This is a genomic window from Pseudoalteromonas sp. L1, from assembly GCF_021728095.1.
Taxonomy (GTDB): domain Bacteria; phylum Pseudomonadota; class Gammaproteobacteria; order Enterobacterales; family Alteromonadaceae; genus Pseudoalteromonas.
Genome location: NZ_JAKKCT010000003.1, coordinates 576,713 through 620,051 on the forward strand (window position 1 = coordinate 576,713; position 43,339 = coordinate 620,051).

Annotated in this window: 43 protein-coding genes, 2 rRNA genes and 1 riboswitch; of the genes, 18 read left to right on the forward strand and 27 right to left on the reverse strand. The window is 40.9% G+C overall.

What is annotated here, in order from left to right:
- Positions 1-203: 203 nt before the first annotated feature.
- The 3 genes from fabV to L3V38_RS12715 form a co-directional block, all read right to left on the reverse strand.
- On the reverse strand, positions 204-1,397 hold the full coding sequence (gene fabV / locus L3V38_RS12705) for an enoyl-ACP reductase FabV (protein WP_237119634.1): 1,194 nt from the start codon (positions 1,395-1,397) through the stop codon (positions 204-206).
- 110 nt (positions 1,398-1,507) lie between these two features.
- Positions 1,508-1,819, reverse strand: a complete 312-nt coding sequence (locus L3V38_RS12710) for a BolA/IbaG family iron-sulfur metabolism protein (RefSeq protein WP_130151021.1) — start codon at positions 1,817-1,819, stop codon at positions 1,508-1,510.
- Positions 1,820-1,892: 73 nt separating this feature from the next.
- A complete protein-coding gene (locus L3V38_RS12715) occupies positions 1,893-2,480 on the reverse strand; it encodes an alpha-ketoglutarate-dependent dioxygenase AlkB (protein ID WP_237119635.1) in 588 nt (195 codons plus the stop codon).
- A gap of 42 nt (positions 2,481-2,522) precedes the next feature.
- Here L3V38_RS12715 and L3V38_RS12720 point away from each other — a divergent pair, with 42 nt between their 5' ends.
- From L3V38_RS12720 to L3V38_RS12735, 4 genes are read left to right on the forward strand one after another with little or no spacing between them, the layout of a single operon-like run.
- Positions 2,523-3,656, forward strand: coding sequence for a methyltransferase (locus L3V38_RS12720; protein ID WP_237119667.1), 1,134 nt, complete (start codon positions 2,523-2,525; stop codon positions 3,654-3,656).
- 13 nt (positions 3,657-3,669) lie between these two features.
- Positions 3,670-4,221: a YajG family lipoprotein gene (locus L3V38_RS12725; RefSeq protein ID WP_130151019.1), complete on the forward strand. Its 552-nt coding sequence runs from the start codon at positions 3,670-3,672 to the stop codon at positions 4,219-4,221.
- Positions 4,222-4,223: 2 nt separating this feature from the next.
- Entirely contained in the window at positions 4,224-4,844 is a 621-nt protein-coding gene (locus L3V38_RS12730) for a peptidylprolyl isomerase (RefSeq protein WP_237119636.1), read from the forward strand.
- Positions 4,845-4,886: 42 nt separating this feature from the next.
- Positions 4,887-6,266 (forward strand): MFS transporter, encoded by a 1,380-nt coding sequence (locus L3V38_RS12735; protein WP_237119637.1) that lies wholly within the window; start codon positions 4,887-4,889, stop codon positions 6,264-6,266.
- Positions 6,267-6,370: 104 nt separating this feature from the next.
- On the opposite strand, the gene L3V38_RS12740 is transcribed toward L3V38_RS12735, so the two are convergent.
- A complete protein-coding gene (locus L3V38_RS12740) occupies positions 6,371-6,610 on the reverse strand; it encodes a helix-turn-helix transcriptional regulator (protein WP_130151017.1) in 240 nt (79 codons plus the stop codon).
- 726 nt (positions 6,611-7,336) lie between these two features.
- Positions 7,337-7,675: an iron-sulfur cluster insertion protein ErpA gene (erpA, locus tag L3V38_RS12745; RefSeq protein ID WP_062570256.1), complete on the reverse strand. Its 339-nt coding sequence runs from the start codon at positions 7,673-7,675 to the stop codon at positions 7,337-7,339.
- Between the two features lie 179 nt (positions 7,676-7,854).
- Here erpA and L3V38_RS12750 point away from each other — a divergent pair, with 179 nt between their 5' ends.
- From L3V38_RS12750 to L3V38_RS20275, 6 genes are all read left to right on the forward strand, one after another.
- Entirely contained in the window at positions 7,855-10,236 is a 2,382-nt protein-coding gene (locus L3V38_RS12750) for a diguanylate cyclase (RefSeq protein ID WP_237119638.1), read from the forward strand.
- Between the two features lie 102 nt (positions 10,237-10,338).
- Positions 10,339-12,021, forward strand: a complete 1,683-nt coding sequence (locus L3V38_RS12755) for a chloride channel protein (RefSeq protein ID WP_062570254.1) — start codon at positions 10,339-10,341, stop codon at positions 12,019-12,021.
- Between the two features lie 21 nt (positions 12,022-12,042).
- Positions 12,043-12,477: a CopD family protein gene (locus tag L3V38_RS12760; RefSeq protein WP_237119639.1), complete on the forward strand. Its 435-nt coding sequence runs from the start codon at positions 12,043-12,045 to the stop codon at positions 12,475-12,477.
- A 104-nt stretch (positions 12,478-12,581) separates the two neighbouring features.
- Positions 12,582-13,598 (forward strand): aspartate carbamoyltransferase, encoded by a 1,017-nt coding sequence (locus L3V38_RS12765; RefSeq protein WP_237119640.1) that lies wholly within the window; start codon positions 12,582-12,584, stop codon positions 13,596-13,598.
- Positions 13,599-13,670: 72 nt separating this feature from the next.
- Positions 13,671-14,951, forward strand: a complete 1,281-nt coding sequence (hemL, locus tag L3V38_RS12770; protein ID WP_237119641.1) for a glutamate-1-semialdehyde 2,1-aminomutase — start codon at positions 13,671-13,673, stop codon at positions 14,949-14,951.
- 99 nt (positions 14,952-15,050) lie between these two features.
- Positions 15,051-16,910, forward strand: coding sequence for a methyl-accepting chemotaxis protein (locus L3V38_RS20275; protein WP_237119642.1), 1,860 nt, complete (start codon positions 15,051-15,053; stop codon positions 16,908-16,910).
- Here the strand turns inward: L3V38_RS20275 and mrcB are convergent.
- The 5 genes from mrcB to L3V38_RS12800 all read right to left on the reverse strand — a co-directional run bounded on the left by mrcB (position 16,873) and on the right by L3V38_RS12800 (position 22,744).
- A complete protein-coding gene (gene mrcB, locus L3V38_RS12780) occupies positions 16,873-19,197 on the reverse strand; it encodes a penicillin-binding protein 1B (protein ID WP_130151011.1) in 2,325 nt (774 codons plus the stop codon). The genes L3V38_RS20275 and mrcB overlap by 38 nt on opposite strands.
- A gap of 85 nt (positions 19,198-19,282) precedes the next feature.
- On the reverse strand, positions 19,283-19,444 hold the full coding sequence (locus L3V38_RS12785) for a YqaE/Pmp3 family membrane protein (RefSeq protein ID WP_083515349.1): 162 nt from the start codon (positions 19,442-19,444) through the stop codon (positions 19,283-19,285).
- Between the two features lie 160 nt (positions 19,445-19,604).
- Complete coding sequence (locus L3V38_RS12790) at positions 19,605-20,834, reverse strand: ammonium transporter (RefSeq protein WP_062570248.1); 1,230 nt, start codon at positions 20,832-20,834, stop codon at positions 19,605-19,607.
- Positions 20,835-20,843: 9 nt separating this feature from the next.
- Positions 20,844-21,182, reverse strand: a complete 339-nt coding sequence (locus L3V38_RS12795; protein ID WP_054554260.1) for a P-II family nitrogen regulator — start codon at positions 21,180-21,182, stop codon at positions 20,844-20,846.
- A gap of 332 nt (positions 21,183-21,514) precedes the next feature.
- On the reverse strand, positions 21,515-22,744 hold the full coding sequence (locus tag L3V38_RS12800; protein ID WP_130151010.1) for a response regulator: 1,230 nt from the start codon (positions 22,742-22,744) through the stop codon (positions 21,515-21,517).
- A 241-nt stretch (positions 22,745-22,985) separates the two neighbouring features.
- Between L3V38_RS12800 and L3V38_RS12805 the strand changes: the two genes are divergently transcribed.
- The 5 genes from L3V38_RS12805 (at position 22,986) to serA (ending at position 27,745) form a co-directional block, all read left to right on the forward strand.
- Positions 22,986-24,503 carry a carboxypeptidase gene (locus L3V38_RS12805; RefSeq protein WP_062570246.1) on the forward strand — a complete coding sequence of 506 codons (1,518 nt, stop codon included), beginning with the start codon at positions 22,986-22,988 and terminating at the stop codon, positions 24,501-24,503.
- 116 nt (positions 24,504-24,619) lie between these two features.
- Positions 24,620-25,183, forward strand: a complete 564-nt coding sequence (locus L3V38_RS12810) for a hypothetical protein (protein WP_237119643.1) — start codon at positions 24,620-24,622, stop codon at positions 25,181-25,183.
- Positions 25,184-25,196: 13 nt separating this feature from the next.
- The gene (locus tag L3V38_RS12815; RefSeq protein ID WP_237119644.1) at positions 25,197-25,793 is read left to right on the forward strand and encodes a 5-formyltetrahydrofolate cyclo-ligase; all 597 of its coding nucleotides are present in this window, start codon (positions 25,197-25,199) and stop codon (positions 25,791-25,793) included.
- A gap of 54 nt (positions 25,794-25,847) precedes the next feature.
- Complete coding sequence (rpiA, locus tag L3V38_RS12820; protein WP_237119645.1) at positions 25,848-26,501, forward strand: ribose-5-phosphate isomerase RpiA; 654 nt, start codon at positions 25,848-25,850, stop codon at positions 26,499-26,501.
- Positions 26,502-26,515: 14 nt separating this feature from the next.
- On the forward strand, positions 26,516-27,745 hold the full coding sequence (serA, locus tag L3V38_RS12825; RefSeq protein WP_130151005.1) for a phosphoglycerate dehydrogenase: 1,230 nt from the start codon (positions 26,516-26,518) through the stop codon (positions 27,743-27,745).
- Between the two features lie 241 nt (positions 27,746-27,986).
- Here serA and L3V38_RS12830 read toward each other — a convergent pair whose 3' ends face one another.
- Positions 27,987-28,280, reverse strand: a complete 294-nt coding sequence (locus L3V38_RS12830) for a HigA family addiction module antitoxin (RefSeq protein ID WP_054554253.1) — start codon at positions 28,278-28,280, stop codon at positions 27,987-27,989.
- Positions 28,280-28,558 carry a type II toxin-antitoxin system RelE/ParE family toxin gene (locus tag L3V38_RS12835; protein WP_054554252.1) on the reverse strand — a complete coding sequence of 93 codons (279 nt, stop codon included), beginning with the start codon at positions 28,556-28,558 and terminating at the stop codon, positions 28,280-28,282. The genes L3V38_RS12830 and L3V38_RS12835 overlap by 1 nt, the downstream gene beginning before the upstream one ends.
- Before the next feature lie 316 nt (positions 28,559-28,874).
- Here L3V38_RS12835 and L3V38_RS12840 point away from each other — a divergent pair, with 316 nt between their 5' ends.
- The gene (locus tag L3V38_RS12840; RefSeq protein WP_237119646.1) at positions 28,875-29,555 is read left to right on the forward strand and encodes a DUF3800 domain-containing protein; all 681 of its coding nucleotides are present in this window, start codon (positions 28,875-28,877) and stop codon (positions 29,553-29,555) included.
- Between the two features lie 204 nt (positions 29,556-29,759).
- Here the strand turns inward: L3V38_RS12840 and L3V38_RS12845 are convergent, their stop codons facing one another.
- Positions 29,760-30,695 (reverse strand): mechanosensitive ion channel family protein, encoded by a 936-nt coding sequence (locus tag L3V38_RS12845; protein WP_237119647.1) that lies wholly within the window; start codon positions 30,693-30,695, stop codon positions 29,760-29,762.
- Positions 30,696-30,823: 128 nt separating this feature from the next.
- Positions 30,824-31,603, reverse strand: coding sequence for a peroxide stress protein YaaA (yaaA, locus tag L3V38_RS12850; RefSeq protein WP_237119648.1), 780 nt, complete (start codon positions 31,601-31,603; stop codon positions 30,824-30,826).
- 221 nt (positions 31,604-31,824) lie between these two features.
- Here yaaA and tal point away from each other — a divergent pair, with 221 nt between their 5' ends.
- Both tal and L3V38_RS12860 read left to right on the forward strand, forming a co-directional pair.
- The gene (gene tal / locus L3V38_RS12855; protein ID WP_130151001.1) at positions 31,825-32,775 is read left to right on the forward strand and encodes a transaldolase; all 951 of its coding nucleotides are present in this window, start codon (positions 31,825-31,827) and stop codon (positions 32,773-32,775) included.
- Between the two features lie 186 nt (positions 32,776-32,961).
- Positions 32,962-33,153: a DUF3545 family protein gene (locus L3V38_RS12860; RefSeq protein ID WP_062570233.1), complete on the forward strand. Its 192-nt coding sequence runs from the start codon at positions 32,962-32,964 to the stop codon at positions 33,151-33,153.
- 34 nt (positions 33,154-33,187) lie between these two features.
- Here the strand turns inward: L3V38_RS12860 and ung are convergent, their stop codons facing one another.
- The 13 genes from ung to rrf (L3V38_RS12925) all read right to left on the reverse strand — a co-directional run bounded on the left by ung (position 33,188) and on the right by rrf (L3V38_RS12925) (position 43,144).
- A complete protein-coding gene (ung, locus tag L3V38_RS12865; RefSeq protein ID WP_237119649.1) occupies positions 33,188-33,862 on the reverse strand; it encodes a uracil-DNA glycosylase in 675 nt (224 codons plus the stop codon).
- Positions 33,859-34,716, reverse strand: a complete 858-nt coding sequence (locus L3V38_RS12870) for a cobalamin-binding protein (protein ID WP_237119650.1) — start codon at positions 34,714-34,716, stop codon at positions 33,859-33,861. Before L3V38_RS12870 ends, ung begins: the two co-directional genes overlap by 4 nt.
- A gap of 1 nt (position 34,717) precedes the next feature.
- Positions 34,718-35,317 (reverse strand): cob(I)yrinic acid a,c-diamide adenosyltransferase, encoded by a 600-nt coding sequence (gene cobO, locus L3V38_RS12875; RefSeq protein WP_130150998.1) that lies wholly within the window; start codon positions 35,315-35,317, stop codon positions 34,718-34,720.
- 9 nt (positions 35,318-35,326) lie between these two features.
- Complete coding sequence (locus L3V38_RS12880; RefSeq protein WP_237119668.1) at positions 35,327-36,811, reverse strand: cobyric acid synthase; 1,485 nt, start codon at positions 36,809-36,811, stop codon at positions 35,327-35,329.
- Entirely contained in the window at positions 36,811-37,338 is a 528-nt protein-coding gene (cobU, locus tag L3V38_RS12885) for a bifunctional adenosylcobinamide kinase/adenosylcobinamide-phosphate guanylyltransferase (protein ID WP_237119651.1), read from the reverse strand. The genes L3V38_RS12880 and cobU overlap by 1 nt, the downstream gene beginning before the upstream one ends.
- Positions 37,335-38,189: an adenosylcobinamide-GDP ribazoletransferase gene (locus L3V38_RS12890; protein ID WP_237119652.1), complete on the reverse strand. Its 855-nt coding sequence runs from the start codon at positions 38,187-38,189 to the stop codon at positions 37,335-37,337. The genes cobU and L3V38_RS12890 overlap by 4 nt, the downstream gene beginning before the upstream one ends.
- Positions 38,143-39,204, reverse strand: coding sequence for a nicotinate-nucleotide--dimethylbenzimidazole phosphoribosyltransferase (gene cobT / locus L3V38_RS12895; RefSeq protein WP_237119653.1), 1,062 nt, complete (start codon positions 39,202-39,204; stop codon positions 38,143-38,145). Before cobT ends, L3V38_RS12890 begins: the two co-directional genes overlap by 47 nt.
- Positions 39,205-39,207: 3 nt before the next feature.
- Positions 39,208-40,197, reverse strand: coding sequence for an iron ABC transporter permease (locus L3V38_RS12900; RefSeq protein ID WP_237119654.1), 990 nt, complete (start codon positions 40,195-40,197; stop codon positions 39,208-39,210).
- Complete coding sequence (locus L3V38_RS12905; RefSeq protein WP_237119656.1) at positions 40,190-41,020, reverse strand: ABC transporter ATP-binding protein; 831 nt, start codon at positions 41,018-41,020, stop codon at positions 40,190-40,192. Before L3V38_RS12905 ends, L3V38_RS12900 begins: the two co-directional genes overlap by 8 nt.
- Before the next feature lie 103 nt (positions 41,021-41,123).
- Positions 41,124-41,192, reverse strand: a riboswitch (cobalamin riboswitch).
- 60 nt (positions 41,193-41,252) lie between these two features.
- Entirely contained in the window at positions 41,253-41,870 is a 618-nt protein-coding gene (locus L3V38_RS12910) for a histidine phosphatase family protein (RefSeq protein ID WP_237119657.1), read from the reverse strand.
- 84 nt (positions 41,871-41,954) lie between these two features.
- Positions 41,955-42,383, reverse strand: a complete 429-nt coding sequence (locus tag L3V38_RS12915; RefSeq protein ID WP_237119658.1) for an FKBP-type peptidyl-prolyl cis-trans isomerase — start codon at positions 42,381-42,383, stop codon at positions 41,955-41,957.
- Positions 42,384-42,856: 473 nt separating this feature from the next.
- A 5S ribosomal RNA gene (rrf, locus tag L3V38_RS12920) occupies positions 42,857-42,971 on the reverse strand.
- A gap of 58 nt (positions 42,972-43,029) precedes the next feature.
- Positions 43,030-43,144: ribosomal RNA gene (rrf, locus tag L3V38_RS12925) — 5S ribosomal RNA — on the reverse strand.
- Between the last annotated feature and the right edge of the window lie 195 nt (positions 43,145-43,339).

Consider the following 43,339-nt stretch of genomic DNA (forward strand, 5'->3'; position numbering starts at 1 on the left):
GCCCGAATTTTAACATCAATCAGGGTGACTATGCGAGAGCAAATATGAAATTTATACGACTGATGTGGTTATTTAGACTACAAAAAACCATTTGAATTAATTTCAATATAGACCAAAGTGCTATTGATGCCGTTTTATTTTCTCTTAAAAACAAAAAAGCCGCTTAAAAAAGCGACTTTTCCAAAACCAGTGTTATTTAATCACTAGTCAATCAGCTGCGAAATCGCCACATCAGGATTCACATCTTGTTCGTAATCTACGCTATCAATACCAAAACCGAATAAACGTAAAAACTCATTGTGGTAACCCACATAATCCGTTAATTCGTCAATGGTGTCTGTGTCTACCGTATCCCACACTTTTTGAACACGAGCTTGCACATCGTCTTCTAACTCTTTGTAGTTTTGGAATAAATGACCGCCGTCATCGAAACGTGGCGTTTCGCCGTAAAGGTTTTCAGTGAATAGCGCATGGATTTGTTCAATGGTACCTTCGTATGTGCCGTCTGCTTTCATTACTTTGAATAACGCAGAGATATATAAAGGCATGATAGGAATTGCTGAACTTGCTTGAGTCACAACTGCATTTAATGAAGAAACATACGCTTCACCATTTAAGCCTTTTGTAGACTCTTTGATTGCTTGTGTTGCACGGTCTAGGTCTTCTTTTGCTTTACCAATCGTTGCGTGACCGTAAATTGGCCATGTTAACTCTTTACCAATGTAGGTGTAAGCTGTTGTTTTGAAGTTATCAGCAAGGACATCGGCTGCTTTTAATGCGTCAATCCACATTTCCCAATCTTCACCGCCCATTACTTTGATTGTATTGTCGATGTCTTCTTGGCTTGCCGCTTCAACGGTTACTTCATCAATCACACGCTTAGACGTATTTAAGTTTTTTGTTGTGATATCTGAGCCAATTGGCTTAAGCGTTGATGAGTATGTCTCACCTGTATTTGGATCAGTGCGACGAGGAGACGCTAAGCTGTAGATAACTAAATCAATTTTACCTAAGTCAGCTTTAATCGTATCAATTGCTTTTTGCTTGATTTCATTAGAAAACGCATCGCCATTGATATTTTTAGACCAAAGACCCGCGTCTTCAGCAGCTGCTTGGAATGCCGCAGTATTATACCAACCCGCTGAGCCTGTTTTACGCTCGCTACCTTCTTTTTCAAAGAAGATGCCTAAAGTCTTAGCGCCACCACCGAATGCAGCTGTAATACGTGATGCCAAACCATAACCAGTAGAGGCACCAATTACTAATACATTTTTAGGTGCATTGCTCAGTGGCCCCTGTGCTTTCACATAATTAATTTGTTCTTGTACATGCTCAGCACACCCTACTGGATGCGCGTTAGTGCAGATAAATCCACGAATTTTAGGCTTAATGACCATTGATCATCCTATATCTATCACAATAAAAATTAGCGCTAGTTTAAAGGCTAATAGTTAAAATACAGGTCTGATCAGTAATATAAGTATAAATTACTAATCAAACCATACGATTAATCGAACTTCGAACCACCCAAACATTTCGGTGATTCAGGAGCCTGCCCTTGCTGTGCAGAAAACTCATCGGGCGTAAAAGTATGAATCGCCAATGCATGTATATGATTCGCTAATTCATCTTGTAATAATTCATTAATTTGACGGTGACGTGCAAGTAAACGCTTACCAGCGAACTCTTCGCTCACCACAATTACCTTAAAGTGTGATTCTGTGCCACGACTATGCATATGGCTTTCATTGACAACATTTAGGTGCTTACATTCAATACCCGCTGCGAGCTTTTCCTCAATTTGTTGTTGCATTGACATGTGTCATAGACCTTTAATAGCAAAATAATTGGTCGTCACTATATCAAGGGGATGACTCATTTTACCAATAATTTTATATTATCGAGCGAAAGGTTAAGTTAATACGGGGATGCATTAGCCTTTGCTGCTTTGGCAAGCTGTGTTGATAGTCACGTTGACTAAAGCCATTCATTATTAAGCAGCTACCACTTTGCAGCACAATACTTTGTTTTTCATTACTGTGTTTGTGCTTAATTTTAAATACCCGCTCAGCCCCCAGTGAAATGGACACAATAGTCGGCTGCTCACCAAGCTCTTTTTCATCATCACTATGCCATCCCATACAATCTTGACCGTCACGATATAAATTGACCAATAACGCATTAAATGGAATGTGTAATTGTTGGGATAAGCGCCTTCGCATTGCATCAAGCACCTTAGGCCAAGGTTCAACCACAAGCTGTGTGCCTGAATAAGCATAGTTAATCTGCTTATCAGCGATAAAGCATTGCAAACGAGGAATAGGATGGGTTTTACCAAATACAGTGATATTGGGCTGTTGCCAATTTAAATGTTGCTGTAAAAAATAAAACAAATCGAGACTTTTTTGAGCACTCAACGCTTTCTGTTGATAATAAAACCCTTCAGGTAAATGATTAGGCTTGGCGTTTGGCTGTTGCATGTTAGAATTTACCCATACTTAAATACTTATCCTAAAACCATGATGACCACCCAAGTACAACTCGGCGATAATACCTATACCCTAGAACGTTTTCCATTAGATCAAAAAAATCGCAGCCTACAAGCTTGGGACTCTGCCGATGAGTACCTTGTCACTTATGTAAGGGAGCATCATGCGCAGGCAAATTCAATCCTGATTTTAAATGACAGCTTTGGTGCATTGGCTTGTGCGTTTAATCAATTAACCACTTATTCAGTTAATGATTCGTATATTAGTCATCAAGCAACCTATTACAATTTACAAGCAAATGGCTTAGAAACAAGCTCATTGACGCAATTAAACTCTTTAGAGGCATTACCAAACAAGGTTGATTTAGTGATCTTAAAAGTGCCACGAAATTTAGGCTATTTACAACATCAACTTGCTGCAATCAGTGCCGCGTTACCTAAAGATGTTGACATAATTGCAGCAGGAAAAACCAAAGACATTCATAACTCGACAATTAAAGCGTTTAGCCAATTCATTGGCGAAACATCAACAAGTTTAGCCGTTAAAAAATCTCGCTTAATCATCAGTAAAACGAGCCAACTCAATAAACAAGCTGCATTTCCTGTAAGCTGGCCACTTGAAGGCTGTGAGTTTGATATTCAAAATCACGCCAATGTTTTTTCGCGTGATTCTTTAGATATTGGCGCTCGCTTTTTCTTTAACTACTTGCCACAAACCAGTAAAGCACGCCACATCATTGATTTAGGCTGTGGCAATGGCGTTGTTGGACTGATGACACTCAAACGCTGCCCCAAAGCACATGTAACCTTTGTTGATGAATCATACATGGCAGTTGAATCTGCACGCCTAAATATACAAAGTAATTTACCTGAGCAATTAGCTAACTGTGAATTTATTCAAAATGATTGTTTAACAGATTTTGAGCCGCAAAGTGCAGATCTTGTTTTGTGCAACCCCCCCTTTCATCAAGCGCAAGCTGTCACAGATCACATTGCTTGGCAGATGTTTAAACAAGCTAAGCAGGCACTTAAACAAGGTGGTGAATTAAGAATAATAGGTAATCGTCACCTCGATTATCATGAAAAACTAAAACGCATGTTCGGCAACTGTAAACTATTAGGTTCAAATAAAAAGTTTGTTGTTTTAAGTGCAAAAAAGACAACTTAATGGAGCAATATAAATGAAAAAAATACTTCTTTTAAGCATGTTAGTTGCGCTAACAGCGTGTAGTAACCAACCTAACCAACTGATCTTAAACCCTGTTTATAAAAGCGGTAAGGTTGCCTCAATCAATGCAAATATCAGTACCAGCGTCATTGATTTGCGTGGTGATAATGTAACCCTAAAAATTATTGAATCAGATAAAGTAAAAACCCTGGCAAGTCCAGGCCTGACTGAGTCAGTAAAAAGCACACTTGATAGCGCCCTTAGCCGAAATGGTGCCAGTATTTCTAATCTTGCGACAACACGATTTGAATTAGATATTCACGCATTACAAGCGATCGTCACTGAAAAAATGATGACACACACGAGTCATGCCAATATTGAGCTGGGTATTCGCGTAATAAGAAGTAATAGTAACTTTAGTAAAGTTTACCGCGGCAGTGCAAACCTTGAAGGGCCATTAAGACACGATAGAGCAAAAATTGAGAGTCAGCTGAATAAGTTGACTGAACAACTAATTACCCGCATTGTATCTGACCCAGAATTAATCGCTTATTTGGAAGGTTAACTATGAAGCGCATTTTTATACTTAGTTTTATCTTACTGTTCAGCCAGAACACCTTTTGTGCAACTGAGGGTAAGTTCATCCAAAAAGACAACATGTTTCCTCGTGTCGAAATTGTCACCACACTCGGTAGCATCATCGTAGAAATGGACCGTTCTCGCGCTCCTATCACAGTCAACAACTTCTTAACTTATGTCGCTGATGGTAGCTATAAAGGGAGTGTATTTCATCGTGTAGAACGTGATGAAGACAACGAACGAGATTTCGTTATTCAAGGCGGTGGCTACGATAAAGATTACGATGGTCTACACGAATACGACCCTATCTTTAATGAGAGCGGTAATGGTTTAAAAAATGATATGTATAGCATCGCCATGGCTTATCAAGACAGACAACCGCACTCAGGGACACGCCAGTTCTTTTTTAATATGGATGATAATGATCATTTAAACCCAGGTCGTGACTGGGGGTTTGCTGTATTTGGCATGGTTATGGATGGCTATGAAACGTTGGATAAAATTATGCGCGTGGAAACAGCTTATAACGAAAAAATAGGTTACAGCTTTGTACCCAAAACGCCTGTGGTTATCTTAAATGTAAAAATGATTGAACCCACTGCACTATAAAAATAACAAGCGAACTCATCGCCCCACTCACATGGCAGTACTATGACAAAGACGCTTTCTGTTTCAGAGTATTTTTCGTACTTTAAAGACAAACGCTTAATCAATATTTTTCTGTTCGGGATCAGCAGTGGCTTTCCGTGGGTACTCATTGGTTCTGTCATGTCTGCATGGCTAAAAGATGAAGGCCTCAGCCGAAGTATGATTGGCCTATTTGGCATTGTATTTGGGGCGTACAGCATTAACTTTTTATGGTCACCTTTAGTTGACCGTGTAAAACTGCCAGTTTTATTTAAGTGGCTTGGTCAGCGTCGCAGCTGGATTTTACTCTGCCAGTCAGTCATTTTTATAGGCACCTTTTCACTTGCAGGGCTCGATATCAAAGCGAATCTTTGGTTTGCCGCCGCACTGTGCTTAGTCATTGCGGTTGCCTCTGCGACTCAAGACATCGCCATTGATGCGTTTCGTATCGATACTTTAAGTGAAAATGAAAGCCATAAAGCCACGGCAGCTGCCGCCATGGCAACATCAGGTTGGTGGAGTGGTTATGCTTTACTAGGAGCACTCCCCTTCTACATGGCTGATATCCCCTCTATTGATTGGCCCCAAGTTTACTTTTTCTTATCCGTTATCATGCTGCTATTAATGGGTAGTGTACTTTGGGCAAAAGAGCCCGAATCAAATCGTGAAGTTATTCAGGCTGAACTTGAGTCTACCTATCAGCAAAAGCTTATGGGTGTAGAACAAACGCGATTTGCAAAAATAATTGCTTGGTTAGCGGTCACCGTGTTTGATCCATTTAGAACCTTTTTTGCACGCAATGGTGTAAAAACAGCGCTCGCACTTTTAGCGTTTATCTTCCTATTTAAAATTGGCGAAGCCTTCCTTGGGCGAATGTCGATTGTGTTTTATAAAGAAGTGGGCTTTAGCAACAGTGACATTGCCACCTTCTCAAAAGTAGGCACTGCAATTCTTACCATCGCTTTTACTTTCGTCGGTAGCCTATTCAATCAACGCTACGGTATCGTAAAAGGCTTATTCATTAGCGGCATTGCTATGGCAGCGTCTAACCTTGCATTTGCTTGGATTGCTATTGCAGGCCCTAAATTAAGCCTCTATGCCTTTGCAATTATCATTGACGGATTTACACAGGCCTGGTCACTGGTTGCAATGGTCGCCTTTATTTCTATGCTGTGTGATCGCGCCTTTAGTGCAACTCATTATGCACTTTTAGCGTCACTTGGAAACTTAGGCAGAACACTCCTGTCTAGTTACAGTGGTGTTGTGATAGATGATTGGCTTTTAGGTAACTGGGCACTGTTTTTTGTGCTAACAGCGCTCATGGTAATTCCTTCGCTGGTATTTTTATTCTTAATCCGCCACAAGCTTTATGCGTTAGAGAACAATTATCATCGAGATAATTAACAAAAAATATAAAGGTGTGATTGGTATTTACCGAAAAGTGAGGATGACTATTTAGTGCATCCATGCACTAATTGTATTACTAAAAATGTATTAGTAACAGCAAATTAAGCGTCTTTTAATAGGTTAAGACCTTCGTATGGGTCTACTTCCAAAGCATCACAGTAACGCATAAACTCAATAACATCTAAACGACGTTCTTGGTTTTCAATTTTACCAATGAATGAATGTGGCGTTCCTAAAACTTGAGCAAGGCTGCGCATTGTATGGCCTTTCTCATGGCGTTTTGTTTTAAGCCACTTCGTTAGTTTTGAGTTTTCGTCAGAAGAAACTGTTTTACCCATCATAAAAATACATCTCCTACTAGATGATTTGAGTTAATTAATTAAAGAGTGAAATTTTGCCCGTCTCACTCTTGGACACATTATATACTAATAATTTTTTCTGTGAATTAATAATTATACAAATGTCCACGTTTCAGGTATAGACTGCTTTGCTTGGCAAGTCTAGTTTTAAAGCTAAAATTAAAGCAGATGCTCTATAATTAGTTATTTAACTGTACCAAAAAATTGATCAATTGGAACCGTGTTAAATATAAAATATAGCTTTTAAAATTGCATACTTATGCTTAAAGTGTACGTAAATACTGAAAAAGGCTAGAAAATGTTCCGAATATTATTTTTGTTGCCAATTGTACTATGTGTCATCTGGTACCTATTTTTAAAGCAAAATCGTATACCAATTAAACAAGGAAAAAGAGGATTCATGTATATTTTAATCGCCTCTGCACTGGTATTAGGCTTTTTCTTATTAATGATTCAGGTTACTCAAAGCTAGTAGGGCTAACATTAATAAGCCTCCCCCTGCCAATAATACTTATTAACGAAACCCAGCTTCACTGTATCGTCATATACAAAAGGAGAGCGTTGCTACTAACGCTGTTTTCATTTTAAAAAGTTTTTCTAAGGGAAAAGCCAAAGCCATTGCTAAGATCTGCACTAAGAATAAAGGCAGGATGGTGTAGAAATAAAGGCAATAAAAAAGCCACATCACGTGGCTTTTCATATAATCGGTTAAACGCTGAAACTAGCTCCGCATCCACAGGTTGTTGTAGCGTTGGGGTTGTTTACAAAAAAACGTGCCCCTTCAAGTCCTTCAGTGTAGTCGACCGTCCCATCAACCAAATACTGAATACTCATAGGATCAATGACTAAAGTAACGCCATTCTTTACAATTTCTAAATCACCAGGGTTGGCTTTTTCATCAAAAGTAAAACCATATTGGAAACCCGAACACCCACCACCTGTTACATAAACACGTAGTTTTAGATCTGGATTTTCTTCTTCTTCAATTAACTGTTTAACACGAACAGCAGCTGCGTCACTGAACTTAATTGGCAACTCTTCAGACATACCAAACCCCTCAAAATCTATAATACTGTAATTATCTAATACCCGAGTATTTTAATCAAGTATCGACTGTCGGCTGAAAAGTATTTTCAGGTACGCATTGGCTAAGCTATCTGCATTGAACTAATGTTAATTTGTACGACTTTTTAATTATTTAAAGTAAGCGGTGAGGGATCATCATAGTGATTGACCATTTAAGGCTTCATTTCATAAACTCTGACTTAGATAGTGCGCAAATAATCCCTGCACAGTACGATGTTTTGCTTGTTATAGCCTCAGTTCTTACTGCCGTTTTCGCCTCTTATGTTTCTTTTTTACTTTCTGCTCGAATCAAAAGCTCACACCTTAAAAATGAAAGTTTAGTATGGACGATAATGGCGGCCTGCTTTTTGGGTATCGGTATTTGGGGCATGCATTTTATAGGTATGCTTGCTTATAGATTACCGATAAACGTAGAGTACAACACCACAATCACCTTGGTATCAGTACTGCCAAGTGTGTTTGCCAGTTATATCGTGCTTTCAACTTCACTGAGCAACATAAAAGGACTTATTTTTCGAAGTGTTCTTATGGGAGCTGGGATTGGCAGTATGCACTTTGTTGGTATGATGGCAATGATGATGCCCGCTCATATGGCTTATGAGCCAAGGTTGTTTTCATTATCAATTTTTGTAGCAATCATTCTTTCTGGCATTGCTCTAAAAATAAATGACCTCCGACAAGCCCAAAAAACACATCAAGTACGCATGAATATGCTCGTTGCTGTTATTATGGGTAGCGCTATTTCCGGTATGCATTATATCGGTATGATCTCTATGTCGGTCTATACAACTGAGCAAACTGTTTATGTTACAAATCACGATAGTTCAACGCTTGCTCAGCTTGTTATTTCTGTACTATTGGTGTTAAGCCTTTTAGTACTGAGTGTTGTGGAACTTAGAGCGAGAAGCTTGCTCTCAGCTAAACTAAAAGCGGTACTAAATACAGTCCAAGATGTTGTGATTAGCTTTGATAGCACAGGTATCATCGAATTTGCTAACCCTGCTGTTTTACCTGTTTTTGGCTATCAACCAAATGAGTTAATCGGTAAGCACATCTATACACTTATCGCAGATAAATCAGCTGAACTCGAGCTAATCTTAAACACCGAATCAACAACGCTCCAGCAATCAAATAGCTTTAGTAAAAGCAGATTATTAAATGCTCTTAGAGCGAACCAAAGCGCATTTCCAATTACCATGACAATCAGCTCAATAGGCAACAAAGATATGGGTCCGTACGTTGCCACAATTAAAGATTTGAGTGACATCCACAACCAAGAAGCATTCACCCAAACCATATTCGATAACCTACCTATCATGTTGTTTGTGAAAGAAGCTAAACACTTAACATTTAGTCATGTAAATAAGGCTGGCGAGCAACTATTAGGAAAAACAAAAGAGCAATTGATAGGCCTCAACGATTTTGACATTTTTAATAATGAAGACGCACTAAGTTATGCGCAAACAGATCGCGATGTACTCACAAGTAGTGATATTCTCACAGTTGATGAAAAGCCTATTACAATTGATGGCCGAACTCACTACCTTCGCACCCGTAAGCTCTCTATTAAAGATAGCCATGGTAAAGCACAGTATCTGCTCGATGTTTCAGAAGACGTCACTGAGCTTGAGCAAGCTAAAACCGAACTTGAAAACTTACACCAACGCATGGCAATGGCCGCAGATGCAGCCCACATAGGTATTTGGGAGTGGAACTTTGAAACCAACGAACTGATATGGGATGACTGGATGCACACCCTGTTTGAGATCCCTAAATCTCAGTTTAATGGTAATTATGCCGCATGGGCTAATACGCTTCACCCTGATGAATACGAAGCCGTTACAAATAAACTTAAACTAGCGGTGCTCAATAATGAGGAATTTCATGCTGAATTTCAGATTGTTCTTCCCAGTGGACAAATTCGTTATATAAATGCCGATGGTAGAATCTACGGAAACCGAATGATTGGTGTTAATTTTGATATCACCAAACGAGTTTTAGCTGAGCAAAAGATCAGACAACTAGCTCAAACTGATCACCTCACAGGTTTAGCTAACCGCAGTGCATTAAGTAAATTCCTAAAGCATGAGTTTGCTCGTATAGAACGAACAGGCACAAAAGTAGGCTGTTTATACTTTGATCTTGATAAATTTAAACCTATTAACGATACCTATGGTCATTTAATAGGTGATTTTGTACTTGTAGAGATCGCAAAACGATTACAAGAAACTGCGCGAAAAACAGATTGTACAGCCCGTATCGGTGGTGATGAGTTTGTTGTAGTCATCACAGATATTGAAAATAAAGAACAAATAAATCGTGCTCTTACTAGACTAATCAATGCTATAGAAACACCCATAGCCTGTGAAGTAGGTTATTTACAAGTAGGTGCAAGTGTAGGTTATGCAGTCTATCCAGACGATGCTAAATCTCTCGATGAACTCCTTAAAAAAGCCGATGAGCAAATGTATAAACAAAAGCGAGATTGTTCACTTAAAAAAACCACGATGAATACCCCGTAACTTTATACATCCGTTTAAAGAAGATAATTTTGCAAAATCACAAGGACTTAGTGAATTTGATTTGCTAAACTTGCGGCTCTAAGGTGCGGTGAGGAAAAATGCATGTGGCTTGAAACGCTGAGGCGTCGTCTAGCAAAGCCTAAAACATCTGTGCAATTGTGCTTACTAGGAGTTTGCGCAGGATTAATTGCGGCAGTACTGATTATATTATTCCGCCTCACAATTATGTTTTTTCAAAGTCTTTTTTTGGAAAAGCCCGATGACTTCTCTACCTTAGACACGCTAGAGCGCGTACTTCTTCCTATTGGTGCTGCCTTAGTCATCGCTTTATTTGCAGCACTAACGGGTTTTAAACATTACCGTTTAGGTATTCCTTTCGTTATCCACCGTATAAAAAAGCATTATGGTCATATGCCACTGTATAACACAGTCAATCAATTTGTTGGTGGGGCACTGGCTCTAATCAGTGGTTTTTCTGTTGGCCGAGAAGGCCCTTCTGTTCATATGGGGGCAACCGGTGCAAGCTTATTAGCAGATAAACTACATTTACCCCATAATGCCATGCGCACACTCAGCGGCTGTGGTGTTGCTGCGGGCATTGCCGCCTCGTTTAATACCCCGCTTGCTGCCGTTATTTTTGTAATGGAAGTAGTGCTAAGAGAATACAAAGTACATATTTTTGTGCCTATTATGCTCGCAGCGGTTACAGGTGCCCTTGCCACTCAATTTGTCTTTGGTGACGCATCGGAACTTGCACTTATCACTATGAACCCGCTTAGTGGCTGGCACTATCCTTTTTTAATTATTTTTGGCATGGCACTAGGTGCAGTCGCTTATGCATTTAATCAAAATTTAATGTTGATTATTCGCACTTTTAAACCGCTAAGTATGTTTCCTCGCTTATTACTTGCAGGCTTAATTGCAGGGCTAATCGCCTACATGGTGCCTCATGCAATGGGCTCTGGTATGAGTGCTATCACTATTGCCATTGAATCCCCTGATGATGTGCAATTTTTAACAACAATTTTAATCGCTAAATTACTTGCCACATTATTTGCAATTGGTCTGGGGATCCCAGGCGGTATTATTGGCCCCGTGATTGGTTTAGGCGTATTAATGGGTACCTTAATGGCATTTTTTGCCCAATTTATAAGCCCTGGAACTGATATTGCGGGTACCTATAGCATGCTTGGCATGGCTGGCTTATTAGCGGCCACCCTGCACGCCCCTCTTGCAGCACTAACAACGGTGATGGAGCTTACATCTAGTCCAGAAATTATTGTTCCTGCTATGTTAGTCATTTCTTCTGCGTATGTTACTGCTCTGCAATTTTTTGGCAATCGTTCTATCTTTATGCAGCAACTAGACTTTCAAGGGCTTGAATATCAAATATCCCCAGCAACCGAAGCGCTACAAAAGGTTGGAGTAATGGAAGAAATGGATGAGCAATTTAAACTGCTATACAGCGATGATAAAGAGCAAATAAAAGAGTCATTAGACGCTTTGGATAGTCAAACGCCATTGATTGTTCATGATGATGAAAATGGCTATCGCCTTGCAGAGTATGACTTAAGCCTAATGTCTGACCAAAGTAGTAATATAAAGTATGTCAGTTTGAATGGTTTAAGTAGCCAAGCAACACTTGCCGATGCATTTGATCTATTAAAAGATAAACGTAGTGGCGCTGTATATATTTATAACCTACTGGATAACCAGCAAATTATGGGGCTTTTGCGTTGGGATCAAATCAGGCATATCCTTACCATACGTAACAGCTTGCTATAACAACTAAAAATGGACACAACAATGAGCGCGCTATTAGTTTACAAAACTTTTCATATATTTTTTATGATTGCTTGGTTTGCGGGGATTTTTTATCTTCCTCGCTTGTTTGTATACCACGCAATGAGTGAAGAAAAAGCCTGCAACTCGATGCTAAAAGTAATGGAGCGCCGTTTACTGTTTTTTGTGACGCCGTTTGCCGTTTTAACACTCGTGTTTGGCGTACTGACCATTTTTGAATATGGCCGAGATTGGTTTAGATACAGTATGTGGCTGCACTACAAACTCGTGTTAGTGATTATCCTCTATATCTATCATGGCTACTGTTTCAAATTACTGGCTGACTTTAAACATGATCGTAATACTCGCAGCGATCGTTTTTATCGTATTTTTAATGAAGTCCCAGTACTTATTCTATTAGCAATAGTCGCACTAGCAATTATCAAACCTAGCTTATAATTTGCTGCTGTGTACGCTAAAAATTTGCTATAGTACGGCGCAAATTTATGCGGCCTCCCATATAGAGAGCCGGCGCCTTAATAAATGTGATTAGGAACAGCCCCATGTTAAGTTTCCAAGGTGAAAATATTCTGTCGGTTAATCAGCTTGACCGCGATTGTATTGAACGTATTTTTGCAGTTGCTAAAAAGATGGAGCCTTATGCTAAAAAGCAAAAGCGCACCAATGTATTAGAAGGCGCTATTTTAGCAAACCTATTCTTTGAACCAAGTACACGTACTCGCGTAAGCTTCGGTACGGCATTTAACTTACTGGGTGGTTTGGTTCGCGAAACAACGGGCATGCAAAGCTCAGCTTTAGCCAAAGGCGAATCGTTATATGACACCGCACGCGTTATCTCAGCATATGCTGATGCCGTTGCGATGCGTCACCCTGATTCAGGATCAGTTGCGGAGTTTGCAACCGGTTGTGATGTACCTGTCATCAATGGTGGTGACGGCGCAAATGAACACCCAACTCAAGCCTTACTTGACTTATTAACGATTGAACGTGAACTTGGCCGTTTCAACCAAGGTATCGACGGTATGCATATTGCCCTAGTGGGTGATTTAAAATATGGCCGTACTGTGCACTCTTTATCTAAATTACTGTGCCATTATAAAGACGTGAAGTTCTCTATGGTGGCACCTGATGGCTTACAAATGCCAGACTACATTTTAGATGCTGTTGATAACGCAGGTCATAAAATTCAAGTCGTTGATAAAATGGAAGGCAACTTGGCGGCCGATATTGTGTATCAAACCCGTATCCAAGAAGAGCGCTTCCCTTCACAAGAAGAAGCGAACAAATACCGTGGTGGTTTTCGTATCAGCCAAGCAATTTACAACGCACACTGTAAGCCAAACTCTGTACTGATGCACCCACTACCTCGTGACAGCCGTTTAGAAGCAAACGAGCTTGATAACGATTTAAATAGCAACGACAACCTAGCAATTTTCCGCCAAGTTCAAAACGGTGTGTTAATTCGCATGGCGTTGTTTGCTCTAACCTTAGATGTTGCCGACAAAGTTGAGCAATATGAAGTCGACGTGCCTTGGTTTAGCCGTAAGCGTAATAGCTAATACGCTTCATTCTGGGCTCTTTGAGCCCTTGCAAACCAACTCATTTAACGTGACAACCCAATAGGACTATTCATGACAATTAGCCAAGATCTTTTTAATCGCGCGCAAGAATCAATCCCAGGCGGTGTTAACTCACCAGTTCGTGCCTTCAATGGCGTTGGCGGTACTCCTTTATTCATCACTAAAGCAGAAGGCCCTTTTACCTTTGATGCTGATGGTAACCGTTATATCGATTACGTTGGTTCATGGGGACCCATGATCATGGGCCATAACCACCCAGCTATTAAACAAGCGGTATTAGAAGCCGTTGAAAATGGCTTAAGCTATGGTGCGCCAACAGAAACTGAAATCTTAATGGCCGAAAAAGTAAAAGAGCTTGTACCATCAATCGAAAAAGTACGTATGGTAAGCTCAGGTACTGAAGCAACAATGAGTGCAATTCGCTTAGCCCGTGGTTTCACTGGCCGTGACAAAATCTTAAAGTTTGAAGGCTGTTATCATGGTCATGCCGACTCGCTACTAGTAAAAGCAGGCTCAGGTGCGCTGACTATGGGCGTACCGAATTCACCAGGTATTCCTGAAGATTTTGCTAAGCACACCTTAACTGTGTCGTTTAACAACCTTGATGAAGTAAAAGCAATTTTCGCAAAATACGCTGACGACATTGCTTGTATCATCGTTGAGCCAGTTGCCGGCAACATGAACTGCATTCCTCCTGTACCTGGCTTCTTAGAAGGTTTGCGTGAGGTGTGTGATGAATACAAATCAGTACTTATTTTTGATGAAGTAATGACTGGTTTCCGTGTTGCTTTAGGCGGCGCGCAAGCTTACTACAACATCAAACCAGACCTCACATGTTTAGGTAAAGTGATCGGTGGCGGTATGCCAGTCGGTGCATTTGGTGGTAAGAAAGAAATCATGGATTACATCGCACCAGTAGGGCCAGTTTATCAAGCGGGTACGTTATCAGGTAACCCAATTGCCATGGCTGCAGGCTTAAAATCTTTAGAGCTTTTAAGTGCTGAAGGCCTACACGATGAACTTGAAGCAAAGAGCAAAGCAATTTGTGAAGGCTTTGAAGCCGCTGCCAAAAAAGCAGGCATTGCACTTACAACAAACTACGCTGGCGGTATGTACGGCTTCTTCTTTACTGACAAAGAAAAAGTAACGAGCTATCAACAAGCCACTGAGTGTGATTTAGAGCGCTTCAAAAAGTTCTTCCACTTAATGCTTGAAGAAGGCGTTTACCTTGCTCCTTCAGCATTTGAAGCAGGCTTTGTATGTGCAGAGCATTCAGAGCAAGAAATTAGCGACACCATAGCAGCGGCAGAACGCGCATTCGCGAAGCTATAAAATATAATTAGACAAAAAAGCCCGCAAGGGCTTTTTTTATGAATAAAAACAACGCAATCACAGGTCTACTCCTAATATAATTTCTAACTGGGTGTATCTGTGAATAATCTAATTAAACCTGCTGTTTTGTTAATGGGACAATTAAGTTACAAAGCAAAAATGTCGCTAATGTTTAGCATTTTAATTTTTCCTCTTTGTTTAAGTTTATTTTTTTTACTAAGCGTTTTAAGTAAAGGAATTGAAATATCACAAAAACAAAATCAAGGGGTTCAAATATATCCTCAATTACTCGCTAATTTACTCACTGCAAATCAAGCTGATAATATCAGTATTGCCCAACAAGCAGATTTTGCGAATACAGCCACTGGTGACGACAATATTTTAGAGATAGTCTCGATTGAGTCACAACTTGCTATTGTAAATGAGCTCAGTAGTAGCTACTTAAATCGCACATTAGTAACCGCTCTACCGCCTCTTATCACACATTTAAATAAAACCATACAAAGTGCAGAAACCGTGATATCTAATGGGCAGTTTTCGCCGAGTACGTTTATTACGTTATCCAACCAAGTTAAAGCACTGCCGCAGTTAGAGTCACAGTTTTTAATGAGTTTAAATACATCTTTAAATGCAAACGAAGAACTCAAAAACACCCTAACAGAACCCGCAACGCAACTTTCAAGCAGTATCAATGCACTTTTTATAGCATTAAACCAAGACCTGCTTGAGCCGGATGAAATTGCACTTACACGGCAGCAGCTTGCAAATTTAAAAGTAAATATTAATAGTAAAATTAATCACTTTATTACCCACAGTGAACCGGCTTTATCGGCAATGATATTAGCGCAATTAAAACAGCAACGTATGACCCGTCTTGTGGTTATCATTGCCGCTTTAATCAGCCTATTTATAGCAAGTTATTTGATGATGGGGTTTTACCGCTCATTAGTCGATACTTTAAAGCAGTTTTCTCGCGCAGCAACAGAGGCTGCAACAGGTAATTTAGGCGTGCGATTAGATTTAAAAGGCAAGGATGAGCTCAACTCAATAAGCTTACTATTCAATGATTTACTAAAATCGTTTACGGCGCTTATCAATAATGCTCAAAAAACCACTCACTCAGTAAGAAGTACCACTCAGCACGTATTTGAAAGCCGCAATAAAACGACCAATGATGTTACTGAGCAACAACAAAGCATTAGCGCTATTAATGACTCACTAGATAACATGAGCCAATCGGCAGAGCATGTTGAAAAAACTGCCTCGCACGCCGTTTTTCTCGCCAATAGCGCTGCCAAACAGGTTCAAAACAGCGCAAAAAATAGCGAGGAGTTAGCGCAACATATCGCACAATTACAACAAGAGTTTAACCAAGGGTTAAAGGCTCTGGATTCATTAGCGCAAGACACCTCAAATATTAGCCAAGTAAGCAAAGGAATTAGCGACATAGCTGAACAAACAAACCTTTTAGCCTTAAATGCTGCGATCGAAGCTGCAAGAGCCGGCGAGCAAGGACGAGGGTTCGCTGTTGTCGCTGATGAGGTTAGAACATTGGCAGGGCGAACTCAGCTACAAACAAAGGAAATACACGATATTATCGCTTCATTACAAAATGCATTGCAGTTAACACAGCAGAAAATGCAGCAAAGTGTCGAAAAAATGGAGCAAGGGGCAGCATCCGCTAACCAAACAAAAGCAAGTTTAGTTGCAGCCGTAAATACGATGGATGAAATCAGTCAACATGGTGAACAAATCGCGCAGTTAGTTGGTGAACAAACGAGTGCAACACAAGATGCTTTAAATGATGCCAAGCGGGTAAGCTGTTTAGCCGAAGAGACGCTTAAATCATCAAAAAATGCCTCAGCAAGCGCACACGATTTAACCGCGCTTGCTGAGCAACTTAACGATGCAATGAAAGCATTTAGCGTCGACAACTCGGACGAGGCTCAAACTCACTAGCTCGAATAGGCAGTTGCACCACTTTGCCGCAGCCAGGTGGTGCTTGCAGACCTGTTTCTTCATTTATGAACGCCCATCGAATAGAAGCTGGACGAGTATCTGCAATGGCTTCAGGGTTAAGCGGTTTTAAATAACGAATATAGGTTTCTAACGCACCAACACTCCCCGTCAGGCCGGTATTTTTATTATCGTCTCGACCAATCCAAGCAACGGTTACTGTATTTTGGTCAAAACCTGCAAACCAGCTATCTCGTAAGTCATTACTTGTGCCCGTTTTACCCGCTAACTGAATCGATGGAAAGTGGGCATTTAAACGTTTTGCTGTGCCATCTTTAGTTACTCGCTTCATCGCATATTTGGTCATATAAACCGATGCTTCATCAAATCGCTTTTGTGATTCAACATTATGCTTATAAAGTACTTTACCTACCGAATCAGTCAGTGCAGAAATTGATGTTAGCTCACGATACTGACCATCAGCAGCAAGTGTTGTATAAAGTTGAGCGACTTCAAAGCTAGACAACTCCAATGCCCCAAGTAGTAGTGATGGGTATTCATCGATGCTTCCTTCAACTCCTAATCGCTTCAAGGTCGTTGCAACTGTATCGACCCCTACATCTAACCCAGTATTTACCGCAGGTATATTGATACTATTACTAAATGCCTTATAAAGCGGCATCATGCCTCTAAATTGCCTATCAAAATTCTCTGGCTGCCAAATTTTTCCTTGCTCATTCGTTACTCTTAGAGGAGAGTCATCAACCAAAGATGCAAGGTTGAATTTGCCGCTTTCAAAAGCACTCAAATAAACAGCAGGCTTTACTAATGAGCCAATATTGCGCTTAGTATCTAATACTCGATTGAAACCAAAATAGCGAACATCGCGACCGGCAACTAAAGCTGACACGCCGCCTTTTTCAACGTTAACCGAGATCATCGCGGCTTCTAATTCTTCGGTTTTAGGACGTCTTTCAAGGTAAGGTAAGCTTGCCTCAACCGATTTTTCCATTGCAGTTTGTTTTTGTAAGTCGAAATAAGTGAAGACACGCACGCCAGCATCCAATACTTGCTGGTCAGGTAACAAACGCTTTAATTCGCGATTAACTAACTCTAAATAACCAGGATACGACTTCTGTAGGCTATCTTTCATAGGTGAAATATCAATTGGACGCTTTAACGATGCGCGATACTCACGTGTATTTATTAAGTTGTTTTCGACCATTAAGCGCAGTACTAAATCGCGACGCTCCATCGCACGTTCACTGTAACGGCGTGGGTTGTAGTACGATGGGCCTTTAACCATAGCAACCAGTAACGCAATTTGGTCATACTCTAGCTCATCCACAGGTTTAGAAAAGTAGAATTCAGCGGCAAGCCCCATACCGTGAACACCCTGATTGTATGATTGCCCTAGGTATACTTCATTTAAATAGGCTTCTAAAATTTCATCTTTGCTATAGCGGTAGTCTAATATCAATGCGATAAGTGCTTCATTAAACTTACGAACAAGAGAGCGTTCACGTGTTAAGTAAATATTTTTAGCGAGCTGTTGTGTTAAGGTACTTCCTCCCTGCACTGTTCTTCCCGCTTTGATATTACTGTATAGGGCACGCATAATAGACCATACCGACACACCGTGGTGCTGATAAAAATCTCTGTCTTCAACCACCAGCAAGGTGTCTTTTAACATTGCAGGAAACTTATCAAGTGGAACGAATTCACGATCTTGGTTCGAATCATTACCAATTCGCGCAATTTGCACAGGCTCCAAACGCGCAGAATTTAAGCGTCGACCAAATTTATCCTTAATAGTTGCTAATTTTTTTCCTGAAAAACGAAGCTCAATAACACGAGCATCTTCAAGCCCATCGTAAAATTCAAATTCGCGGCGATACACTTTAATGCTGTTAGATGACTTAACATACTGCCCTGTACGACTAAGCTTATTAACTGAAGAGTAGTTTAATCTGTTAAGCTCCCAAAGAACTTCTTGCTGTGATAAAAACTGCCCTGGGTAAAAGCTCATTGCTCGCGCGTATACCTGCGCAGGTAACTGCCACTTATTGCCCTCAAATTGACGCGTTATTTTTGCATCTAAATAAATAAGATACAGCACCATCGCAATCACAACAGCTAAGGATAACTTCCAAAAAATTGACCACGTTTTACGAAAAATACGCGACTTTACTGTCGTATTCGAAGAGGTTTTGCGTTTTTTAGTCGTTCGTTTAGTGGACGCCGTTTTCTTTGCTGGCGTTTTTTTAGCAGGAGTTTTTTTATCAGCCATTGAGTTCGCTATTGGTCAGTTAATTTTACAGGTGTAATCAGCCTCAATTCTATCACCTGTAAAATTAACAGTCACTTAAACTCGATTAGCGGGTACATAACCAAAGCGAGTGAATAACCGCAGGTATAAAAAATATAAAGCATAAAATAATATTAATAACTAAATCTTTACCAACACCGGCTTTTAAAAACACAGCCACAGGTGGTAAAAACAATGACAAAATAATTAATAACAGTTTGTTATCCATAGTATTCCCTTGTTGATTAAGTTATTTGAGCATAGTCAATATTGTTGAAATCGCCTATAAGAAAACACTTATTTTGAATGCAAAAAAGCCCTACCTGAGTAGAGCTTTGATTTGAACACACAATGATTATTGTATGTGCGTGCTTAAGCACGCACTAAAATTAGTTACTACGCACTGATACAAACTCAGGGTAAGCATCAATACCACAGTCATGTTGATCCATACCGTTTAATTCTTCTTCTTCGGTAACACGGATACCCATGGTATTTTTCAGAATTGCCCATACGATTGATGACGCGATAAACACAAACCCTAAGATACACACCAAGCCAATTAATTGATTAACGAAGGTTGCATCTGAGTTTGAAAGTGGTACTAACATGATACCTAATGCACCACATACACCGTGTACAGAAATCGCACCGACAGGGTCATCGATTTTTGCTTTATCAAGTGCAACAATACTAAATACAACCAGTGAACCGCCTAGTAGACCTAATAGACAAGCAAGTAATGGTGTTGGTGAAGCTGGCTCAGCCGTAATAGTGACAAGGCCTGCTAACGCACCGTTTAGTACCATAGTTAAATCAGCTTTCCCCCAAAGCACTTTACATACGAACAGTGCTGCAATAGCACCACATGCCGCTGCTGCGTTAGTGTTTAAGAAAATTTTACCCACAGCTGTTGCATTTTCAGCGTCAGAAACAAGCAGCTGTGAACCACCGTTAAAGCCAAACCAACCCATCCAAAGGATTAATGTGCCTAATGTGGCAAGTGGTAAGTTAGAACCAGGAATTGGGTAAATTTCACCATTTTTACCGTATTTACCTTTACGAGCCCCAAGGAAAAGCACACCTGCTAGCGCTGCCGCAGCACCTGCACCGTGAACAATTGCAGAACCTGCAAAGTCAACAAAGCCCATTTCAGATAAAAAGCCTGCGCCCCAAGTCCAATAGCCTTCAATCGGGTAAATGAAACCTGTCATTACAACAGTAAAGATCAAAAATGCCCATAACTTCATACGCTCAGCAACAGCACCAGATACAATAGACATAGCTGTAGCAACGAATACAACTTGGAAGAAGAAATCAGACTCTAATGAGTGATTTGCATCAGCTGCTTGCGTACCAATTAACGCACCAAAAGAAGGAACAAAACCACCTTCTGCGTTATCAACATACATGATGTTATAACCCACAAGTAAGAACATGGTGCAGGCGATCGAGAAAAGTGCTACGTTTTTAGTGAGTATTTCTGTTGTATTTTTTGCACGAACTAAACCCGCCTCAAGCATCGCAAAACCGGCAGCCATCCACATGACTAAAACACCCGACATCAAAAAGTAAAAAGTGTCGAGTGAGAACTTCAACTCTACAATCGTGTTTTCCATAAATCCCCCTTAAATTGCTTCTTCATCAAGTTCGCCGGTACGAATACGGACGATTTGGTCTAGGTCGTAAACAAAAATTTTGCCGTCACCAATTTTGCCTGTTGAAGCAATTTTCGTGATGGTTTCAACAACGCGTTGACAATTTTCGCTACGAGTTGCAATTTCAAGTTTAATTTTAGGAATAAAATCGACTTGGTATTCAGCTCCACGGTATAGTTCAGTATGTCCACGTTGGCGGCCAAAGCCTTTAACGTCGACAACTGTCATCCCCTCAATGCCTAAATCAGCCAATGCTTCACGCACATCATCAAGTTTGAATGGCTTTATTATTGCACTAATCATTTTCATAGTGGCCCCCTTCGGACGCTTATTGTTATCCTGTTGGCTTTAACAATCCAACCTTTGTGCCACTATTTTTTATTATTTATTTTCAATGATTTAAATACAATCAGCCACTTACAAACAAAAAAAATGCACCACAAGGGTGCATTTTTTTAACAATTAACCAGCACTGGTGCAATTCAAGCAATGAAACCTTGATTATAGCAAAGCAAACATTTCGTTATTTAATTATGCTTGGTAATTGCTCTGCATCCATGCAGCCGTAAAGTAATTATTTTTCAATCAATTAGAAACAGTTTTAATCTCTCAAAATGATTAAGTTTTATTGCGTATTGGTGCTATAAACGTACTACGCAGTTACGCTGTTGCTGTTTAGCTTGATATAAAGCTTTATCAGCTAAGCGCATTGCAGCTGTGAGTGAGACATGTTGAAATGCAGTCATACCAATGCTGATAGTAAGTGAATAAGGTTCGCCATTAATTGAAAACTGGTGCTCTGCAAGTTGTTCTCTGAAACTATTTAGCCTTGCCTCTGCTTTTTCAAGATCCATGTTGTCTAACACAACTGCAAATTCTTCCCCACCAATGCGAGCAATTGTGAAGTCGTCAAACTTGCTTTTTAAAAAGCTTGTTACTTGCTTTAATGCATGATCACCCGCTTCGTGACCAAACTGATCGTTAATAGTTTTGAAAAAATCAATATCGAGTAATGCAAGCACATTCTCTTGTTCGGTTTTCTTTAGGATTTTCTCGGCGTATTGATAAAAATAACGGCGGTTATGAAGCCCAGTTAAGTGATCTCTGTATGCACTTTCTTTAATGTCTGCGATTAGGGCAAGCTGTTCCATCGTCTGCATTACACGGCAATGAAACTCTTCATTCATAAATGGCTTGGTCAAAAAGTCATTGGCACCGTACTTGATAAAACGTGCCGATAAACCGTGCTTACCTGCGCCTGATAAACCAATAATAGCTAAGTCATCACGGCCTCGAAAATTACGCACTGCTTTAACAAGCTCAAAACCATCCATCGTTGGCATTGCATAGTCAGTGAGTAGCAGCTTAATTTCAGGATCATCTTTGAGCATTTGCAATGCTTGCTCACCATCATGGGCATCACTTACATTAAAAAGCTGCTTTTCTAGCATTTGCTTCATCAAGGTGCGGCTTAATACCGAATCATCGGCAACAAGTGCCTTTGAACCATGGTTTCTGAGTAATTGTGCAACAAGTTTAATGGCATAGTGGTATGAGTCACGATTATCTTTAACAACATAATCAACCACACCAAGTTCTAGCATTTGTTGACGAATGTATTCATCAATTTTAGACGTTAACACAACGGTAGGAATATTCTTTGATAAGGTATATTTAGCCACTTCACCGTTCATCGCATCAGGCAGTGTTAAGTCAACTAAAGCGAGGGTGTAGTCATGCTCAGCGATTAAATCTATGCCTTCCTGCAAAGACCATGCAAAGTCGACATCCACATCTAAATAGTGGGCAGATAAGTGACGTAACACTTGCTGTACTACTTTACTGTCTTCAACAACTAACACTCTTTGCATTGCAACTTCTCTTTTCTATGCACATGTACACAAATTACCAACATGCCAAATATACGTTATTTTTTAATCTAGCTAAATGATTAAGCAAAATATCTTTATTAAAAAGTACTTTTTTGTAATTAACCGCGCAGTTTACAGAATCTTCCTATTTAACAGCTATTATTGGTCACTAGTCTCAATAGTTTGTCTTCAAGCGAGCTTTTCTCTTTAATAGCAGCAACTCGAATAATAAGGAATCAACATGAAACTAGTTAGTTTTATTGGCTTGTCAGTAACAGCCCTAACTCTGACCTTCAGCACACCCAGCTTTGCTGATAATGAACGACGCATAGACGTCGACAGCAGTGTTGTTACAGAACATAAAGCACGTATTAACGGTGAGCGCTTCTCTTATACTGCAACAACAGGTACCCAACCAGTTTGGGATGAGCAAGGTAATGCGGTTGCAACGCTGCAATATACTTATTATACCCGCGATAAAGTAGACGACAGAACAAAACGCCCATTGGTTTTTTCATTTAATGGCGGCCCTGGCTCTGCGTCAGTGTGGATGCACCTTGCCTATACTGGACCTCGCGTATTAAAAATTGATGACGAAGGCTACCCAATTCAGCCCTATGGCGTAAAAGATAACCCATATTCAATTTTAGATGTCGCTGATATTGTTTATATCAACCCCGTAAACACGGGTTACTCTCGCGTTCTTGAAAACGATAAAGGTGAGTTACCAAGCAAAGCTGACCAACAAAAAATGTTTTTTGGTGTAAACGCCGACATCAAATACTTAGCAGAGTGGTTAAATACCTTTGTGTCACGCAACGAGCGCTGGCGCTCACCTAAGTTCTTAATTGGTGAAAGCTATGGTACAACTCGCGTTTCAGGCCTTGCTCACGAATTACAAAACCGCCAATGGATGTACATCAACGGCGTTATTTTAGTATCACCAACTGAAATTGGTATTAAACGCGAAGGTCCTGTAGAAGCTGCAAATCGTCTACCGTACTTTGCCGCAACGGCTTGGTACCACAAAGCCCTCAGCGCAGACCTACAAGCAAAAGACTTAGATGAGTTACTGCCTGAAGTTGAAGAGTTTACCGTTAATAAGTTCTTACCAGCAATTGCTAAAGGTGGCTTCTTGGCTGCCGATGAAAAACGCGCAATCATCAAGCAAGCAGCAAAATACGCAGGTTTATCTGAAAAGTTTGTTGAGCAAAACAACCTTGATATTCCAACTAACTTCTTCTGGAAAGAGCTATTACGCGAGCGCGGTCAAACGGTAGGTCGTTTAGATTCTCGTTATTTAGGTATTGATAAACGTGATGCAGGTGAATCACCTGATTACTGGGCAGAGCTTACCTCATGGTTGCACTCATTCACGCCAGCAATTAACTATTACCTACGTGAAGAGCTTAACTACAAAACAGATATCAAATATAACCTATTTGGCAATGTTCACCCTTGGGATCGTACTGGTAATAACACAGGTGAAAATTTACGTTTAGCGATGGCGCAAAACCCATACTTAAATGTAATGATCCAATCAGGTTACTACGATGGTGCAACCAATTACTTTGATGCTAAATACACAATGTGGCAATTAGACCCGAGCGGCAAAATGAAAGACCGCCTAAGCTTTAAAGGCTACCGCAGTGGTCACATGATGTATTTACGTCATGCTGATTTAGAGTCATCAAATAATGACTTACGTGAGTTTATCCTTAAATCACTACCAGCTGAAGGCAAAGCAGCTAAGTACTAACTAGACGATGACTCATTTAGAAAGAAAAAGCCCGTTTTACACGGGCTTTTGTTTATCCACTAATCTATTTGGGTATATACTCAAGTCATTGATTTAAGGAATTGGATAATCACAACATGGCTGAAAAATTTCGTGTGATGTTTGCAGGGCTAGAAGCCGGTGTTGATCAAGCACATGCTACTGAGCAACTTGCAGCAAAATTAAAAACAAATACAGATAAAGTAGCCGCTCTTTTTGAACATAAACCACTCTTTGCCCCTAGCGAACAAGAAAAAGCATTAAAGCAAGCGAAGCTATTAGCAAGCGTGGGGATTAAAGCAAAGCTCCAGCCAGTCAATCAAAGCCAAGTTAATCAACAAACGAATGCAAGTCTTGAGGCTAAACAACGCGATGAACGCATTTTTGATGCCTTAGATTACATTACAAGCAGCCTTATTCGCCTTGAAGAAAAGCTTGATGATCTAGAACAACGTTTGCCTGAGAGTGAGAGTACCAATCCACAAGATAGCGACGATAGCTGGCAAGAAGATGACTTACTGCTGGAAGAAGAGTTAACAGAGCCCGCTAAAAAACGTTCTAATACACTACTTTATTCACTCATCGCCATGGTGATTTTGTTATTAGCTATTCTTGGCGTTGTAGAGCTTTTTCCTGAGTTTTTCTCTTTTTTAGAAAGTTAACACCTATATTGACATGAGCAACACGCGAGCAGAAATTAGACAATCCATTCGAAAAAAGCGCAATTCACTGACTGTTGAACAACAAAAAAATGCAGCAATTGCGCTAAAAGTGAATTTTACTCAACACCTGAAATCACTAAAACCCGCTAAAAATGCCCATATCGGCATTTATTTCAGCAATGATGGCGAACTAGACACCTCATTGTTAATTAAAGAATTATGGATGCAAGAACAGCACTTATATCTGCCTATAATTCACCCCTTCAATGGCACAACTTTGTACTTTCAGAGGTATGAAGAAAATTCACCCATGACAGCAAACCGCTATGGTATCTTGGAGCCCAAGTTGAATTGCAGTCAAATATGTCCTTTAGACAAGCTTGATATTTTACTTATGCCATTAGTGGCATTCGATGATCAAGGTAACCGTTTAGGAATGGGCGGTGGGTTTTATGACAAAACGTTGGCACGGTATTACCAAGAAAACTGGCAAAAACCGATTTTGATAGGCCTTGCCCATCAATGTCAGCATGTTTCAGCATTGCCGATTGAATCGTGGGATGTACCGTTAAAACACATTATAACCCCAGAGAAAATCTACCAATGGTAAGCAAACTATTTGTATACTATAGGCCCTCTCTGACAGCTAACTGAGCACATAATTATGACGCAAGATGAATTAAAAAAAGCCGCTGCCTGGGCAGCTCTCGAGTTTGTAAATGAAAACACCATTGTTGGTGTAGGTACAGGCTCAACAGTCAATCATTTTATTGATGCACTGGGTACTGTAAAAGACACCCTTATTGGTGCAGTTTCAAGCTCTGAGGCTTCAACTGAAAAGTTAAAAGCACTGGGTATTGAAGTGTTTGAACTAAACGAGGTATCAAGCCTTGATGTGTATGTTGATGGCGCAGACGAAATCAACCCACACAACGAAATGCTCAAAGGCGGTGGTGCAGCGCTGACACGTGAAAAAATCGTTTCAGCAGTCGCAAAACAATTTGTTTGTATTGTTGATGAATCTAAAGAAGTTACAACATTAGGGGCTTTTCCACTACCGGTTGAAGTGATCCCAATGGCACGCAGCTATGTAGCTCGTGAGCTCGTAAAACTAGGCGGGGACCCTGTTTACCGTGAAGGTGTTGTAACAGATAACGGTAACGTCATTTTAGACGTACACAATTTAGATATCAGCAATGCCAAAGAATTAGAACTAACAATCAACCAGATTGTGGGTGTAGTAACAAACGGCTTATTTGCCCATCGCGGTGCAGATAAAGTCATTATCGGCACCAAAAATGGGCCGCAAATCAAGTAAATAGGAATGAGGATATGAGTAAGGTATCGTTAGCAAAAGACAAAATTAAAATTCTCTTGCTGGAAGGCGTGCATCAAAGTGCTGTCGAAACGCTTAAGCGTAATGGCTACAGTAATATTGATTACGTAAAAACCTCCTTACCTGAAGACGAGCTCATTGAGCGCATTAAAGATGTGCACTTTGTAGGACTTCGTTCTCGCACTCATATTAATGAAGCGGTATTAGAAGCAGCTGATAAGCTCGTGGCAATCGGCTGCTTCTGTATCGGTACTAACCAAGTCGATCTGCAAGGCGCCCGTGAGCGTGGTATTGCGGTATTTAACGCACCATTCTCAAACACCCGTTCTGTTGCAGAATTAGTACTAGGTGAAATTTTATTACTCCTTCGCGGTATTCCAGAGCGTAATGCTCTCGCGCACCGTGGCGGTTGGTTAAAATCTGCCAACGGTTCATTCGAAGCTCGTGGTAAAACATTAGGTATTATTGGTTACGGCCACATTGGTACACAGCTAGGGATCATGGCTGAAAACATCGGTATGAACGTTGAGTTTTACGATATTGAAGACAAGCTAACACTGGGTAATGCAACACAAGTTCATAACCTCACTCAGTTATTACAACGTGCCGATGTGATTAGCTTACACGTACCAGAAACACCGCAAACGAAGAACCTTATTGGTATGGCAGAGCTTGAAGTAATGAAACAAGGTGCCATCTTAATCAATGCGTCTCGCGGTACAGTTGTTGATATCGATGCACTAGCAGAATCACTACGTGATAAAAAGCTGAGCGGCGCTGCAATCGACGTGTTCCCTGTAGAACCAAAATCAAATGATGAAGAATTTGTATCACCACTGCGCGAGTTCGACAACGTGATTTTAACGCCACACATTGGTGGTTCAACACAAGAAGCGCAGGAAAATATCGGTATTGAAGTAGCTGGTAAACTCGCTAAGTACTCAGATAATGGTTCAACCATTACGGCGGTTAACTTCCCTGAAGTATCACTGCCTGAGCTTGCAAACCGTAGCCGCTTATTACACGTGCACCACAACCGCCCTGGTGTTCTAACGCAAATTAACCAAGCGTTTGCACAGCACGGCATCAACATCGCCGCCCAGTACTTACAAACTGACGAAGCGATTGGTTACGTGGTCATCGATGTAGATACCGACCACTCTGAAGTAGCCCTCAAAGAACTAAGTGCCGTTGAAGGTACAATCAGAGCACGCATTCTCCACTAATCATTCGCATATCGAATCATTAAAAAGCGCAACCAGTCAAACTGCTTGCGCTTTTTTGTTGTAACTTTGTAGGTTGGTCTAAGCAAAGCGAAAGCCACCAGCTCCAAGCTTGATCACTAAGTCAAAAATACCTCACCGTAGGCGTGAAATTTATTTCGCGCGATGGCTTATTTCTTATAAATAACACACAAAAAATTTCAGGTGAACAGCCAAAGTAGCAGCAAGCTTGTGATTATTCTCATTATGCCACTGCAAAACTAATAGGGTGTACCTTGGTAAGGTTAACGTTTTGTTTAGCTTGCCAAAGATTGTAATTATCCTGCATCGATAGCCAACTTTCAGGGCTTCTACCCAAAGCCTTAGATAATCTTAATGCCATTTCAGGAGTAATAGAGCTCTGCCCCTTAAGGACTCTGTTAAGAGTTGAAGGTGAGACATCCAACTGTTTCGCGACAAATCTACAGCTGTAACCGAAAGGCTCCATATATACATCGGAAATAAATTCACCCGGATGCGGTGGATTATGCATAGTCATTAGTGATAATCCTCGTAGTTTAATATGTAGGCGTTACCATCTTTGAATTCAAATGTTACTCGCCAATTACCATTTACAGTTATTGACCAAACACCATCTCGATTGCCTTTTAATGGGTGCAACTTAAATCCGGGTAAGTCGATATCTTCAATAATCGAAGCGGTATCTATAGCGGCTAGTTGCATTCTCAAACGGCGCTCGTGTTTGGCTTGAATCCCTGCTTTGCTTCCAGTCTCGAAGAACTTTTTCAAGCCTTTATGTTTGAATGTCTTGATCATTGCCAAAGTGTAGCGTGTTGCGCAACAGGTGTCCACTTAAAATGTAACCCCCCCTTACTTAGGGGGAATAGCCCGTGGGTTAAAATTTGAGGCGGAGCAAAAACCAACACGTTAATTAAAAGCTTTAAGCCGTAAATTTTAAACTCTAAGTCAAAACGGCTCACCCTAGGCGTGAAATTTATTTCGCGCGAACATCAGCTACTGAAGATAACTTTCCGGTAGTATTTCCTTAGTTAATTTGTTAAGAATGTTTTTATTATTTATTTGTGCAGTTTATAAACAACCAAATTACTGAGAGTCAAAAGGAATTTGAGTCATGGATGAAATATTTGCATTTGCCGATGAAAGTGGCACCTCAAAAGGATGTCCCTGCTACACGATAGGTATAATTGCTATTCCCAAACACTACTTCGCTGCATTCAATCAAAAGATTTCTGACATTTACGATAATAGTGGTCTACAAGGTGAAATAAAATGGGAAAAAGTTAGGAAAAGTGCTGGTCAGATAAATTTATGTATAGATATATTGAGATTCATATTAACTAGTCCTGTTTCATTTCATGCTATAGCAGTACATAAACAACCTTATAGAAAGTGGCATAGCAATGAGGAGACAGCTTTTTACACAACTTATGATTTCCTCATCCGTGAGAGTAGCCGTTCGAAAAATGCAAAAATAACTGTCTTTGCAGATCAAAAATCTAGCTCTTATTCAAAACAAAATGAAGTAATGCAGATAGTAACAAATCATATGTTAGCGAAGCTGCCAACATGTTCAAAAGTACATCATGTTGCAATGGAAGATTCTAAATATCACTGGGGCTTACAAACAGTAGATATATTAACTGGTGCAGTTAACAGCAGTTATCAATTGTTTTTTAATCCTTCGGCACAAATGCAGCTAGCTAAGAAAATAGCTATAAGTAAAATGGCAAGTCTTCTAGGTTGGGATTCTCTAGCATACGATACAATGCCGAACAATGACTTTAATATTTGACACTTCCCTCTGGAAACGAGAGCTATTCCTGCAACAAAGCAAGTTATACCAAACTTTTCAATAACTAATATAAGTAGAGAGGAGTTTGAGTATTATATGGGAATTAACAAATAATTTTACTTTATTACTAATCACTTTCTTTGCGAATAAACTCCCCCACAACCACACTTCCCTGTGTAAATCACGCCGATGAGTCTGTAAATTTTACTCATCGGTTACTTGAGTATCTGCGTCTTTATCTTGCTGTCTTTCGCTTATCATGGCGTTTAATTTCTCGCCGCCTTTGATACCAAAATCTAAGGTGCGGATTGGGAATGGAATGGTCATGTCAGCTTCGCTTAGCGCGTTTCTAACTGCCACAACAGCCTTGTGACGAACGGTCATGAAATCCGCTTCACCTGGGTATTTAATCCAAAACCAAACCAGTAAGTTAACGCTGCTATCACCAAAGCTTTCGGCGTAAACGGCGGTTTCTTCTTGTTTAATCACAAAATCAAATTCATTGATTTTTTTAACAATCACCTCAGCGGCTTGCTCTGGGTCGTCGGCATACGAAATACCCACAGGCACCTCGATACGACGCACACCTAATGTACTGTAATTGCTGAGTATATTTCTAAACAGAATCTTGTTAGGCACCAAGATAAGTTGCCCATAAAAGTTCTCGATAAGGGTGTTTCTAAGGTTAATCGCCTTAACGGTACCAAACACACTTTCGGTGCGAATTACATCCCCTGTTTTAAATGGTTTGCGGATCCCCATAGCAATACCAGCTATAAGATTCTCTGTCATATCCTGAAAAGCAAAACCAATGGCAAGGCCAACTATGCCCGCACCCGCGAGTAATGAGGTAACAGTGCCTCTGAGGCCCAAGAAATCAAGGGCTACAAATAAGCCTACGCACAACACGATGACCTTCACTATCGATGACATTAAGTCTGCTATTTGCGAAGACTCTAACGAACGGCGTAGTAGCTTTCTGAGCATTGAACCAACGATACGCGCCAGCAATGAAAACACGATAGTAATAATGACTGCGACAATAAAGTTTGGAATATGGCTTATGATGATATCAACCCAGCCACCGAGTTTTTCTTCTATCAGCTTTTCAGCTTCACTTACTGACGGAATTTTTAACATTTTTATTCCTTGTTGAATTAATTGCTCAACAAAGTATTTAGCAAGATGAACGCCATTTCTAATTTAGTATATTAAAACCATAAAAAAGCCGTGCTTGGCACGGCTCTTCTAATTCATTTTACTAAAAATTAGTTCTGCTCTTCGCGTAAGAAAACAGGCTCTAATTCTTTTGCTGTTGCATCGCTACTAAAGTAATAACCAGCAACGGTGAAATCTTTTAAATCACTCAATTGGGTAACTTTATTTTCAATGATGTAACGCGCCATCATGCCACGAGCTTTTTTCGCATAAAAGCTGATCACTTTATATTGGCCGTTTTTACAGTCTTTAAAGTGTGGCGTGATAATTTGTGCATTTAAGGCTTTTTTATCAACCGCTTTAAAATACTCATTAGAAGCAAGATTAACTAAATACTTGCTATCTTGCTCGGCAAGCACAGTATTAAGTTGTTCGGCTATCACGCTACCCCAAAATTCATAGAGGTTTTTACCACGTGGGTTTTCAAGCTTTGTGCCCATCTCAAGGCGATAAGCTTGCATTAAATCAAGCGGCTTCAGCACACCGTAAAGACCAGACAAAATACGTAAGTGAGATTGTGCATAATCTAGCTCTGAACTCGTCAATGTTGCAGCATCTAAACCACCGTATACGTCACCATTAAATGCTAGCACTGCTTGTTTTGCGTTATCGGTAGTAAAGGGCTGTGACCACTCAGCGAAACGTGCTGCGTTTAAGCCAGCTAGTTTATCGCTGATTTTCATCAAGCTACCAATTTGAGCAGGTGTTAAATCACGGCAAACTGACATTAACTCTTCGCTGTGCTCGAGTAATTCAGGTTGAGTGAATTTATCGGTCGTGGCTGGTGTTTCGTAATCTAAATTTTTTGCAGGTGAAATAACAGTGATCATAGTTAGCTATTGACTTGTAATTTGTTTGATGTCAATTTCAACATTAATTGAATCAAAATGCACGTTTTGTTTCATCCTGCCTTGATACACTGCATTTTTACACCTAATGCCTTGGTTTTCTAAATTAAGGACATATAACCTATTAAACACTGTCATAGTGTTGCAGTATTAAGGCCGCTATAATGGATTTTCTTTTAACTTGCTTGGAATGAGGAAAGCAAATGACTTCAGCACTACAAAGGCTTAAACAGCATTCATCTATTGTTGCAGATACAGGTGATATCGAAGCTATCAAAAAGCACCAACCAGAAGATGCAACAACAAACCCATCTTTACTTTTAAAAGCCAGTGAAATTGAAGCGTATAAGCCTTATTTAGATAAAGCGTGGCAGTACGCTAAAGAGACCGAGCAAGATGCAGCTAAACAACTTGAGTTAGCATGTGATTACTTTGCTGTATTAATCGGTAAAGAAATTAGCGAAATCGTACCAGGCTATATCTCAACAGAAGTAGACGCTCGTTTATCATTTGATACCCAAGCGACTATCGACAAAGCTCACACTTTACTGAGCCTTTACGAAAAAGAAGGCGTGAGCAAAGATAAAATCTTAATCAAAGTTGCATCAACGTGGGAAGGTATCAAAGCCGCAGAACAGCTTGAAAAAGAAGGCACTAAGTGTAACTTAACGCTGTTATTCTCTGAAGCACAAGCCCGCGCATGTGCCGATGCAAATGTATTTTTAATTTCACCATTTGTTGGCCGTATTCTAGATTGGCATGTTGCTAACGGTATGGAAAAACCAACTGATCCGCTAAACGATCCTGGTGTGCAATCAGTACGTAGCATTTACGAATTCTACAAACGCCACGATTACAAAACGGTTGTTATGGGCGCAAGCTTCCGTAACACAGGCGAGATCATCGCGCTTACAGGCTGTGATAAGTTAACGATTAGCCCTGCTCTTTTAGAAGAGTTAGGCCAATTAACTGATGCACAAGAGTACCTACTAGAGAGCGACTTTACTGTTGAAGAAAAACCAGCACCGTTAACTGAAAGCCAGTTCCGCTGGTTACACAACCAAGATGCTATGGCAACAGAGAAGCTAGCTGAAGGTATCCGCTCTTTCGCACAAGCACAAATTGAATTAGAAGCTCGCTTTAAAGCGATGTAATTCGAACAGCAGCATTTTTTGAAACGCCACCGCTCGGTGGCGTTTTTGTTTCTAAAATAACTAAACTCTTGATCTATTCATCTATCAATCACAGTTCTGTAACAGTATTGTCACTTTTTTATTCTATTTTTAAGCAGCCTGTGGTATAGGTATTTCCGAGGTTCAAAAAATCAATAGGAGAAGTTCATGGATAGCCTAGACGATATTTTAGAAATATTAGAAGGTCCTAATAAAACAAGAAAGACCTCTACAAAAAATAAGAAGAGAAAATGGCGTGAAATCGAAGCGTTAAAAGATAAGCATAGATTACGCAAAGAACTACAGGAGTTAGACTACTTTACAGATAGTATTGCTATTGATGAGCTAGACTTTTTGTAAATTCAAAGGCCCAATTGGGCCTTTTGCATTTCTGTTATAGAATTTGTGGTAAAGACCAATTTACTGGCGTTTTATTTTGATCGCTAAGTAGCTGGTTTGTCTTTGAAAAGTGCTGACAACCAAAAAAACCACGGTGAGCAGAAAGCGGTGATGGATGCGGACCTTGAATCACATGATGACGCGAGGTATCAATGTGTTTACCTTTTTTCTGAGCATGTGCGCCCCATAATATAAACACCACCCCCTCACAATGCTGATTGATAAGCGCAATCACTGCATCGGTAAATTGCTCCCAGCCAAGGTGCTTATGAGAGTGAGCCTGCCCTTGCTCAACCGTCAGTACGGTGTTAAGTAAAAACACACCTTGCTCGGCCCAACTTTGCAAATAGCCATGGTGAGGTACTTCAAAACCATCAATATCGCTTGCCAACTCTTTGTACATATTTTTTAAAGAAGGTGGTAACTTTTTAACTTCAGGCAATACTGAAAAGCACAAACCATGGGCTTGGCCTTCTCCGTGGTAAGGATCTTGTCCTAAAATAACCACTTTGATTTCACTTAATGGTGTGGCATCAAAAGCTGAAAATACCTGTTCATCTTTGGGATAAACGCTAACGCCTGCTGCACGTCTATCTGCCACATATTGCAAGGTTTCTTGCATGTAGGGTTTAGCAAGCTCGGTATCTAAAAATGTTTGCCAATCGTTCATTTTGAAGCCTGTATTTGCTGACGAGAAACGTCTATTTTACCACACATATCAGTCAAACCATCAAGCATACGGGTTGTAAAACGGTGCAATAAATCTGCGTTCACACTAATAAATTGGTTATGCTGCACCGCTGGCATTTCTGGCCATTGTCGCCAATCAATTTTAGGCTGAGGCTTTTTCGATTTTTCATCTGGGATGATAATGACTTCTGGCTCTGCTACCAATACATTTTCAATACTAATGCGCGGGTAGTCTGTATCGCTATTAGCAAACACATTATCCGCATGACAAATGGTTAAAAGCTGATTGATCCAAGTATTTCCGCCAACTGTCATCATCGGCTCTGGCCATAATTGATAAAACACCGCAACGGTCGTTTTACCCTCTTGGGCTGCACGAATAGCACTCAACTTAGCTTCAAACTCTTTAGCCACTTTATTTGCCTTTGTTTGCAAATGCGTAAGCGTGCCTAGTTTACGTAGTTCATCAGCCACATTATCAACCTGATTTGGGTTGCTGTACGCTACCGGAATGCCTAATTTTTCAATGTAAGCGAGATCGTCGGCTTTGTTGCCCGTTTTCCAAGCCAAAACAAGGTCTGGTTTTAACGACAACAGTTTTTCCATGTTGATGCCGTAATAACCGCCTACACGTTCGATATCATTCGCTTGCTGAGGGAAGTCTGCATAGTCAACAGTACCGACAATGCGCTCTCCTGCACCAATCGCAAATAGGTTTTCAACGATATGCGGTGCTAAAGCAACAATACGCTGAGGCTGTTTTATTTCATGAGCCTGAGCCAATGTTGGTAAATAAAATAAAACACCTAAGAGTGCAAACTTGATGGTTCTCATGTTAATAATCGAACCCTTTTTGCGCTTTTATTCCTGCATCAAAAGCGTGTTTTACGTTTCTAACTTCACTGACTGTATCAGCCAAGTCGGTTAGTTTACGGTGCGCACCACGACCTGTAATAATCACCGATTGCATAGCAGGGCGAGAGCTAACTGCTTCTAGCACTTCGTCTAAATCAATATAGCCGTAGGTGATCATATAGGTTATTTCGTCTAGCATAACGAGGTTAATCGAGTCATCCTTCAGCATTCTTTTCGCTTCTTGCCATGTCACCTGCGCAGCAGCGGTATCTGACTCTTTGTTTTGTGTTTCCCAAGTAAAACCAGTGTTCATAATAACAAATTCAACCCCTGCTTTTTCGAGTAGGTTACGCTCACCGCACTCCCAAGTCCCTTTAATAAACTGACACACAGCTGCTTTCATTCCGTGACCAACAGCGCGTGCGACAGTACCAAATCCAGAGGTAGATTTACCCTTACCATTACCAGTTATGACCTGAAAAATACCTTGCTCTTTTTGCGCAGCAGCAATACGTTCATCGACTTTTTCTTTTACTTTTTGCTGGCGCTGTTGGTGCTTATCTTGATTCTGTTCGCTCATTGTTGTTCCTTATGCCTCTAAATTGAAATTCTCATAAATATTGATGATTTGTTCAATATCGAGATTCTCTGCTACCACGTTTGCTAAACGGCTTAACTGCTGTTCACGGTTTAAATTAATATCAATTGGCTTGATTTGGCTATTGGGTGCAAGCCAAGTTATTAGCTCAGATACGCATTCAGGGGTATCGAACAAGCCATGTAAGTAAGTACCTGCTACTTGGTTATTGTCACTAATAAAGCCATCTACTTTAAATCCACTTGGGTGATTATTAAAACTTAAAAATGGCTTTTCAAATGCGGGCCCTTGGCTTATACCGGCGTGAATTTCATAACCTGAAATTGCTTTATCGCTATTGTTTAAATGAAGAATACCAGAGACTTGGCTTAGTACTTTTTGTTGCCCTAATTGGGTTTCAAAATCAGCAAGACCTAGGCCATCTGCGCTGCCTAAATTAGATTCAACAGCGTATGGATCAGCAAGGTAGTTGCCTAACATCTGCAGCCCACCACATACTCCCAGCACTTTACCGCCATAGCGCAGATGACGTGTTATTTGTTTATGCCAACCTTCATTTTTTAAAAACGCTAAATCGCCAAGTACATTTTTACTGCCAGGAATAATAATCAGATCAACACTTGGAATAGCTTGGGTATGACGTACATACTGTAAATCGATTTCGGGCTGTAATCGCAGCGCATCAAAGTCTGTGTGATTACTAATATGAGGAAGTAGCAGCACTGCTATGCGTAATTGCGGTTTATCAACCTGATTGCTTATAGCAACGGCATCTTCAGCATCTAGTGCTAAGTCATGTAAATAAGGTAATACCCCAAGTACTGGCTTATTGGTGTATTGCTCTAACCAATCAAGGCCACCTTGCAATAACGCAATATCTCCCCGAAAGCGGTTAATTACAAAGCCTTTAACTCGCGCTTGCTCTGATTCTGACAATAACGCTAACGTTCCGACTAAATGGGCAAACACACCGCCTTTGTCAATATCGGCAATAATGATCACCGGGCAATCAACCGCCTCAGCGTAACCCATATTGGCAATGTCGTTTTCTCGCAGGTTAATTTCTGCGGGGCTCCCAGCACCTTCAACAACCAGTAATTCAAAACGTTCACTTAAACGCTGCTGCGAAGTAAGAACTGCATCCATCGCCACTTTTTTGTAGTCGTGATAACTGCCTGCTTCCATATTCGACAGCGCTTTACCATGAACGATTACCTGCGCCCCAGTATCACTGTTAGGTTTTAATAAGATAGGGTTAAAATCGACTTCTGCGGGAACTTTTGCGGCTACAGCTTGCAAAGCTTGTGCGCGACCTATCTCGCCACCATCTGCGGTTACGGCGCTATTTAGCGCCATATTTTGTGGCTTAAAAGGCGCAACCTTTATGCCTCGCTCAGCAAAGATCCGGCAAAGTGCTGCTACAAGGGTACTTTTACCTGCATCTGAGGTCGTGCCTTGCACCATTAATGTTTTCATCATTGTTCTCTTTTTAAGGTTTGTGCAAGACCTGCAATAACAAAATCAACACGTTCAACTTGCTGTGCTAAGGCTTGATGCAACCAACCAGAATGATCAACAAACTGACGGCTTAATTCACCGAGCGGCACAATGCCATGACCCACTTCATTGCTGACAAAAATCACCTCACCCGGCAATAGCGATAGCACATCGAGTAAGGCCGCTTTTTGCTCAAGCCAAAATGCTTCACCCTGCTGGCATAAGCAATTACTCAACCATAGGGTTAAACAATCCACCAAAATACAGTTTTCAGCTCGGCTATGTTGTTGTAGTGCTTTAGCCAAATACAAAGGCTCTTCGACAAGTTGCCAATGCTTAGCGCGCTCTGCTTGATGCCTGTTAATTCGGGCTGTCATTTCTTCATCACCCGCATTTGCTGTGGCAATGTAGATAAGCGGCTTGTTTGAATCTGTTGCCAGCTGCTCAGCAAAACGGCTTTTACCGCTGCGAGCACCGCCTAAAATTAAAGTATGTTGTTGGCTCATAATAAACTCACCAAGCAAAGGTAGGTAACAAGCTCAGATACTTGCTGGGCTGCTCCTAAGCAATCGCCGGTGTAGCCTGATAACTGTTTTTCAAACCAGCGCTTCAATAGTAAGCGAGTAACACAAAGCACACTGATGAGTATTAATAATTGCCCTAAAGTAAAGCCAAAAAACAACCATGCAATTGCTAACACCGCACCGCCTGTTGCTAACAGTATTTGATAACTTTGCGTGCTTAAATGCATCGCAATGGGTTTTACTTTAGATGTGGCGTCGTGACTTACATAGTCCATGTCTGCAATTAAACTTGTTGCTACAACCCGACTTAAGCTTTGCCCTAAAACAAGTGCAATAATCACAGTACTGGTTACTTCACTAAGTGCGACGAGTGTTTGGTACTTAATTAATAAGGCCATCACTAACGCCGCAGCACCATAGGTACCTAAGCGACTGTCTTTCATAATGCTCAGCTTATCTGCAACCTGCCAACCACCCCCAAAGCCATCCCAGACATCAGCAAGGCCATCTTCATGAAATGCCCCTGTGATTACCAAGCTAAACGCCATAACTAACGCGACTGCAATGGCTGCAGGGAATAACCAACTTAGCAGTAAAAAACTCAGCGCTAAAAGTGCACCTAATATCACACCGACCAATGCAAAATAGCGGCTGGCCTGATTGAGTGCAGTATCAGACACTGCAAAGTTTAATTTAACGGGGATACGCGTTAAAAAACTAAGCGCTAGCAAAAATAGCTGAAGCTGGCTTGGAGTAGAATCAGAAGTGTGTTGTTCAGTGCTCATATCAGACAACTTGCTCAACATTGGCATCGGCAAAACTTGCCATGTCATTATAAAACGCCACAGATGCTTGCAGTAAAGGTAAAGCAAGCGCAGCCCCGGTGCCCTCTCCTAAACGTAAATCGAGTTGTAATAATGGTGCTGCATGCAAGGCATTGAGCATTGCTTTATGCCCTTGTTCATCAGAGGCATGAGCAAATATCATGTAATCGCGAGCGTGTGCATTAATGTGAGTTGCAACAAGCGCTGCTGCAGTACAAATAAAGCCATCCACGATCACGGCCATGCCAAGCTCCGCAGCTGCTAAAATAGCACCGGTGATCTGAACAATTTCAAAACCACCTAATGCCGCAAGCGTCATTAGAGGATCGCTAAAATGAGTTTGGTGTAATTGAAGGGCTTGCTCAACAACTTTAATTTTTTTAGCGATAACCTCGTCGCTCACACCTGTGCCTTTACCAACACATTGGCTGGCAGGTAAAGACAAAATGGCAGCCATTAATGCCGCAGCACTTGTGGTATTGCCAATGCCCATCTCACCAAAGGCGATGGTATTGCAGCCTTGCTCATAGAGTGAATGAACTCGCTGCTTTGCTAATGCAAACCCTTTTTTAACCTGATTAAGAGACATAGCCATTTCAGTATTCAGTGGTGCAGTGATGTCACCTAAACGCTGGTTATGCACACTTTTATCGTGTGAAGTACTGAGTGTTCCGGCATCAACAACTTCCAGCTGCCAGCCCAGCTGGCGACAAAATACATTAATTGCAGCGCCTCCTGCTGCAAAGTTTGCCACCATTTGCGATGTCACACTGCTCGGAGCAATTGATACGCCTTGGCTTGCCACACCATGATCGCCTGCAAATACAACCAAAGAAGGGTTTGAAATAACCGGTTTAAAGGCAACTAGCGCCTGCTCACTATCAAGCTGCTTTGAAAAAATAAGCGTTAATTGTTTTGCACAACTTTCAAGCTGACCCAAAGCGCCTAGCGGCTTTGTTTTAAGGTCTATTTTTTGTTGAATAACAGCTGAAAATTGCTGATTAATAGGCATGATATTAAACATTAACTACCTGCTCTGTTTACGAAAATAAAGTAAGAATAAAAAGAACACGCTACCGATAGCGGCTGTGATCACACCTACGGGTAGTTCTTGGTTATTCAGTAGGGTTCGGCACAACACATCTACCCACACCATAAAAATGCCACCGACCAAGGATGTCATAACTAAGTTATGGCTGCTGCCTTGTGGTGAAAAGTAGCGCACAATATGTGGGATCATCAGGCCGACAAAACCAACGCCCCCACACATAGCAACAAGCACTGCTGTAATTAATGAACTTAGCAGCAGCATCATGATCCGAAAGCGTTGCACATGAATCCCCAAGGTCGCAGCACTTTCATCACCAAGCAGCATTGCATTAAGCTGACGACGAAATGCAATCATCAAAGTCATACAGGCAATAATAACGGTAAATGGCAGCCAAAGAGTGTCCCACTGAGCACGAGAAAAGCTGCCCATCGTCCAAAATAAAATAGCGGTTATGGCTTGAGGATCGCTAAAATAAAGCAACAAACTAGTCAAAGCACTAAATAAGAAAGATAAAGCAACACCAGCAAGTAACATAGCTTCAACTTGGCCAACATGGCGACGCCCTGCAATAGCAATAAGCAACAGCATAGAAAGTAAGCTTCCAGCAAATGCTGCGATAGACATACTAAAGCCAAAACTCACACCTGTTAGGGCTATAAAGCACACCACACCGAATGAAGCCCCTGAAGAAATACCAAACAAGTAAGGATCAGCAAGCGGGTTTCGGGTTACGGTCTGCAAAATTAATCCCGCAAGAGCCAGTCCAGATCCCGCTAAAAATGCCAGCACTGTTCTTGGCATACGCAACTGCCAAATAATACGCTGCACAAATTCATCGCTACCTTGGCTAAACAGGCCATTGAAAACCTCACTCAGCGGTGTATTTGCAGCACCAAAGCTCAGTGCTAAAAAACAACTAATAAGTCCAACGACAACACATATACTTAAACGCATTGCATCAGTCATGTTGATGCTCCTGTGTCTGATAACCATAGAAATAAGTTATATGCGGAATAAACTTATCAGTGCTTGATTGAGGATGAGCAGATATCGCTGCACAGACACCAAATACATCACTCAACAGCTGCTCAGTAAGTACAGCTTTTGGTTGCCCCTGACAAACCAAACGCCCCTCATCAATCACGATGAGTTCATCACATAAACTCGCAGCAAGATTTAAGTCATGAAACGAGGCAAGCACAGTTACATCGAGTGACTTAGCTAATTCCATTATTTGAATTTGGTATTTAACATCAAGATGGCTAGTTGGCTCATCCATGATGAGCAACTTAGGCTGCTGTACAATAGAGCGCGCAATGAGTGCTCTTTGCTTTTCGCCACCTGAGAGCGAATCAAATGCTTGTTCACTGTGATGAGACAAACCAACCTGCTCAATCGCTTGATATATTCGTTGCTTATCATTGGCAGACGTGCCGCTAAAAAGTCGCTTATGAGGTGTTAAGCCTAAACTCACCACATCGAATAAAGACAAATTAAACTGCGATGGAGACTCTTGTAAAACCACAGCAACCTGCTTTGCATATTCATCAGCACTGATTTGCCAGATATCTTGACCGCTTAGTAGCACAGCCCCTTGCTGAGGTTTCAAGTAACGATAAAGACAACGTAGCAGACTTGATTTACCAGCCCCATTAGGGCCGAGTAAACCTATAAATTGCCCTGCTTTTAACTCAAGGTTAATTGATTTAAGTATGGTTTTATTCGCAGTACCCCAACTTAAATCAGACACTGATATTAATGGTGCAGCGCTATGGCTATTTTGTTGCAAGCTTTTTCTCTCTTGGCGAGTAAGCACAACGCACAAGAAAGTACTGCTAAGTACCAGAAAATGACGTGAGTTGACCCGCTCGATGATTAATTGTTAGCGCTAAGTATCTGGCTGACCATATATTTATATGGATTACAGTTGCGGGAACAGCTGGAGAATTTCACCCCATTCCATAGCATATGAGTATTATGGCGGGCTAAGTAAATAATTCAACGAATATCGCTCTAGATGGCTAAAAAACAATTTTTGGCCAAGCTTGCCCTTGTTCATCTATATATACATCGAGTGTAATTAGCCCTGCATAAGGGAGATGGAAAACATTTAAATGCGTAGCTGATTGTTTTGGCATCTGACAAACAATAGCGAGAATTTGTTTAATCACACCAGCATGGCTAATTACCAATGACTGTTCATGCTTAGATTCGCACAATGATTGTAAAAACGTTTGCCACCATGCCTCTACCCGAGCGTAAAAGTCTGCCATAAATTCACCATTGGGTACTTTTACTTGCCAAGGGTGCTGCCAAAAATCACCGATATGAGGTTTACTGGTTTGCTGCCAAAGCTGTTGGTAATCTTGGCCGTCCCAATCACCAAAATTAAACTCTTTCAGCGCGTTATTGTACTGTACATGCAGTGAGTGTTGATTTGCTAAATAATCAGCGTGGACTGAGCAACGCTTGAGCGGAGAGCTGTATATGGCATTTAAATTTATGAGATCGGCAGAAGCTTGGCGCATTTGCTTAAGACCAAACTCCGATAATTCAACATCGATTTGCCCAGCAAGAATGCCTGGCGTAGCGATTTCGCCATGGCGAAGAAAGTAAACTCGTGAAGTAAATGCGTCCATAATGTTCCTAAGTAAACTAATAGTGAACATTAACGCGTTTTAAGTACTCTGTCGACTTATGCTAAGGGAGTTATGCAAAGAGAGTTAAGCTAAACGCATTAAACGAACGTCAAAATGTAGCACTGCATTTGCGCCAATTTTGCCACCGTTACCTTTTTTACCCCAAGCAAGTTCTGGGGGGATCACAAATTCATAACGAGAACCGATATTCATTAATAATAACCCCTCTCTTAACCCTTCGATTGCTTCAGATAAAGCGAACACCTCAGGCATACCCGCTTTATAACTGTCGGCAATGACACTGCCATCAGCGAGCATAATACGTTGGTTAATAACCACAGTATCAAACTCTGTTATGCGTTCTCCCTCAACATCATCAATCACTTTATACATTAAACCCGACGGGCACAGATGCGTCTCTGGGTGAGATGAGAATTTAACAATGAATGCTTCACTATTTTTACGGTTTAAACCTGAGGAACCTTTTGACTTGGTAGTTTTCTTACGAGACACAGCAGACCTAAATTGTATTACAAATATAAAACGCTTTATCGCATAACAACGTAACTGAAGCAAGTGGAAGTGTGAAGAATGAGCAGGGTAAGTGCTGAGAGACTCAGCACCAAACACCCGCACAGATCAGCTGACACTTAATATCTAATGTCTCAGTGTTTCAGTGTTTCAGTGTTTCAGCTGATAGCTTGCGGCTAAAAGTCTACACGCGATGTAAAAGCGCGACGCAAAACGTGTTTGGGCAGCCTTGTCGCGTAGCAGCGGCTTTATCCCGCGTCATGGGCTGTCTATTCACGGATAGCGCGCGATATAAAATCGCGACTACAAATGTGTTGGGGCAGCCTTGTCGAGTAGCAACGGCTTTATCCCGCGTCATGGGCTATCTATTCGCGGATAAAGCGCGATATAAAAGCGCGACGACACACACAGCAAAAAACCCGTTGCATTGCTGCAACGGGTTTCTTTAATTAGGATCCTGGCGATGTCCTACTTTCACATGGCAAATGCCACACTATCATCGGCGCTGTTTCGTTTCACTACTGAGTTCGGCATGGGGTCAGGTGGGTCCAAAACGCTATTGTCACCAAGAAAATTCTGTTTGATTTTCTTATTATTTTTAATTTAAAGTCTTTCGACTGAATTAGGAGCCTGGCGATGTCCTACTTTCACATGGCAAATGCCACACTATCATCGGCGCTGTTTCGTTTCACTACTGAGTTCGGCATGGGGTCAGGTGGGTCCAAAACGCTATTGTCACCAAGCGTATTCTGTTGTAAGCGCGATATAAAATCGCGACTACTAAATCTGGAATGCTGATTTTAAGTAAATGTCTACTTTAGTTTCTTAACTTCTGTTCGTTACGCTGCCACAAAACGCGTTTGGCGTTGTATGGTTAAGCCTCACGGGTAATTAGTACAGGTTAGCTTAATGGCTCACACCACTTCCACATCCTGCCT

Excerpts from the sequence above, each read along its gene's own strand:
- fabV (WP_237119634.1), bottom strand. The coding sequence starts at position 1,397 with ATGGTCATTAAGCCTAAAATTCGTGGATTTATCTGCACTAACGCGCAT.
- L3V38_RS12710 (WP_130151021.1), bottom strand. The coding sequence starts at position 1,819 with ATGTCAATGCAACAACAAATTGAGGAAAAGCTCGCAGCGGGTATTGAA.
- L3V38_RS12715 (WP_237119635.1), bottom strand. The coding sequence starts at position 2,480 with ATGCAACAGCCAAACGCCAAGCCTAATCATTTACCTGAAGGGTTTTAT.
- L3V38_RS12720 (WP_237119667.1), top strand. The coding sequence starts at position 2,523 with ATGACCACCCAAGTACAACTCGGCGATAATACCTATACCCTAGAACGT.
- L3V38_RS12725 (WP_130151019.1), top strand. The coding sequence starts at position 3,670 with ATGAAAAAAATACTTCTTTTAAGCATGTTAGTTGCGCTAACAGCGTGT.
- L3V38_RS12730 (WP_237119636.1), top strand. The coding sequence starts at position 4,224 with ATGAAGCGCATTTTTATACTTAGTTTTATCTTACTGTTCAGCCAGAAC.
- L3V38_RS12735 (WP_237119637.1), top strand. The coding sequence starts at position 4,887 with ATGACAAAGACGCTTTCTGTTTCAGAGTATTTTTCGTACTTTAAAGAC.
- L3V38_RS12740 (WP_130151017.1), bottom strand. The coding sequence starts at position 6,610 with ATGATGGGTAAAACAGTTTCTTCTGACGAAAACTCAAAACTAACGAAG.
- erpA (WP_062570256.1), bottom strand. The coding sequence starts at position 7,675 with ATGTCTGAAGAGTTGCCAATTAAGTTCAGTGACGCAGCTGCTGTTCGT.
- L3V38_RS12755 (WP_062570254.1), top strand. The coding sequence starts at position 10,339 with ATGTGGCTTGAAACGCTGAGGCGTCGTCTAGCAAAGCCTAAAACATCT.
- L3V38_RS12760 (WP_237119639.1), top strand. The coding sequence starts at position 12,043 with ATGAGCGCGCTATTAGTTTACAAAACTTTTCATATATTTTTTATGATT.
- L3V38_RS12765 (WP_237119640.1), top strand. The coding sequence starts at position 12,582 with ATGTTAAGTTTCCAAGGTGAAAATATTCTGTCGGTTAATCAGCTTGAC.
- hemL (WP_237119641.1), top strand. The coding sequence starts at position 13,671 with ATGACAATTAGCCAAGATCTTTTTAATCGCGCGCAAGAATCAATCCCA.
- mrcB (WP_130151011.1), bottom strand. The coding sequence starts at position 19,197 with ATGGCTGATAAAAAAACTCCTGCTAAAAAAACGCCAGCAAAGAAAACG.
- L3V38_RS12785 (WP_083515349.1), bottom strand. The coding sequence starts at position 19,444 with ATGGATAACAAACTGTTATTAATTATTTTGTCATTGTTTTTACCACCT.
- L3V38_RS12790 (WP_062570248.1), bottom strand. The coding sequence starts at position 20,834 with ATGGAAAACACGATTGTAGAGTTGAAGTTCTCACTCGACACTTTTTAC.
- L3V38_RS12795 (WP_054554260.1), bottom strand. The coding sequence starts at position 21,182 with ATGAAAATGATTAGTGCAATAATAAAGCCATTCAAACTTGATGATGTG.
- L3V38_RS12800 (WP_130151010.1), bottom strand. The coding sequence starts at position 22,744 with ATGCAAAGAGTGTTAGTTGTTGAAGACAGTAAAGTAGTACAGCAAGTG.
- L3V38_RS12805 (WP_062570246.1), top strand. The coding sequence starts at position 22,986 with ATGAAACTAGTTAGTTTTATTGGCTTGTCAGTAACAGCCCTAACTCTG.
- L3V38_RS12810 (WP_237119643.1), top strand. The coding sequence starts at position 24,620 with ATGGCTGAAAAATTTCGTGTGATGTTTGCAGGGCTAGAAGCCGGTGTT.
- L3V38_RS12815 (WP_237119644.1), top strand. The coding sequence starts at position 25,197 with ATGAGCAACACGCGAGCAGAAATTAGACAATCCATTCGAAAAAAGCGC.
- rpiA (WP_237119645.1), top strand. The coding sequence starts at position 25,848 with ATGACGCAAGATGAATTAAAAAAAGCCGCTGCCTGGGCAGCTCTCGAG.
- serA (WP_130151005.1), top strand. The coding sequence starts at position 26,516 with ATGAGTAAGGTATCGTTAGCAAAAGACAAAATTAAAATTCTCTTGCTG.
- L3V38_RS12830 (WP_054554253.1), bottom strand. The coding sequence starts at position 28,280 with ATGACTATGCATAATCCACCGCATCCGGGTGAATTTATTTCCGATGTA.
- L3V38_RS12835 (WP_054554252.1), bottom strand. The coding sequence starts at position 28,558 with ATGATCAAGACATTCAAACATAAAGGCTTGAAAAAGTTCTTCGAGACT.
- L3V38_RS12840 (WP_237119646.1), top strand. The coding sequence starts at position 28,875 with ATGGATGAAATATTTGCATTTGCCGATGAAAGTGGCACCTCAAAAGGA.
- L3V38_RS12845 (WP_237119647.1), bottom strand. The coding sequence starts at position 30,695 with ATGTTAAAAATTCCGTCAGTAAGTGAAGCTGAAAAGCTGATAGAAGAA.
- yaaA (WP_237119648.1), bottom strand. The coding sequence starts at position 31,603 with ATGATCACTGTTATTTCACCTGCAAAAAATTTAGATTACGAAACACCA.
- tal (WP_130151001.1), top strand. The coding sequence starts at position 31,825 with ATGACTTCAGCACTACAAAGGCTTAAACAGCATTCATCTATTGTTGCA.
- L3V38_RS12860 (WP_062570233.1), top strand. The coding sequence starts at position 32,962 with ATGGATAGCCTAGACGATATTTTAGAAATATTAGAAGGTCCTAATAAA.
- ung (WP_237119649.1), bottom strand. The coding sequence starts at position 33,862 with ATGAACGATTGGCAAACATTTTTAGATACCGAGCTTGCTAAACCCTAC.
- L3V38_RS12870 (WP_237119650.1), bottom strand. The coding sequence starts at position 34,716 with ATGAGAACCATCAAGTTTGCACTCTTAGGTGTTTTATTTTATTTACCA.
- cobO (WP_130150998.1), bottom strand. The coding sequence starts at position 35,317 with ATGAGCGAACAGAATCAAGATAAGCACCAACAGCGCCAGCAAAAAGTA.
- L3V38_RS12880 (WP_237119668.1), bottom strand. The coding sequence starts at position 36,811 with ATGAAAACATTAATGGTGCAAGGCACGACCTCAGATGCAGGTAAAAGT.
- cobU (WP_237119651.1), bottom strand. The coding sequence starts at position 37,338 with ATGAGCCAACAACATACTTTAATTTTAGGCGGTGCTCGCAGCGGTAAA.
- L3V38_RS12890 (WP_237119652.1), bottom strand. The coding sequence starts at position 38,189 with ATGACATGGCAAGTTTTGCCGATGCCAATGTTGAGCAAGTTGTCTGAT.
- cobT (WP_237119653.1), bottom strand. The coding sequence starts at position 39,204 with ATGTTTAATATCATGCCTATTAATCAGCAATTTTCAGCTGTTATTCAA.
- L3V38_RS12900 (WP_237119654.1), bottom strand. The coding sequence starts at position 40,197 with ATGACTGATGCAATGCGTTTAAGTATATGTGTTGTCGTTGGACTTATT.
- L3V38_RS12910 (WP_237119657.1), bottom strand. The coding sequence starts at position 41,870 with ATGGACGCATTTACTTCACGAGTTTACTTTCTTCGCCATGGCGAAATC.